This window comes from Pseudomonas sp. RSB 5.4 (assembly GCF_037126175.1).
In the GTDB taxonomy this organism is placed as follows: Bacteria; Pseudomonadota; Gammaproteobacteria; order Pseudomonadales; family Pseudomonadaceae; genus Aquipseudomonas; species Aquipseudomonas fluorescens_H.
In genome coordinates this window covers 803,922-860,571 of record NZ_CP146986.1, presented here as the reverse complement: position 1 = coordinate 860,571, position 56,650 = coordinate 803,922, and the positions used below count along the sequence as shown (strand labels likewise).

At 60.8% G+C, this 56,650-nt stretch carries 53 protein-coding genes (2 of these 53 only partly in view); 19 read left to right on the top strand and 34 right to left on the bottom strand.

Annotated features, from left to right (window positions below; translation table 11 throughout):
* Nucleotides 1-837 carry the 3' portion of an amidohydrolase family protein gene (locus tag V9L13_RS03745; RefSeq protein ID WP_338801523.1) on the top strand. 552 nt of this gene lie to the left of the window's left edge, so 837 of the gene's 1,389 nt are visible here — the last part of the coding sequence; its start codon lies beyond the left edge, outside the window; it ends in the stop codon at nt 835-837.
* A 215-nt stretch (nt 838-1,052) separates the two neighbouring features.
* A complete protein-coding gene (locus V9L13_RS03740; RefSeq protein WP_003224027.1) occupies nt 1,053-1,262 on the top strand; it encodes a hypothetical protein in 210 nt (69 codons plus the stop codon).
* Nucleotides 1,263-1,270: 8 nt separating this feature from the next.
* Here the strand turns inward: V9L13_RS03740 and V9L13_RS03735 are convergent, their stop codons facing one another.
* From V9L13_RS03735 to V9L13_RS03725, 3 genes are all read right to left on the bottom strand, one after another.
* Nucleotides 1,271-2,188: a DHH family protein gene (locus V9L13_RS03735; protein ID WP_338801521.1), complete on the bottom strand. Its 918-nt coding sequence runs from the start codon at nt 2,186-2,188 to the stop codon at nt 1,271-1,273.
* Nucleotides 2,189-2,314: 126 nt separating this feature from the next.
* The gene (locus V9L13_RS03730) at nt 2,315-3,598 is read right to left on the bottom strand and encodes a Zn-dependent hydrolase (protein ID WP_338801520.1); all 1,284 of its coding nucleotides are present in this window, start codon (nt 3,596-3,598) and stop codon (nt 2,315-2,317) included.
* Nucleotides 3,599-3,740: 142 nt separating this feature from the next.
* Nucleotides 3,741-5,225, bottom strand: a complete 1,485-nt coding sequence (locus V9L13_RS03725) for an NCS1 family nucleobase:cation symporter-1 (protein ID WP_201137946.1) — start codon at nt 5,223-5,225, stop codon at nt 3,741-3,743.
* A 625-nt stretch (nt 5,226-5,850) separates the two neighbouring features.
* On the opposite strand from V9L13_RS03725, the gene hydA reads away from it, so the two are divergent.
* The 3 genes from hydA to preA all read left to right on the top strand — a co-directional run bounded on the left by hydA (nt 5,851) and on the right by preA (nt 10,092).
* On the top strand, nt 5,851-7,290 hold the full coding sequence (gene hydA / locus V9L13_RS03720; protein ID WP_338801519.1) for a dihydropyrimidinase: 1,440 nt from the start codon (nt 5,851-5,853) through the stop codon (nt 7,288-7,290).
* Nucleotides 7,291-7,449: 159 nt separating this feature from the next.
* Nucleotides 7,450-8,817 (top strand): NAD(P)-dependent oxidoreductase, encoded by a 1,368-nt coding sequence (locus tag V9L13_RS03715; RefSeq protein WP_338801518.1) that lies wholly within the window; start codon nt 7,450-7,452, stop codon nt 8,815-8,817.
* On the top strand, nt 8,818-10,092 hold the full coding sequence (gene preA, locus V9L13_RS03710; protein WP_338801517.1) for an NAD-dependent dihydropyrimidine dehydrogenase subunit PreA: 1,275 nt from the start codon (nt 8,818-8,820) through the stop codon (nt 10,090-10,092).
* A 117-nt stretch (nt 10,093-10,209) separates the two neighbouring features.
* On the opposite strand, the gene V9L13_RS03705 is transcribed toward preA, so the two are convergent.
* Nucleotides 10,210-10,830: a TetR/AcrR family transcriptional regulator gene (locus tag V9L13_RS03705; protein WP_338801516.1), complete on the bottom strand. Its 621-nt coding sequence runs from the start codon at nt 10,828-10,830 to the stop codon at nt 10,210-10,212.
* 138 nt (nt 10,831-10,968) lie between these two features.
* Between V9L13_RS03705 and copC the strand changes: the two genes are divergently transcribed.
* Together copC and copD are read left to right on the top strand one after the other, a co-directional pair.
* On the top strand, nt 10,969-11,331 hold the full coding sequence (copC, locus tag V9L13_RS03700; RefSeq protein ID WP_338801515.1) for a copper homeostasis periplasmic binding protein CopC: 363 nt from the start codon (nt 10,969-10,971) through the stop codon (nt 11,329-11,331).
* 3 nt (nt 11,332-11,334) lie between these two features.
* Nucleotides 11,335-12,192, top strand: a complete 858-nt coding sequence (gene copD, locus V9L13_RS03695) for a copper homeostasis membrane protein CopD (protein ID WP_338801514.1) — start codon at nt 11,335-11,337, stop codon at nt 12,190-12,192.
* Between the two features lie 117 nt (nt 12,193-12,309).
* Here the strand turns inward: copD and V9L13_RS03690 are convergent, their stop codons facing one another.
* From V9L13_RS03690 to V9L13_RS03670, 5 genes are all read right to left on the bottom strand, one after another.
* The gene (locus V9L13_RS03690) at nt 12,310-13,452 is read right to left on the bottom strand and encodes an HlyD family secretion protein (RefSeq protein WP_103484665.1); all 1,143 of its coding nucleotides are present in this window, start codon (nt 13,450-13,452) and stop codon (nt 12,310-12,312) included.
* Complete coding sequence (locus V9L13_RS03685) at nt 13,449-15,104, bottom strand: MFS transporter (RefSeq protein WP_338801513.1); 1,656 nt, start codon at nt 15,102-15,104, stop codon at nt 13,449-13,451. The genes V9L13_RS03690 and V9L13_RS03685 overlap by 4 nt, the downstream gene beginning before the upstream one ends.
* A gap of 180 nt (nt 15,105-15,284) precedes the next feature.
* Entirely contained in the window at nt 15,285-16,085 is an 801-nt protein-coding gene (locus V9L13_RS03680) for a sulfite exporter TauE/SafE family protein (RefSeq protein ID WP_338801512.1), read from the bottom strand.
* Nucleotides 16,086-16,094: 9 nt separating this feature from the next.
* Nucleotides 16,095-17,339 carry an FAD/NAD(P)-binding oxidoreductase gene (locus V9L13_RS03675; protein ID WP_338801511.1) on the bottom strand — a complete coding sequence of 415 codons (1,245 nt, stop codon included), beginning with the start codon at nt 17,337-17,339 and terminating at the stop codon, nt 16,095-16,097.
* A 168-nt stretch (nt 17,340-17,507) separates the two neighbouring features.
* Nucleotides 17,508-17,849: a metalloregulator ArsR/SmtB family transcription factor gene (locus tag V9L13_RS03670; protein WP_003224002.1), complete on the bottom strand. Its 342-nt coding sequence runs from the start codon at nt 17,847-17,849 to the stop codon at nt 17,508-17,510.
* A 91-nt stretch (nt 17,850-17,940) separates the two neighbouring features.
* Here V9L13_RS03670 and V9L13_RS03665 point away from each other — a divergent pair, with 91 nt between their 5' ends.
* Nucleotides 17,941-18,804, top strand: coding sequence for an MBL fold metallo-hydrolase (locus V9L13_RS03665; protein WP_103484671.1), 864 nt, complete (start codon nt 17,941-17,943; stop codon nt 18,802-18,804).
* 105 nt (nt 18,805-18,909) lie between these two features.
* Here the strand turns inward: V9L13_RS03665 and bkdR are convergent, their stop codons facing one another.
* Nucleotides 18,910-19,398 (bottom strand): Bkd operon transcriptional regulator BkdR, encoded by a 489-nt coding sequence (bkdR, locus tag V9L13_RS03660; protein ID WP_016985245.1) that lies wholly within the window; start codon nt 19,396-19,398, stop codon nt 18,910-18,912.
* A gap of 185 nt (nt 19,399-19,583) precedes the next feature.
* On the opposite strand from bkdR, the gene V9L13_RS03655 reads away from it, so the two are divergent.
* The 5 genes from V9L13_RS03655 (at nt 19,584) to V9L13_RS03635 (ending at nt 25,796) form a co-directional block, all read left to right on the top strand.
* Complete coding sequence (locus V9L13_RS03655) at nt 19,584-20,819, top strand: 3-methyl-2-oxobutanoate dehydrogenase (2-methylpropanoyl-transferring) subunit alpha (protein ID WP_003224001.1); 1,236 nt, start codon at nt 19,584-19,586, stop codon at nt 20,817-20,819.
* A gap of 1 nt (nt 20,820) precedes the next feature.
* The gene (locus tag V9L13_RS03650) at nt 20,821-21,879 is read left to right on the top strand and encodes an alpha-ketoacid dehydrogenase subunit beta (RefSeq protein WP_003224000.1); all 1,059 of its coding nucleotides are present in this window, start codon (nt 20,821-20,823) and stop codon (nt 21,877-21,879) included.
* Entirely contained in the window at nt 21,880-23,160 is a 1,281-nt protein-coding gene (locus V9L13_RS03645; RefSeq protein ID WP_338801509.1) for a dihydrolipoamide acetyltransferase family protein, read from the top strand.
* 7 nt (nt 23,161-23,167) lie between these two features.
* Nucleotides 23,168-24,541, top strand: a complete 1,374-nt coding sequence (gene lpdA, locus V9L13_RS03640; protein ID WP_338801508.1) for a dihydrolipoyl dehydrogenase — start codon at nt 23,168-23,170, stop codon at nt 24,539-24,541.
* A 235-nt stretch (nt 24,542-24,776) separates the two neighbouring features.
* Nucleotides 24,777-25,796, top strand: a complete 1,020-nt coding sequence (locus tag V9L13_RS03635; protein ID WP_003223996.1) for a branched-chain amino acid aminotransferase — start codon at nt 24,777-24,779, stop codon at nt 25,794-25,796.
* 159 nt (nt 25,797-25,955) lie between these two features.
* Here the strand turns inward: V9L13_RS03635 and V9L13_RS03630 are convergent, their stop codons facing one another.
* The 3 genes from V9L13_RS03630 to V9L13_RS03620 all read right to left on the bottom strand — a co-directional run bounded on the left by V9L13_RS03630 (nt 25,956) and on the right by V9L13_RS03620 (nt 28,826).
* A complete protein-coding gene (locus tag V9L13_RS03630; RefSeq protein WP_338801507.1) occupies nt 25,956-26,777 on the bottom strand; it encodes a TIGR03915 family putative DNA repair protein in 822 nt (273 codons plus the stop codon).
* Entirely contained in the window at nt 26,774-27,994 is a 1,221-nt protein-coding gene (locus tag V9L13_RS03625) for a putative DNA modification/repair radical SAM protein (RefSeq protein ID WP_338801506.1), read from the bottom strand. The genes V9L13_RS03630 and V9L13_RS03625 overlap by 4 nt, the downstream gene beginning before the upstream one ends.
* A 73-nt stretch (nt 27,995-28,067) precedes the next feature.
* Complete coding sequence (locus tag V9L13_RS03620; RefSeq protein WP_338801505.1) at nt 28,068-28,826, bottom strand: helix-turn-helix transcriptional regulator; 759 nt, start codon at nt 28,824-28,826, stop codon at nt 28,068-28,070.
* Nucleotides 28,827-28,904: 78 nt separating this feature from the next.
* Between V9L13_RS03620 and V9L13_RS03615 the strand changes: the two genes are divergently transcribed.
* Entirely contained in the window at nt 28,905-30,008 is a 1,104-nt protein-coding gene (locus V9L13_RS03615; RefSeq protein WP_338801504.1) for a cytochrome P450, read from the top strand.
* On the opposite strand, the gene dmeF is transcribed toward V9L13_RS03615, so the two are convergent.
* Entirely contained in the window at nt 30,005-30,934 is a 930-nt protein-coding gene (dmeF, locus tag V9L13_RS03610) for a CDF family Co(II)/Ni(II) efflux transporter DmeF (protein ID WP_338801503.1), read from the bottom strand. The two genes, V9L13_RS03615 and dmeF, sit on opposite strands and share 4 nt — an antisense overlap.
* Nucleotides 30,935-30,946: 12 nt before the next feature.
* The gene (locus V9L13_RS03605; RefSeq protein WP_003223990.1) at nt 30,947-31,222 is read right to left on the bottom strand and encodes a metal/formaldehyde-sensitive transcriptional repressor; all 276 of its coding nucleotides are present in this window, start codon (nt 31,220-31,222) and stop codon (nt 30,947-30,949) included.
* A 621-nt stretch (nt 31,223-31,843) separates the two neighbouring features.
* On the opposite strand from V9L13_RS03605, the gene V9L13_RS03600 reads away from it, so the two are divergent.
* Together V9L13_RS03600 and V9L13_RS03595 are read left to right on the top strand one after the other, a co-directional pair.
* On the top strand, nt 31,844-32,221 hold the full coding sequence (locus V9L13_RS03600; protein ID WP_338801501.1) for a DUF6124 family protein: 378 nt from the start codon (nt 31,844-31,846) through the stop codon (nt 32,219-32,221).
* Nucleotides 32,222-32,378: 157 nt separating this feature from the next.
* Nucleotides 32,379-32,648 carry a hypothetical protein gene (locus V9L13_RS03595; protein ID WP_252143862.1) on the top strand — a complete coding sequence of 90 codons (270 nt, stop codon included), beginning with the start codon at nt 32,379-32,381 and terminating at the stop codon, nt 32,646-32,648.
* Nucleotides 32,649-32,774: 126 nt separating this feature from the next.
* Here V9L13_RS03595 and V9L13_RS03590 read toward each other — a convergent pair whose 3' ends face one another.
* The 3 genes from V9L13_RS03590 to V9L13_RS03580 all read right to left on the bottom strand — a co-directional run bounded on the left by V9L13_RS03590 (nt 32,775) and on the right by V9L13_RS03580 (nt 34,087).
* Nucleotides 32,775-33,113 carry an FKBP-type peptidyl-prolyl cis-trans isomerase gene (locus tag V9L13_RS03590; protein ID WP_338801500.1) on the bottom strand — a complete coding sequence of 113 codons (339 nt, stop codon included), beginning with the start codon at nt 33,111-33,113 and terminating at the stop codon, nt 32,775-32,777.
* A gap of 99 nt (nt 33,114-33,212) precedes the next feature.
* On the bottom strand, nt 33,213-33,677 hold the full coding sequence (locus V9L13_RS03585; RefSeq protein ID WP_338801499.1) for a hypothetical protein: 465 nt from the start codon (nt 33,675-33,677) through the stop codon (nt 33,213-33,215).
* A 101-nt stretch (nt 33,678-33,778) separates the two neighbouring features.
* Entirely contained in the window at nt 33,779-34,087 is a 309-nt protein-coding gene (locus V9L13_RS03580) for an RcnB family protein (protein ID WP_003223974.1), read from the bottom strand.
* A 427-nt stretch (nt 34,088-34,514) separates the two neighbouring features.
* On the opposite strand from V9L13_RS03580, the gene V9L13_RS03575 reads away from it, so the two are divergent.
* Together V9L13_RS03575 and V9L13_RS03570 are read left to right on the top strand one after the other, a co-directional pair.
* Nucleotides 34,515-35,807 carry an MFS transporter gene (locus V9L13_RS03575; RefSeq protein ID WP_338801496.1) on the top strand — a complete coding sequence of 431 codons (1,293 nt, stop codon included), beginning with the start codon at nt 34,515-34,517 and terminating at the stop codon, nt 35,805-35,807.
* 12 nt (nt 35,808-35,819) lie between these two features.
* Nucleotides 35,820-36,587, top strand: coding sequence for a substrate-binding domain-containing protein (locus V9L13_RS03570; protein ID WP_338801495.1), 768 nt, complete (start codon nt 35,820-35,822; stop codon nt 36,585-36,587).
* Here V9L13_RS03570 and V9L13_RS03565 read toward each other — a convergent pair.
* The 11 genes from V9L13_RS03565 to V9L13_RS03515 all read right to left on the bottom strand — a co-directional run bounded on the left by V9L13_RS03565 (nt 36,577) and on the right by V9L13_RS03515 (nt 48,884).
* Nucleotides 36,577-37,491, bottom strand: a complete 915-nt coding sequence (locus V9L13_RS03565; RefSeq protein ID WP_262142777.1) for a LysR family transcriptional regulator — start codon at nt 37,489-37,491, stop codon at nt 36,577-36,579. The two genes, V9L13_RS03570 and V9L13_RS03565, sit on opposite strands and share 11 nt — an antisense overlap.
* A 60-nt stretch (nt 37,492-37,551) precedes the next feature.
* On the bottom strand, nt 37,552-38,175 hold the full coding sequence (locus tag V9L13_RS03560) for a hypothetical protein (protein ID WP_338801494.1): 624 nt from the start codon (nt 38,173-38,175) through the stop codon (nt 37,552-37,554).
* A 97-nt stretch (nt 38,176-38,272) separates the two neighbouring features.
* Nucleotides 38,273-39,328 carry a ketoacyl-ACP synthase III gene (locus V9L13_RS03555; RefSeq protein ID WP_338801493.1) on the bottom strand — a complete coding sequence of 352 codons (1,056 nt, stop codon included), beginning with the start codon at nt 39,326-39,328 and terminating at the stop codon, nt 38,273-38,275.
* Nucleotides 39,325-39,567: an acyl carrier protein gene (locus V9L13_RS03550; RefSeq protein WP_338801492.1), complete on the bottom strand. Its 243-nt coding sequence runs from the start codon at nt 39,565-39,567 to the stop codon at nt 39,325-39,327. The genes V9L13_RS03555 and V9L13_RS03550 overlap by 4 nt, the downstream gene beginning before the upstream one ends.
* 36 nt (nt 39,568-39,603) lie before the next feature.
* Nucleotides 39,604-40,959 carry a long-chain fatty acid--CoA ligase gene (locus V9L13_RS03545; RefSeq protein ID WP_338801491.1) on the bottom strand — a complete coding sequence of 452 codons (1,356 nt, stop codon included), beginning with the start codon at nt 40,957-40,959 and terminating at the stop codon, nt 39,604-39,606.
* 18 nt (nt 40,960-40,977) lie between these two features.
* A complete protein-coding gene (locus V9L13_RS03540; RefSeq protein ID WP_338801490.1) occupies nt 40,978-41,292 on the bottom strand; it encodes a hypothetical protein in 315 nt (104 codons plus the stop codon).
* Between the two features lie 41 nt (nt 41,293-41,333).
* Nucleotides 41,334-42,152 carry an SDR family NAD(P)-dependent oxidoreductase gene (locus tag V9L13_RS03535; protein ID WP_338801489.1) on the bottom strand — a complete coding sequence of 273 codons (819 nt, stop codon included), beginning with the start codon at nt 42,150-42,152 and terminating at the stop codon, nt 41,334-41,336.
* Entirely contained in the window at nt 42,152-42,925 is a 774-nt protein-coding gene (locus V9L13_RS03530) for an SDR family NAD(P)-dependent oxidoreductase (protein WP_003223958.1), read from the bottom strand. Before V9L13_RS03530 ends, V9L13_RS03535 begins: the two co-directional genes overlap by 1 nt.
* On the bottom strand, nt 42,922-44,103 hold the full coding sequence (locus V9L13_RS03525) for an NADH:flavin oxidoreductase (protein ID WP_338801488.1): 1,182 nt from the start codon (nt 44,101-44,103) through the stop codon (nt 42,922-42,924). The genes V9L13_RS03530 and V9L13_RS03525 overlap by 4 nt, the downstream gene beginning before the upstream one ends.
* Nucleotides 44,100-45,176, bottom strand: a complete 1,077-nt coding sequence (locus V9L13_RS03520) for an AfsA-related hotdog domain-containing protein (RefSeq protein WP_338801487.1) — start codon at nt 45,174-45,176, stop codon at nt 44,100-44,102. The genes V9L13_RS03525 and V9L13_RS03520 overlap by 4 nt, the downstream gene beginning before the upstream one ends.
* Nucleotides 45,177-45,236: 60 nt before the next feature.
* Nucleotides 45,237-48,884 (bottom strand): indolepyruvate ferredoxin oxidoreductase family protein, encoded by a 3,648-nt coding sequence (locus V9L13_RS03515; RefSeq protein ID WP_338801486.1) that lies wholly within the window; start codon nt 48,882-48,884, stop codon nt 45,237-45,239.
* A 1,264-nt stretch (nt 48,885-50,148) separates the two neighbouring features.
* On the opposite strand from V9L13_RS03515, the gene V9L13_RS03510 reads away from it, so the two are divergent.
* Nucleotides 50,149-51,957, top strand: coding sequence for a monovalent cation:proton antiporter-2 (CPA2) family protein (locus V9L13_RS03510; protein WP_338801485.1), 1,809 nt, complete (start codon nt 50,149-50,151; stop codon nt 51,955-51,957).
* Between the two features lie 123 nt (nt 51,958-52,080).
* Here the strand turns inward: V9L13_RS03510 and hcnC are convergent, their stop codons facing one another.
* The 5 genes from hcnC to V9L13_RS03485 all read right to left on the bottom strand — a co-directional run.
* Entirely contained in the window at nt 52,081-53,340 is a 1,260-nt protein-coding gene (hcnC, locus tag V9L13_RS03505; protein WP_338801484.1) for a cyanide-forming glycine dehydrogenase subunit HcnC, read from the bottom strand.
* Entirely contained in the window at nt 53,333-54,742 is a 1,410-nt protein-coding gene (gene hcnB / locus V9L13_RS03500) for a cyanide-forming glycine dehydrogenase subunit HcnB (protein ID WP_338801483.1), read from the bottom strand. The genes hcnC and hcnB overlap by 8 nt, the downstream gene beginning before the upstream one ends.
* Nucleotides 54,739-55,053: a cyanide-forming glycine dehydrogenase subunit HcnA gene (hcnA, locus tag V9L13_RS03495; protein WP_338801482.1), complete on the bottom strand. Its 315-nt coding sequence runs from the start codon at nt 55,051-55,053 to the stop codon at nt 54,739-54,741. Before hcnA ends, hcnB begins: the two co-directional genes overlap by 4 nt.
* A gap of 246 nt (nt 55,054-55,299) precedes the next feature.
* Entirely contained in the window at nt 55,300-55,839 is a 540-nt protein-coding gene (locus V9L13_RS03490; RefSeq protein ID WP_103520252.1) for a hypothetical protein, read from the bottom strand.
* A gap of 237 nt (nt 55,840-56,076) precedes the next feature.
* Nucleotides 56,077-56,650 carry the 3' portion of a hypothetical protein gene (locus V9L13_RS03485; RefSeq protein WP_338801481.1) on the bottom strand. Its footprint extends 368 nt past the window's final position, so only the last 574 of its 942 coding nucleotides appear in the window; its start codon lies off the right edge, out of view; its stop codon occupies nt 56,077-56,079.

The window sequence follows — 56,650 nt, the reverse complement described above, 5'->3', positions numbered from 1 at the left end:
GAACAAATGGTCGGCGACATCGAACGGCTGAAATCGCTGTATCACCAGGACACCCCGGACGCCCTGCGCCGGGTGGTCGTCGCCCCCACCACGCCAACCTTTTCGCTGCCGCCGACCCTGCTGCGCGAACTGGCGCACACCGCGCGCGGCCTCGGTTTGCGTCTGCACACGCATTTGTCGGAAACGCAGAACTACGTGAATTTCTGCCGCGACAAGTACAACTGCCTGCCGGTGGAATTCGTCGCCGAACACGAATGGCTCGGCCCGGACGTCTGGTTTGCCCATGCCGTGCACCTGCAACCCGGCGAAATCCGCATGCTCGCCCAGACCGGCACCGGCGTCTCGCACTGCCCGGTGAGTAATGCTCGCCTCGGCAGCGGCGTCGCGCCAGTGCCGCAAATGTACGAGGCCGGCGTGCCGATCTCCCTCGGCGTCGACGGCGTGGCGTCCAACGAATCCGGGAGCATGGTCGGCGAAACCAACACCGCGTGGCTGATCCACCGCGCCGAACAGGGCGCCTCGGCCACCACCGCCGAAGACGTGATCCACTGGGGCACGGCGGGCGGTGCGCAGGTATTGGGATTGGGCGCGGTCGGTACGCTGGAGGTCGGGCAAGCGGCGGATCTGGTGATCTACAGCCTTGATCACCCACGCTTCTTCGGCTTCCACGATCGCGCGGTTGCCCCAGTGGTGGCCGGTGAACCGATCACGGTGAAATACAGCCTGGTGGGCGGCCGGATCGTGGTCGATAACGGCGTGATTCCGGGACTGGATATCGAACGGATGCGCGCCGAGGCGTGGGAAGGAGTGCAGGCGATGATGAATATCGACGATTGATCCGCAGGCGATGCAATACCTGTAGGAGTGAGCCTGCTCGCGATAGCGGTGTGTCAGTAGCGCAAATGTCAGCTGACACACCGCTATCGCGAGCAAGCTCACTCCTACAGGGAACAACGGCGCATTCGCGGACTCGGGGATTCTCGACTAAGGTTACTCCCTCATCGGATTGAGCCCCTGCCAGCTCCACCGGGCTCTTGATCAAGGAGAGACTGATGACGTCGCGTCGCAACATCGAACAGACTTATCGCACCTGGTCCAGCCCCATCCTGCTGGAGTTGAAAAAGCGCGAACACCAAATGGCGCCGGTCGAGCGTCAGGCACTGGAGAATGTTTTGGTCGAACGAAGGTTGCTGGATGTCGGCAACCCCAACGGCCCCGACAGACGCCAGGGCACAGCGGGCAAGAATGACCGGCCCGGCTGATCACAGCGTCAGACCGGGTTGAGGTTCAACCCCAGTTTCAGCAGTTCCTTGCGCAGCATCGACGGTTTCACAACAGCCATGCCCGCCTGCCACTGCAGCGGCAACAACCGATCCAGCTTCTGCTGGCTGAGCAGCGGCTCAGCCAGCAAACAACTCTTGCCGTCACGGATGCTGATGACGTTCAGCAACCAGTCATCGCCCTGCCCGACCATCCAGCCGCCGATCTCGTTGCGATGTTTGTGAAGCAACGCATCGGCGTCCCACACCGTCATCTGTGCGCAGACCTGGGGCAGATTGCTGTCCGGTTTGAAGCGTTTCAGATCCGCCGCCAACGCGGTCTGCAGGTCTGCTTCGATGGCGGCCTGACATTCGAGGAAATACTGCTCGGGCCAGTTTGCCGGCAGATTCGCCCGCTGCATTAATGCCTCATAAGCCTCAATATCCGCCTCAGAGGTCATCTGCCCGGTGAGGTTAAGCGTGTTATCGAGGATTGCCGTGGCCAGCAATTTCGCGCTTTGCTCGCTGATTCGCGGGAGCAGACCAGCAGCTTGCCAACGCTGAAAAACCAGCGTCGCCGCTGCACCAATCGGGAGGATGTCGGCGGCGGAACCCAGTCGCTCTGCCCAGTACGGCTCGTAACCGGGATGATGATCGATGACCTCGACCACTTGGTCGAGCACCACCAGCGGGTCGAAGTGGTGATAGTCGGACACATCGACCAACACGAATTCGTCGTTTGCTTGCGGCGTGTAACGCTGAAAAGCAGCGCCCCAACTCAGAACGGTCGGCGACACGCTGCTGTTGGGTTTTGCGCTGCTGACCGCGCGGGCGGGACTGCCTTGCAGGTTGAGCAATTCTGCGTAGGCGATGCAACAGGCGTAGGCGTCGATGTCCAGATAGGACGCGCCGGAGGTGATGATTTTCATGGGGCGCAAACGTCGCACATTTCCATGACATTGGGGTGACATAAAAAGATCGCAGCCTTCGGCAGCTCCTACAGGTTGAATGCAATCCAACTGTAGGAGCTGCCGCAGGCTGCGATCTTTTGATCTTCAGGCCGCGGCTTTACCAGCGGCCACCATCGCCGAAGCCGCGAGCATCGCCCGCAGCAACACCGCGCACCCGGCCGCCAGATCATCCGGCGCGGCATTCTCGATTTCGTTGTGGCTGATCCCGCCCTCGCACGGTACGAAGATCATTCCCGCCGGGCCGAGTTCGGCGAGGAAGATTGCGTCGTGTCCCGCGCCACTGACGATGTCCATGTGTGACAGGCCCAGGCCTTGCGCCGCACCGCGCACGGCTTCGACGCAGCCTTTTTCGAAGTACAGCGGCGGGAAGTCGGCGGTCGGGGTCAGTTCGTAGGTCAGGCCGTGTTCTTCGCAGGTGGTATCGATGACTTGCTTGACCTCGGCGATCATTGAGTCCAGCCGCTCCGGTTGCAGATGCCGGAAGTCGAGGGTCATGCGCACTTCGCCGGGGATGACGTTGCGCGAGCCGGGATAGGCTTGCAGGCAACCGACGGTGCCGCACGCATGGGGTTGGTGGCCGAGGGCCGCGCGGTTGACCGCGCCGACGATCACCGAAGCGCCGACCAGGGCGTCCTTGCGCAGGTGCATCGGGGTTGGCCCGGCGTGGGCTTCGACGCCGCGCAGTTTCAGGTCGAACCATTTTTGCCCGAGGGCGCCGAGTACCACGCCGATGGTTTTCTGCTCGTCTTCGAGGATCGGGCCTTGCTCGATGTGTGCTTCGAAATAGGCACCCACCTTGTGCCCGCTGACTTTGCGTTGTCCGGCATAGCCGATGGCGTTCAGGGCTTCGCCGACGGTGACGCCATCGGCATCGACCTTGGCCAGGGTTTCTTCGAGGGTGAATTTTTCCGCGAACACCCCGGAGCCCATCATGCACGGGGCGAAGCGCGAGCCTTCTTCGTTGGTCCAGACCACCACTTCCAGCGGTGCTTCGGTCTCCACGCCGAGGTCATTGAGAGTGCGCAGCACTTCGACGCCGGCGAGCACGCCGAAGCAGCCGTCGAACTTGCCGCCGGTAGGCTGGGTGTCGATGTGGCTGCCGGTCATTACTGGCGGCAGGTTTGGATTGCGGCCGGGGCGGCGGGCGAAGATGTTGCCGACTTCATCGACCGTGACGCTGCACCCGGCGTCCTTGCACCACTGCACAAACAGGTCGCGGGCCTGGCGGTCGAGGTCGGTCAGGGCCAGGCGACAGACCCCGCCCTTGACCGTGGCACCGAGCTTGGCCAGTTCCATGAGCGAGGCCCAGAGGCGGTCGCGGTTGATGTGCTGATGGGTGGATTGCAGAACGTCTACGGCTGCGTTCATGTTGATCTCCTCAGGCAGTTCTTATGAGTGTCTTCAGGTAATTCTTTGGTGGGTTTGAGGCCGCCTTCGCGAGCAAGCCCGCTCCCACAAGTGAACGCATTCCAAAATGTGGGAGCGAGCCTGCTCGCGAAGGGGCCATCCCTCACACCGAAGATTTCACAACAGACGGGCTGCTTCGCATCGAACACAACCCGTAATAAATCAGCCCACCCAGCGCCGAGCCGGTAAACCAGCCATAGCTGTAAAACCAGCTGAACGCATCGCTGCCCAACGACAGCAAGGTCAGCACCACCGGCACGCCAAACGCGGTAAAACCGGCCCAGTTCCACGCCGGATACACGTCGTCCCGGTACAACCCGGCGAGGTCCAGTTGCTGTTTCTTGATCAGGAAATAGTCCACCACCATGATCCCGGCAATCGGCCCGAGCAGGCTCGAATAGCCCAGCAGCCAGTTGGAATACACGGTTTCCAGGCTGACATCGGACACGATCAGGCCCAGCTTTTTCAGCAGCTCGTGTGCCATCAACGCCAACCCGACGAAGCCCGTGAGCAACACCGCTTTGGTGCGATTGATCACCTTGGGTGCGATGTTCTGGAAATCATTGGTCGGCGAAACGATGTTCGCCGCTGTGTTGGTCGACAGCGTGGCGATGATGATCAGCGCCATGGCTAACGCAACCCACATCGGGCTCTGGATATGGCCGATCAGACTGACCGGATCCGACACCGTAACGCCGACCAGTTTCACCGAAGCGGCGGTCATCACCACACCGAGTGAGGCGAAGAGGAACATGGTCAGCGGCAGGCCGAAAATCTGCCCGAGGATCTGATCCTTCTGGCTTTTGGCGTAGCGGCTGAAGTCGGGAATGTTCAGCGACAGCGTGGCCCAGAAACCAACCATCGCGGTCAGCCCGGCAGCGAAGTAACTGACCACACTGGCGCCTTCCGGGCGTTTCGGTGGAATCGCCAGCAACTCGGTCATCGACACATTGGGCATGGCCCACACCAGCAACCCGATGCCGACCGCCACCAACAGCGGTGCCGACAGGGTTTCCAGCCACTTGATCGACTCGGCGCCGCGGATCACCACCCACAGGTTCAACGACCAGAAAATCATGAAACCGATCACCTCGCCGGTTCCGCCGAGGGATTTCCAGCCGTCGAAGATCGAGCCGAGAAACAGGTGAATCGCCAATCCGCCAAACATCGTTTGAATCCCGAACCAGCCGCACGCCACCAGCGCGCGAATCAGACACGGCACGTTGGAGCCAAGCACGCCGAACGACGAGCGCAGCAGCACCGGGAATGGAATGCCGTACTTGGTGCCGGGAAAGGCATTGAGCGTCAACGGGATCAGCACGATGACGTTGGCCAGCAGAATCGCCATCAGCGCTTCACCAACGGTGAGGCCGAAATAGGCGGTGAGCACCCCGCCGAGGGTGTAGGTCGGCACGCACACCGACATGCCGATCCACAGCGCGGTGATGTGCCATTTGTTCCAGGTTCGTTCGCGCACCTTGGTCGGTGCCATGTCGTGGTTGTAACGGGGACTGTCGAGGACGTCGCTGCCGGCTTCGAGTTCGAACAAGCCGTCGCGCTCGGTCACTTGCGATCTGTTCTGTTGCATGGCCGCTCCACTGTTCTTCTGATTATTTTTTTTGCTCATCAGACGGCTGCACACCAAGGTGCGAACCGGACGATGGCCGGAGGAACTGACAACTTTCTTGCACCGGCCAGGGTGTCAGCGGCGGCATCAATAAACGTGCCGGACGCCCCGCTTACGCATCGGGCCGTGGTTCAAACGCATTGCAACTTTCTGATATGTCACGGTTTTAATTATTCACCGGAAGCGTCCTCGAAAACTTGTCTGCACGCTCAGGCTAAACGTTTGCCAAGTTGTTCGAACGGTCAGGACTCAATCTGGTGCACTGCACTTTTTTTCATCACCGGCGCTCAGCCGCAGCTCAACTTCAAGCAGCTGATTTCACATAGGAAATCTTGCTCATATTTCCATCCTGTCAAGTGCGTCAAAATGGTGAACAGCCTCACCATTTTGGTGATTTACGTTTTTTATCGTTATTTTTCATGCAGTTAAAACAGCAATAAGCTTATAAAAAATAATCTTGATCAATTGCAGAACTGCGACTAGCTTCTATTCCTGACAGCGCTGACAGGAATACGTCGATCAGCGTTGTACATCAATAAAACATTTAGAACCGGCACAAGTCGGTCATGCCTGCGAGGAACTCGGAATGTCTCTGTTGATCCGTGGCGCCACCGTTGTTACCCATGATGAAAGTTATCGCGCCGACGTCTACTGCGCCGACGGCGTGATCAAAGCCATTGGTCAAAACCTGGATATTCCCGCCGGCGCCGAAGTGCTCGACGGCAGCGGCCAATACCTGATGCCCGGCGGCATCGATCCACACACCCACATGCAACTGCCCTTCATGGGCACCGTGGCCAGCGAAGACTTTTACAGCGGCACTGCGGCGGGTCTGGCCGGGGGCACCACATCGATCATCGACTTCGTGATTCCCAATCCGCAGCAGTCACTGATGGAAGCGTTTCACCAGTGGCGCGGCTGGGCCGAGAAGTCTGCGTCCGACTATGGCTTCCACGTCGCGATCACCTGGTGGAGCGAACAGGTGCGTGAGGAAATGGCCGAGCTGGTCAGCCATCACGGGATCAACAGCTTCAAGCATTTCATGGCCTACAAGAACGCGATCATGGCCGCCGACGACACGCTGGTGGCGAGTTTCGAGCGCTGTCTGGAACTCGGCGCGGTGCCGACCGTGCACGCGGAAAACGGCGAGCTGGTCTATCACCTGCAACGCAAGTTGATGGCCCAGGGCATCACCGGGCCGGAGGCGCATCCATTGTCGCGGCCATCGCAGGTGGAAGGCGAAGCGGCGAGCCGGGCGATTCGCATCGCTGAAACCATCGGCACGCCTTTGTACCTGGTGCACGTCTCGACCAAGGAAGCGCTGGACGAAATCACCTATGCCCGCAGCAAGGGTCAACCGGTGTACGGCGAAGTGCTGGCCGGGCATTTGCTGCTCGACGACAGCGTCTACCAGCACCCGGACTGGCAGACCGCCGCTGGTTACGTGATGAGCCCGCCGTTCCGCCCGCGCGGGCATCAGGAAGCGCTGTGGCATGGCCTGCAAAGCGGCAATCTGCACACCACCGCCACTGACCACTGCTGCTTCTGCGCCGAGCAGAAAGCCGCCGGGCGCGACGACTTCAGCAAGATCCCCAACGGCACCGCCGGCATCGAAGACCGCATGGCGGTACTGTGGGATGAAGGGGTCAACAGCGGACGTTTGTCGATGCAGGACTTCGTCGCCCTCACCTCCACCAACACCGCGAAAATCTTCAACCTCTACCCGCGCAAAGGCGCGATCCGCGTCGGCGCCGATGCCGACCTGGTGCTGTGGGATCCGCAAGGCACCCGCACCATCTCCGCCAAGACCCACCATCAGCAGGTGGACTTCAATATCTTCGAAGGCAAGACCGTGCGCGGCGTGCCGAGCCATACCGTCAGCCAGGGCAAAGTGGTTTGGGCCGATGGCGACCTGCGCGCCGAGCGCGGGGCCGGGCGGTACATCGAACGGCCGGCGTATCCGGCGGTGTTTGATTTGCTGAGCAAGCGGGCTGAATTACAAAAGCCGACTGCGGTGAAACGCTGAAATCCAGGCCTTCGGCCTTCGCGAGCAAGCTCGCTCCCACAGGGTGTACGCATTCCAAAATGTGGGAGCGGGCTTGCTCGCGAAGGGGCCCGTCCAGACAACACAAAAACCACTGCCCATCAGAGGCAGAGAACCTCAATAACCGTGAGGCAAAAAACCGTGATCGAGACCCTGAACCATCTCCCGCATCCGCACGAAAGCGCGGCCGCCCTCGCCGGCCATTTCACTGATCTGGCGCCACCGCTCAACGCCCGGCAGGCGCATCTGGAAGCCTCGCGCTGCCTGTATTGCTACGACGCCCCGTGCGTCAACGCGTGCCCCAGCGAGATCGACATTCCGTCGTTTATCCGCAATATCCATCAGGACAACGTGCCCGGTGCGGCGCAGAAAATTCTTTCGGCGAACATCCTCGGCGGCAGTTGCGCGCGGGTATGCCCCACGGAAATCCTCTGCCAGCAAGCCTGCGTACGCAACAATGCGCAGGAATGCGCGCCGGTGCTGATCGGCCTGCTGCAGCGCTACGCCGTGGACAACGCGCACTTCACTGAACACCCGTTTCAGCGCAACGCCGCTACCGGCAAACGCATCGCCGTGGTCGGCGCCGGGCCAGCGGGGTTGTCCTGCGCCCACCGCAGCGCGATGCACGGGCATGACGTGGTGATTTTCGAAGCCCGGGAGAAGGCTGGCGGCCTTAATGAATACGGGATCGCCAAGTACAAACTGGTCGACGACTATGCGCAGAAGGAACTGGATTTCCTCCTGCAGATCGGCGGCATCGAAATCCGTCACGGGCAGAAACTCGGCGACAACCTGACCCTCAGCGAGCTGCATCAGCAGTTCGACGCGGTGTTCCTCGGCCTCGGCCTCAATGCCAGCAAACAGCTCGGCCTGCCCCACGAGGACGCGCCCGGCCTGCTCGCCGCCACCGACTACATCCGTGAACTGCGCCAGGCCGATGACCTGACGCAACTGCCACTGGCCGAGCGCTGCATCGTCCTCGGCGCCGGCAACACCGCGATCGACATGGCCGTGCAGATGGCCCGCCTCGGTGCCCGTGACGTGAATCTGGTGTATCGCCGCGGTGCGGCGGACATGGGCGCCACCGGTCACGAACAAGACATCGCCAAGGCCAATCAGGTGCGCCTGCTGACCTGGGCACAACCGGAGGAAGTCTTGCTCGACGATCAGGGCCATGTGCGCGGTATGCGTTTCGCCCGTACCGAACTGGTCGACGGTCGTCTGCAAACCACTGGCGAAACCTTCGAGCTGGCCGCCGATGCGATTTTCAAAGCCATCGGCCAGGCCTTCGACAGCAGCGCCCTCGCCGACCCGCTGGCCCGCGAACTCAAGCGTCAAGGCGAACGGATTCAGGTCGATGAAAATCTTCGCACGAGCATTCCCGGCGTGTATGCCGGCGGCGACTGCACCAGCCTCGATCAGGACCTCACCGTGCAAGCCGTGCAGCACGGCAAACTCGCCGCCGAGGCGATCAACGCGCAACTGATGCTCAACGTGGAGGCTGCGTAAATGGCCGATCTCTCGATAGTCTTCGCCGGCATCAAAGCCCCCAACCCGTTCTGGCTGGCCTCCGCGCCGCCGACCGACAAGGCCTACAACGTGGTGCGCGCCTTCGAGGCCGGTTGGGGTGGCGTGGTCTGGAAAACCCTTGGCGAGGACCCGGCAGCGGTCAACGTCTCGTCGCGCTACTCGGCACATTACGGCAACAACCGCGAAGTGCTGGGGATCAACAACATCGAACTGATCACCGACCGCTCGCTGGAAATCAACCTGCGCGAGATCACCCAAGTCAAGAAGGACTGGCCGGATCGCGCACTGATCGTCTCGCTGATGGTGCCGTGTGTCGAGGAATCGTGGAAACACATCCTGCCGCTGGTGGAAGCCACCGGCGCCGACGGTATCGAGCTGAATTTCGGTTGCCCGCACGGCATGCCCGAACGCGGCATGGGCGCGGCGGTCGGTCAGGTGCCGGAATACGTCGAGCAGGTCACCCGCTGGTGCAAGACCTATTGCTCGCTGCCGGTGATCGTCAAGCTGACGCCGAACATTACCGACATCCGCGTCGCCGCCCGCGCGGCGCATCGCGGTGGCGCCGATGCGGTGTCGCTGATCAACACCATCAACTCGATCACCAGCGTCGATCTGGAACACATGGTCGCCCTGCCCACCGTCGGCAGCAAGAGCACCCACGGTGGTTATTGCGGCTCGGCGGTCAAGCCGATTGCACTGAACATGGTCGCCGAGATCGCTCGTGATCCGCAGACCCAAGGCCTGCCGATCTGCGGCATTGGCGGCATCGGCAGTTGGCGTGATGCGGCGGAATTCATGGCGCTGGGCAGCGGCGCGGTGCAGGTGTGCACGGCGGCGATGCTGCATGGTTTCCGGATTGTCGAGGAGATGAAGGACGGGCTGTCGCGCTGGATGGACAGTCAGGGTTACGCCAGCATCCGTGAGTTTTCCGGCCGCGCGGTGGGCAATACCACGGACTGGAAGTACCTCGACATCAACTATCAGGTGATCGCGAAGATCGACCAGGACGCGTGCATCGGTTGCGGGCGCTGCCACATTGCTTGCGAAGACACTTCACACCAGGCGATCAGCAACCTCAAGCTGGCTGACGGCACGCATAAATATGAAGTGATCGATGATGAGTGTGTGGGCTGCAATCTGTGCCAGATCACCTGCCCGGTGGCGGACTGCATCGAGATGGTGCCGATGGAAACCGGCAAGCCGTTTCTGGACTGGAATCATGATCCGCGCAATCCGTACCATGTCTCCCCTTAAGGTCGGCGGCGTCTGAATTGACGCCTTCGCGAGCAAGCCCGCTCCCACATTAAGAATGCATTTCAAAATGTGGGAGCGGGCTTGCTCGCGAAGGGTTCATCAGCTTCAACCCATCAATCAAGGTTCCAACCCGATCCCGCGCAAAATCACACTGGTCACCGTCTGCACCGCCCGCTCGAACTGCATGTCCGACAGCGGCTGATGCTCGTTCAAAATATTTACCTGATGGTCGAAGTCGGCGTAATGCTGGGTCGAGGCCCAGATCATGTACAGCAGGCCCGACGGTTCCACCGGCAGAATCCGCTTGTCTTCGACCCACTGGCGGATCTTCGCTTCCTTCATTTTCGCCCAGTCGTACAGGCTGACATCCAGCGCCTCACCGAGGGTCGGCGCGCCGTGGATGATCTCGTTGGCCCAGACTTTCGAGCCGTACGGCCGGCTGCGCGAATGGTTCATCTTGGCGCGGATGTAGCTGCTGAGCACCACCCGCGGGTCATCGAACATCTCGAAGCACAGCGCGTCCTGTTTCCACACCTCCAGCAGGTCGAACAGCACTGCGCTGTACAGTTCGCTTTTGGTCGAGAAGTAGTAATGCAGGTTGGAACGCGGCAGTTGCACTTCGGCGGCGATGTCGGCCATGGCGGTGCCGCCGAAGCCTTTTTCGGCGAAGACTTTTTCCGCCGCGAGCAGGATTTTCTCGACGTTACTGCGACGAATCTCGATCTTGTGATTGCCCATGAGGGCTCCCTGACAACGACGTTGTTGAAGACTAGCATCCGCTCTGCTCTGGGGGCGACCGCTGTAAATAAAACTTCGTGCGCAAGTCTGCGGATGGCTAAACTGAGGCTTCTTTGTCCTGCCTCAGAGGTATCCGCGATGCTGTTCAAGAATGTCCTGACCACCACGGCCCTGCTCGCTTCGCTGTTCGCCGCATCTTCGGTTTTCGCCCACGCCCACCTGAAAAGTGCAACGCCGGCCGCCGACAGCACCGTCGCCGCACCGGCCGATCTGCGCCTGACCTTTTCCGAAGGCGTCGAAGCCAGCTTTACCAAAGTCAGCCTGACCCACGATGGCGCCCCGGTGGCGATCAAAGCGCTGACCACCGAGAACGAAAAGAAAACCCTGATCGTCACTCCCGCCGCACCACTCGGCGCCGGTGCATACAAAGTCGAATGGCACGCGGTGTCGGTCGATACACACAAGAGCGAAGGCGCCTATCAGTTCAAGATCGGCCAGTAATTCATGAGTGAAGCGCTGGTGCTGTGTCGCTTTGTGCATTTCAGCGCGGTATTGATGGTGTTCGGCGCCTGGCTGTTCCGGCCGCTGCTGCTCAAGGCGCCCGTGCCGACACTGGATCGGCATCTGGCGCAACTGGCGCGCTGGCTGACGGCGATTGCGCTGCTCAGCGGTGTCACCTGGGCGCTGTTGATCACCGCAAGCATGGCCGGCTCGGCGGCGGCCGCGTTCGAGCCGGACACCATTGAAGTAGTGCTCGGCAATACCTTTTTCGGGCAGGTCTGGCGCTGGCATCTGCTGATCAACGCGCTGTTGCTGGCGTTGTTATTTACACCTTGGCGATCGAGCGTGCCGTTGCGCCTGGGCTTGAGCGGATTGTTGCTGGCGACGCTGGCACCGGTCGGTCACGGTGCGATGCTCGATGGTCTGAGCGGGCAACTGCTGATTCTCAACCAGATCGTTCATCTGACGTGTGTGGCCGCATGGCTCGGCGGGTTGTTGTTGCTGGTGTTGATCCTGCGTCAACCTGGCGAAGCGATGAGCCGGATCCTGCAACGCTTCAGCGGTGTCGGTTACGCGATCGTTGGGGGTCTGCTGATCACCGGGCTGATCAACGTGCGCGTGCTGACTGGCCAATGGTGGCCGACGCCGTTGTTTGCAGGGTTTGCGTTGATTCTGCTGATCAAGGCGTTGCTGGTGGCAGGCATGCTCGCCCTGGCGCTGTTCAACCGCTTGCGGATTGATGATTGCGAACAGCGGATGGGCGCGCTCAAGCGCAGTGTGGTGCTGGAGTGGTTGTTGGGGATCGGTGCGGTTGCCGCCGTGTCGCTACTCGGCACCCTGCCGCCGATGATTGCTGGATAAACCCGATCCTCTTGTGGGAGCGGGCTTGCTCGCGAAGGCGGCGCGTCAGATACGGAAATATCAACTGACACACCGCCTTCGCGAGCAAGCCCGCTCCCACATTTTGATCTGTGGAGGTCAATGCGGTTGTGTGTCGCCCGCTGCAGTATCGATGCTGACCACCACCGACATCCCCGGTCGCAGGCGTTCCTCTTCCTGCTGGCCCTCATCAATGGTGATCCGCACCGGCACTCGCTGGGCGATTTTCACGAAGTTGCCGGTGGCATTGTCTGCCTGCAACAACGCGAATTCAGAGCCGGTTGCCGGTGAGATGTGCTGCACATGGCCAGTGAATCTGCGGTGGTTCAGTGCATCGACGGTGAAGCGCACCGGCTGCCCGACCCGCACGTTGTCCATCTGGGTTTCCTTCATGTTGGCGATCACCCATTTCTGGTTCGGCACCAACGCCATCAGTTGCGCCCCGGAGTTGACGTAAGCGCCCAGGCGCACGCCAATCTGTCCGAGCTGGCCGTCACGCGGGGCGACGATGCGGGTGTTCGACAAATCGATCCGCGCCAGTTGCACCGCCGCTTCAGCGCTGGCAACTGCTGCTTCCAGCGAGCCGCGATTGACGATCACCGTTTGCAGGTCCTGACGGGCGATTTCCAGATTGGCCTTGGCCTGCGCCACCGCCGCAATGCCCTGCGCGTTGGCCGCCAGGGCCACGTCCATTTCGCGCTTGGACACCGAACCGTCGCTCACCAGCTCCTTGTTACGACGCAGATCCGCCTCGCTTTTGCGCAACTGCGCTTCACTGTCGGCCACCACCGCCTGACGCAGCTTGATCGTCGCTTCGGCGCTGTTGCGTTGCTGCACCACATTGGCCAGCGAGGCCTTCTGCACTGCCAGTTGCGCCAGTGCCTGGTCGAGGTGCTGCTGATAAATCCGGTCGTCCAGGCGCACCAGCAAATCGCCGGCCTTCACGTACTGGAAGTCCTGCACCGGCACTTCAAACACGTAACCGCTGAGTTGCGGGCCGATGATCGTCACTTGGCCGCGCACCAAAGCGTTTTCGGTGGTCTCGACCGCGCTGCTGAACGGCGGCAACTGCCAGGCGTACAGCACGATCAGCACGCCGACGATGGCAATCGCGGCAAAGCCCAGCGACGAGATGACCCGCACCCGCAACGAGCGTGGCTCGGTGTTCGGCGAGGACGGCGGCGCCACGCCTTCCGGGGTGGCAGCGATGGCATTGGTAGTTGTGGTGGTCGGTTCGGTCATGAATTGGAGGCACCGCTAGGAGGTACGGAAGGCGCTGGGTCGACGGCTTTGGTGGTGCTCATCAGCCACAGCGCACGAATGGACAGCCAGATCATGGTCAGCACCGCAATCACGGCGATCAGCATGAACACATCGTTATAGGCCAGTACATTGGCTTCGCGGGTCGCCGCGTTGGACAGACTACGAATCCCGGCCAGATTGCGCAGGCTCGGGTCGGCCAGCAAGGAGCCATAGGCCGAACCGCCGCTCTGCACGCGGGCAGCCACCAGCGGATCGGACAACGTCAGGTGCTCGACCAGATGACTGGAGTGGAATTTCTCGCGCACGATCTGGAACGTGCCCAACAACGCCGCGCCGAGCAAGCCGCCGAGGTTGTTGCAGATCCCGAACAACACCGAAAAACTCACCAAATTGCGCGGGTTGGTCAGCACGTTGCGCGTGCCGAAAACCATGGTCGGGCCAAGGAAAAACGTGCTGCCTAAGGCCAGCAGGAACTGACTGAAATACAGGTTCGCCGGGCGGGTCAGGTTATTGGAAAAACTGTCCATCACCGAACCGGTCGCCATCAGCGCCAGCGAGATGATCAGCGGCATCAGCAGGTGCTTGGGATCGATGGTCAGCGCGCTGGTCGCCAGCCCGGCAACGCTGCCAATCAGCATCACCACGTACAGGCTGTGCAACTGCTCATAACCCATGTTGAGGTTCTGCATGAAACCGACGGCGCCGGTGGACTGCTCCGAGGTCACCATGCGAATCAGGGTCACCGCCAGCGCCAGGCGGATCATCGTGCCACTGCCGAGCCAACGGGTCATCAGCATCGGGTTGCTGCGATTGTGCTCGATCGCCAGGCCCGCGAGGATCAGGGCAATCGAGGCCGCCAGCGCATAACCGATCCAGTTGGCCTCCAGCCACCAATCGATCCGCCCCAGCGACAACACCGCGCAAAGCAGTGCCACGCCGCTGGCGAGAATCGCGAAGGTGAGAAAATCCAGCGGTTCGAAGGTCTTGAAGCGGTCACCGGGCGGCAACTTGAGCAACAGCACGCAGCCCAGCGACAGCAAAGCCATGCCCAATTCGAACAGGTACAAGCCGCGCCATTCGGCAATCTGCAGCAAGTCCTCGGAGAACAGGCGCGCCAGCGGCAAGGCCAGTTGTGAGGCGCCGAGCCCGAGCACCAAGGCCTTCAGCCGCCACTTGGCCGGAAACGCCTGGACCATGTAATACAGACCCAGCGAACTCAGTGCCGCACCGACCATGCCGTGCGCCGCACGCACCGCGATGGCCGAGCTCAGGTCGTTGACGAACAGGTGGCCGAAGGTCACCAGCGCATACAGCACCAGAAACACTTCGGTGAATGCACGCAGGCCGAACTGCTGACGAAACTTCACCAGCAGCAGGTTCATCGACACGTTGGTCATCACGTAGGCGGCCGGCAGCCAGGCCATCTCCGCCGTAGTCGCACCCAGCGCGCCTTGCAGGTAAGGCAGGTTGGCGACCACCAGTGAGTTGCCCAAACCACCGGTCACCGCCACCAGCAACCCGACCAGCGCATAGGCCAGGCGCTTGGGGTTGGAGTGCAACGGCGTCGAGGGGGAACCGGGCAGACTGGGCTTCTCGTGTGGCTGCCAGTTGCGCGGGGCGTATCGATCCATTGAAAGGCCTTGTTTGGGGATGTCTGAGTTTGCCGCAATCAACGACAAAACACACATCCCCTGTAGGAGTGAGCCTGCTCGCGATAGCGCAGTGTCAGTCAGCATCAATGTTGAATACTAAACCGCTATCGCGAGCAGGCTCACTCCCACAGGGTCAAATGTCGGGCCGGGAGTTTTGTATCAGGCGCGCAGCATCATGTAAGCCGCGACCACCAGGCACACACTGGCAAAGCCCACCTGCAATGTCCGCGCCGGAACCCGGGCGCAGAGTTTGCGGCCGATGATCATGCCGACAATGCTGGCGATGATGAACGCCACGCCAAGGCTGTCGATGCGCACTCCGGCATGGAAGGAGCCGATCACGCCAATGGCGGAAATCAGGCTGATCACCATCAACGACGTCGCAACGATGCCGCGCATCTGCACGTCGGTCAGTTGCTTGAACGCCGGGACGATCAGGAAGCCACCGCCGACGCCGAGCAGTCCCGACACCACGCCCGTGACCGCGCCCAATGCCGCCAGTGTCGCGGTGCATTTGGCGGTCCAGTCGAAACGCCCGGTCTCTTCATTCAGCATGCAGTTTTTCTGGCCCCAGCTCGCGTGGCCGTGATCGCTCGGTCCTTCGTGCTGACGCTCACGGCGCAGCATGCGCCAAGCGACCATGACCATCAGCAGGCTGAAGAGGATCATCAGAATCTTCTCAGGCAACTGGTGCGCGAAATAAATCCCCACCGGCGAAAAAACCGCACCGAGCGCCGCAATCAGCAGCGCTGCGCGATAGCGCACCAGCCCATGGCGCAAGCCATCAATCGCCCCGACCGCCGCCGCACTGCCGACCGCAAACAACGCGACCGGCGCCGCTTGCGTCATCGTCCAGCCAAGGCCCAGCACCAGCGCCGGCACCGCGAGAATCCCGCCGCCCGCCCCGGTGAGCCCGAGAATCAACCCCATCAACACGCCAAACAGACTTGCCAGCAACATAGGATTTACTCAGTCAACCTTGGACAGACCGGTCAGCCACTCGCGGCCCTTGAGCATGCCGTTCCAGTAGAACCACGGCAGCAGCGTCGCCTTGAGAAACCACGCCGAGCGGCGCGGCACGGTCGCGTCGAGCGCGAAGGTCGGCAGCAACTTCCCGCCGTAGCCGAACTCGGCGAGGATCACCTTGCCCTTCTCCACCGTCAGCGGGCAGGAACCGTAGCCGTCGTACTTCAGCGGCATAGGCTTTTGCTTGCGCAGCGCCAAAAGGTTTTCCGCGACCACCACAACCTGCTTGCGCACGGCCGCCGCGGTTTTCGCATTGCTGGTGCCGCAGATGTCGCCAATGGCGAACACTTCCGGGTAACGCAGGTGCTGCAGGCTGTGCGGGTTCACTTCGCACCAGCCGCCAGCGTCGGCCAACGGGCTCTGAGCGATGAAATCCGGCGAGACCTGCGGCGGCACGACATGCAGCAGATCGAAGCTTTTCGCCTGTGTGGTGACGTTGCCGTCAGCGTCCTTGATCTCGAACCACGCGGTTTTCGCCGGGCCGTCGACCTTGACCAGGTTGGCGTTGAAGGCCAGTTGCGCGTTGTACTTTTCGATGTACTTCATCAGTGGCGGCACGAAGGTCGCGACACCGAACAGCGCAGCGCCGGCCAGGTTGAATTCGACGTCAATGTTGTTCAGCACGCCGGTTTTGCGCCAGTGATCGCACGACAGGTACAACGCCTTCTGCGGTGCCCCGGCGCATTTGATCGGCATCGCCGGCTGAGTGAACAGCGCCTTGCCGCCGCGCAGTTTCTGCACCTGATCCCAGGTGTACTGCGAATGCTGATAGCTGTAATTGGAGGTCACACCATGCTGGCCGAGGCTTTCCTGCAAGCCTTCGATCTTCTCCCAGGCCAGACGCAAGCCGGGACAGACGATCAGGTTCTGGTAGCTGACGCGGCGTTGATCGTTGAGGGTGAGTTGACGTGTGTCGGGATCAATGGCGGTGACTGCCGCTTGAATCCAGGTGGCCTGACGCGGCATCACCTGGCCCATCGGTCGCGCGGTGTCCTTGACGTCATAGGCGCCACCGCCGACCAGCGTCCACGCCGGTTGGTAGTAATGCTGGGCGCTTGGCTCGATCACGGTGATTTTCAGAGTGGGATCACGCTTGAGCAGACTGGCGACGAAGCCGATGCCGGCGGTGCCGCCGCCGATGACCACGATATCTGCACTGATGGATGGGCCCCAGTGTTGATCATTCATTGCTTGTTCCTTATTGCTGCACGCAAGGATTTCTTGGCCTTCACATAAAACCAATGTGGGAGCGGGCTTGCTCGCGAAAACGGTAGATCATTCAACATTAATGTCGACTGATACGACGCCTTCGCGAGCAAGCCCGCTCCCACAGGGGATGGAGGTGTTAGCTGACATTTATGGATGACCCCAGCTCTTGAGCACCGCCCCGCAATACAGCCCGGAGAGGGTTTTCATCACCTGAATCACTTCAGGACTGGCCAGACCGTAAAAGATGTACTTGCCTTCGCGACGAGTCGCCACCAGGCCTTCATCGCGCAGGATGCCCAGTTGCTGGGACAGCGTCGGCTGGCGCACGCCGGTCATTTTTTCCAGCTCGCCGACGTTGCGCTCGCCCTGAGTCAACTGGCACAGGATCAACAGCCGATCCTCATTGGCCAACGCCTTGAGCAGCGCACAGGCCTTGGAGGCGGAGGCCCGCAATTGGGCGACTTCACATTCGGTCAGACTGGATTGCATTTGCACGATGCCTTCAACGTCACTTAAGCTGCGAACATTATGTTTTTAGATAAAGTGTTGCAACCCATTTCCCTTGTTCAGGTTCGTGTCCATGCCCGCGCAGATTGAAGCTTTCCTCGACCCCGCCTCCTCGACCTACAGCTATGTGGTCTATGAAGCCGATGGCGGGCAGTGTGCAATCGTCGATCCGGTACTCGATTACGACGGCGCCGCCGGGCGCACCTGCACGGTGCAGGCCGACAAAATCATCGCTTTCGTCCGTGAACACCGCTTGCAGGTGCAATGGCTGCTGGAAACCCACGCCCACGCCGATCACCTGTCCGCCGCGCCGTACCTGCGCCGCGAACTCGGCGGCAGGATCGCGATCGGCCAGTCGATCAGCAAAGTGCAGAACGTGTTCAAGGCGCTGTTCAATCTGGAACCGGAATTTTGCGTCGACGGCTCGCAGTTCGATCACCTGTTCGCGCCGAACGAGTCGTTCATGATCGGCAACCTCAAGGCCACTGCCCTGCACGTCCCCGGCCACACCCCGGCGGACATGGCCTACCTGATCGATGGCGAGCAGATTCTGGTCGGCGACACGCTGTTCATGCCTGACGTCGGCACCGCCCGCTGCGACTTCCCCGGCGGCAACGCGCATCAACTGTTCAACTCGATCCACAAACTGCTGGCCTTCCCCGCCAGCGTCAAACTCTACGTCTGCCACGACTACCCGCCCGAAGGCCGCGCCGCGCAATGCCAGACCACCGTCGGCGAGCAGCGCAGGAGCAATATTCATGTGCATGACGGAATCGATGAGGCGGCGTTTGTCGAGATGCGTACCAAACGCGATGCCGGGCTAGGCATGCCGACACTGTTGCTGCCGGCGATTCAGGTGAATGTACGGGCGGGGAATTTTCCGGCGGCCGAGGATAACGGTGTGGTTTATCTGAAGGTGCCGATCAACAAGCTTTAAAGCAAAAGATCGCAGCCTTCGGCAGCTCCAGGGAGAACGCGTTTCCCATCAAAACTGGAATGCGTTCACCTGTAGGAGCTGCCGCAGGCTGCGATCTTTTGATCTTCAAGACCCCAAGGTCAACCCATTCGCCGGCAACGGCAGTGCCGTCTTGTAACGCACCTGCTTCAAGGCAAAACTCGACCGGATGTTCGCCACCCCCGGCACCTTGGTCAGAAAGTCCATCATGAAGCGTTCCAGCGACTGAATGGTCGGCACCAGCACCCGGATCAGATAGTCCGGGTCGCCGGCCATCAGGTAGCACTCCATCACCTCGGGGCGGTCAGAGATCGCCTCTTCGAAATGCTGCAACGCTTCCTCGACCTGTTTCTCCAGGCTCACATGAATGAACACGTTCACGTGCAGGCCCAGCAGATCGGCATCCAGCAGCGTCACCTGCTCGCGAATCAGGCCTAATTCTTCCATCGCCTTGACCCGGTTGAAACACGGTGTCGGCGACAGGTTCACCGAGCGCGCGAGGTCGGCGTTGGTGATGCGCGCGTTCTCCTGAAGGCTGTTGAGAATGCCGATGTCGGTACGGTCCAGTTTGCGCATGAGACAAAACCACCTGTTTTTTATGTTTATGCAGAATTTCTATCTGCAAATCGTCTCCAGCGCAACGAAACAGAGAGAAATATTCTTCTTGGCCGGGCCTATGATTGTTGTAGGACAAGATTTCTTTCACCCAAGAATGATTGCCAGCTCACTACAAGAAATTCACAAGATCGAGCGTAGAAGCCATGACCCAAGCGTATGAACCGCTGCGTCTGCACGTCCCTGAACCCTCGGGCCGCCCAGGCTGCAAAACCGACTTCTCCTACCTGCATCTGACCGATGCCGGCACGGTGCGCAAACCTTCCATTGATGTAGAACCCGCCGACACCGCCGACCTGGCGCGTGGGCTGATTCGTGTGCTCGACGATCAGGGCAACGCCCTCGGCCCCTGGGCTGAAAACGTGCCGGTCGAGATCCTGCGCAAGGGCATGCGCGCCATGCTCAAGACGCGGATTTACGACAACCGCATGGTGGTCGCCCAGCGGCAGAAAAAAATGTCGTTCTACATGCAGAGCCTCGGCGAGGAAGCCATCGGCAGCGCCCAGGCCCTGGCCTTGAACATCGACGACATGTGCTTCCCGACCTACCGTCAGCAAAGCATTCTGATGGCCCGCGAAGTGCCGCTGGTCGACCTGATCTGCCAACTGCTGTCCAACGAGCGTGATCCGCTCAAGGGCCGGCAGTTGCCGATCATGTACTCGGTCAAGGACGCCGGTTTCTTCACCATCTCCGGCAACCTCGCGACCCAATTCATTCAGGCCGTCGGCTGGGGCATGGCCTCGGCGATCAAGGGCGACACGAAAATCGCCTCGGCGTGGATCGGTGACGGCGCCACCGCCGAATCGGACTTCCACACCGCCCTCACCTTCGCTCACGTTTACCGCGCGCCGGTGATCCTCAACGTGGTCAACAACCAGTGGGCGATCTCGACCTTCCAGGCCATCGCCGGGGGTGAAGCCACCACTTTCGCCGGACGCGGCGTCGGTTGCGGCATCGCCTCGCTGCGGGTCGATGGCAACGACTTCTACGCGGTCTACGCCGCTTCCGCCTGGGCTGCCGAGCGCGCCCGGCGCAACCTCGGCCCGACCATGATCGAATGGGTCACCTACCGCGCCGGCCCGCACTCGACCTCCGACGATCCGTCGAAATACCGTCCTGCCGATGACTGGAGCCACTTCCCGCTGGGCGACCCGATTGCCCGCCTGAAACAGCACCTGATCAAGGTCGGCCACTGGTCGGAAGAAGAGCATGCCGCCGTCAGCGCTGAGCTCGAAGCCGAAGTGATTGCCGCGCAGAAACAGGCCGAACAGTACGGCACCCTCGCCGGTGGGCAGATTCCAAGCGCCGCAACCATGTTCGAAGACGTCTACAAAGAGATGCCGGAGCACTTGAAGCGCCAGCGTCAGCAGTTGGGGATCTGACATGAACGATCACAACAACAATATTCAGTTGGAAACCGCCATGACCACGACCACCATGACCATGATCCAGGCCCTGCGCTCGGCCATGGATGTGATGCTTGAGCGTGACGACAATGTGGTGGTGTTCGGTCAGGACGTCGGCTACTTCGGCGGCGTGTTCCGTTGCACCGAAGGCCTGCAGACCAAGTACGGCACCTCGCGGGTGTTCGACGCGCCAATCTCCGAAAGCGGCATCGTCGGTGTTGCCGTGGGCATGGGCGCTTACGGCCTGCGGCCGGTGGCCGAGATTCAGTTCGCCGACTACGTCTACCCGGCTTCCGACCAGATCATCTCCGAAGCGGCGCGTCTGCGTTATCGCTCGGCCGGCGAGTTCACCGCGCCGATGACCCTGCGCATGCCCTGTGGCGGCGGGATCTACGGTGGCCAGACCCACAGCCAGAGCATCGAGGCGATGTTCACTCAGGTCTGCGGTCTGCGCACCGTCATGCCATCCAATCCGTATGACGCCAAAGGCCTGCTGATCGCCTCCATCGAAAACGATGACCCGGTGATCTTCCTCGAGCCGAAACGCCTGTACAACGGCCCGTTCGACGGCCACCACGACCGTCCGGTAACCCCGTGGTCGAAACACCCGCAAGCCCAGGTGCCGGATGGCTACTACACCGTGCCGCTGGACGTTGCCGCGATCACCCGTCCGGGCAAGGACGTGACCGTGCTGACCTACGGCACCACCGTCTACGTCTCGCAAGTCGCCGCTGAAGAATCCGGTGTTGACGCCGAAGTCATCGACCTGCGCAGTTTGTGGCCGCTGGACCTGGAAACCATCGTCAAGTCGGTGAAGAAAACCGGTCGCTGCGTGGTGGTCCACGAAGCCACCCGCACCTGCGGTTTCGGCGCCGAACTGGTGTCGCTGGTGCAAGAGCATTGCTTCCATCACCTGGAAGCGCCGATCGAGCGCGTCACCGGTTGGGACACCCCCTACCCGCACGCGCAAGAGTGGGCGTATTTCCCAGGGCCGTCCCGAGTGGGCGCGGCGTTGAAACGGGTCATGGAGGTCTGAATGGGCACGCACGTTATCAAGATGCCGGACATCGGCGAAGGCATCGCAGAAGTAGAACTGTCGCAGTGGCACGTCAAGGTTGGCGATCTGGTGGTTGAAGACCAGGTGCTGGCGGACGTGATGACCGACAAGGCAATGGTCGACATTCCGTCGCCGGTACACGGCAAGGTGATTGCCCTCGGCGGTCAGCCGGGTGAAGTGATGGCGGTCGGCAGTGTGCTGATCAGCATTGAGGTTGAAGGCGCCGGCAACTTGAAAGAGTCCGCCGCGCCAGCACCGGTTGCCGCGAAAGAGGCACCTGCTGCGCCGAAAGTTGAAACATTTGCCGAGAGCAAACCTGCGGCCGCTGCCGCACCGCGTCCGGCTCCGGCTTGCCAGGGCCCGATGGTAGCCCGTAAAGCCGATGAACGTCCGCTGGCCTCGCCGGCCGTGCGCAAGCATGCGCTGGACCTGGGCATTCAGTTGCGTCTGGTGCGCGGTTCCGGCCCGGCCGGTCGTGTGCTGCACGAAGACCTCGAGGCTTATCTGGCGCAGGGTCAATCCAACGCTTCGGCACCCGCAGCCGCCGCATACGCTCAGCGTCACGATGAAGAACAGATTCAAGTGATCGGCATGCGCCGCAAGATCGCCCAGCGCATGCAGGACGCCACCCAGCGCGCCGCACACTTCAGCTACGTCGAGGAAATCGACGTCACCGCGATTGAAGAACTGCGCGCGCACCTCAATGAAAAACACGGCGCCAGCCGTGGCAAGTTGACCCTGCTGCCGTTCCTCGTCCGCGCATTGGTCGTGGCCCTGCGCGACTTCCCGCAGATGAACGCCCGCTATGACGACGAAGCCCAGGTCATCACCCGCCTCGGCGCAGTGCATGTCGGTGTCGCCACGCAAAGCGATGTGGGCCTGATGGTACCGGTGGTGCGTCACGCCGAGGCGCGCAGCCTGTGGGACAGCGCCGCGGAAATCTCGCGTCTGGCCAATGCCGCACGCAATGGCAAGGCCAACCGCGACGAATTGTCCGGCTCGACCATCACCCTCACCAGCCTCGGTGCGTTGGGCGGCATCGTCAGCACCCCGGTGCTGAACCTGCCGGAAGTGGCGATCGTCGGCGTGAACAAAATCGTCGAACGGCCAATGGTCGTCAAAGGCCAGGTGGTGATCCGCAAGATGATGAACCTCTCCAGCTCCTTCGATCACCGCGTGGTCGACGGCATGGACGCGGCGCTCTTCATCCAGGCCATCCGTGGCTTGATCGAACATCCTGCCACTTTGTTTGTGGAGTAAGGCTCGCATGCAATCTCTGAACACTACGCTGCTGATCATCGGCGGCGGCCCCGGCGGTTACGTCACGGCGATTCGCGCCGGGCAACTGGGCATTTCGACGATTCTGGTCGAAGGCCAATCGCTGGGCGGCACTTGCCTGAACATCGGCTGCATTCCATCGAAAGCGTTGATTCACGTGGCCGAGCAGTTCCACCAGACCCGCAATCACAGCGAGCATTCGGCGCTGGGCATCAGCGTCTCGGCACCAACCATCGACATCAGCAAGAGCGTCGAGTGGAAGGACGGCATCGTTGATCGCCTGACCACCGGCGTCGCCGCGTTGCTGAAAAAGAACAAGGTTCAGGTCATCCATGGCTGGGCCAAGGTGGTTGACGGCAAAACCGTCGAGGTCGGCGACACGCGCATCCAGTGCGAGCATCTGGTGCTGGCCACTGGTTCGACCAGCGTCAACCTGCCGATCCTGCCGATCGGCGGGCCGATCATCTCCTCCACCGAAGCACTGGCGCCGAAGTCCGTGCCGAAACGCCTGGTGGTGGTGGGCGGCGGTTATATCGGTCTGGAGCTGGGCATTGCTTACCGCAAGCTCGGCGCCGAGGTCAGTGTGGTCGAGGCGCAGGATCGTATCCTGCCGGCCTACGACGCCGAACTGACCCAGCCAGTACACGAAGCACTGAAGCAACTGGGCGTGAAGCTCTATCTCAAGCACAGCGTGCTGGGTTTCGACGGCACCTTGCAGGTGCGTGAGCCGAACGGCGACACCCTCAATCTGGAAACCGATCAGGTGCTGGTGGCGGTGGGTCGCAAGCCGAACACTCAAGGCTGGAACCTCGAAGCGCTGAACCTGGACATGAACGGCTCGGCGATCAAGATCGACAGCCGCTGCCAGACCAGCATGCGCAACGTCTACGCCATCGGCGACCTGAGCGGCGAACCGATGCTCGCGCACCGCGCCATGGCTCAGGGCGAAATGGTCGCCGAGCTGATCAGCGGCAAGCACCGCGAATTCAACCCGACCGCCATCGCCGCCGTGTGCTTCACCGACCCGGAACTGGTGGTGGTCGGCCAGACCCCGGACGAGGCCAAGGCTGCCGGACTGGACTGCATCGTCTCGAGCTTCCCGTTCGCCGCCAATGGCCGGGCGATGACCCTCGAATCGAAAAGCGGCTTCGTGCGCGTGGTCGCGCGTCGCGACAATCATGTGATTGTCGGCTGGCAGGCGGTCGGGGTTGGCGTATCGGAGTTGTCGACCGCGTTCGCGCAAAGCCTGGAAATGGGCGCGCGCCTGGAAGACATCGGCGGCACCATTCATGCGCATCCGACCTTGGGTGAAGCGGTGCAGGAAGCAGCGCTGCGTGCTTTGGGGCATGCGTTGCACCTGTGATGGATGGTGGCAGTGATGGCCTCTTCGCGAGCAAGCCCGCTCCCACAATGGGAATGCATTTCAAAATGTGGGAGCGGGCTTGCTCGCGAATTCTTGAGGCCGACACGATTTATCTGCCTGTCATCCGATAGTCCGGGCTGCGAAACCGCTCAAGAATGAAGTATTGTTGTGCCCATCCAAAAAAACGTCAGAAGCCTTGAACCGTTTCGACGGTTGTTCAGTGATAGAGGGTGTCATGGGTAACGAGAGCATCAATTGGGACAAGCTGGGTTTTGACTACATCAAGACCGACAAACGCTATCTGTCGTACTTTCGCAATGGCGAATGGGACAAAGGCACCCTGACCGAAGACAACGTGCTGCACATCAGCGAAGGCTCGACTGCCCTTCACTATGGCCAGCAGTGCTTCGAAGGTCTGAAGGCTTATCGTTGCAAGGACGGCTCGATCAACCTGTTCCGTCCAGACCAGAACGCCGCTCGCATGCAACGCAGCTGCGCTCGCCTGCTGATGCCGCACGTGTCGACCGAGCAGTTCATCGAAGCGTGCAAGGAAGTGGTTCGCGCCAACGAGCGCTTCATCCCGCCATACGGCACCGGCGGCGCGCTGTACCTGCGTCCGTTCGTGATCGGCGTGGGTGACAACATCGGCGTGCGCACCGCGCCGGAGTTCATCTTCTCGGTGTTCGCGATCCCGGTCGGCGCCTACTTCAAGGGCGGCCTGACCCCGCACAACTTCCAGATTTCCAGCTTCGACCGCGCCGCCCCACAAGGCACCGGTGCGGCCAAGGTCGGTGGCAACTACGCCGCCAGCCTGATGCCGGGCTCCCAGGCCAAGAAAGCGCACTTCGCTGACGCCATCTACCTGGATCCGCTGACCCACAAGAAGATCGAGGAAGTCGGTTCGGCCAACTTCTTCGGGATCACCCACGACAACAAGTTCATCACTCCGAACTCGCCATCCGTGCTGCCGGGCATCACCCGCCTGTCGCTGATCGAACTGGCGAAAACCCGTCTGGGCCTGGAAGTGGTGGAAGGCGACGTGCTGATCGACAAGCTGTCGGACTTCAAGGAAGCCGGTGCTTGCGGTACCGCTGCGGTGATCACGCCGATCGGCGGGATCAGCTACAACGACCATCTGCACGTGTTTCACAGCGAAACCGAAGTCGGCCCGGTCACCCAGAAGCTCTACAAAGAGCTGACTGGCGTACAGACCGGCGACATCGAAGCGCCAGCGGGCTGGATCGTCAAGGTTTGATCTGACGGCCGCTGATGCACAAAAAGCCCCCCATCAAGTGCTTGATGGGGGGCTTTTTTCGTTGTGATAAAGATCAAAAGATCGCAGCCTTCGGCAGCTCCTACAGATGGAATGCGGTACCCATGTAGGAGCTGCCGAAGGCTGCGATCTTTTGATTTTCTATTTCAACGCAATTCGCTTGCCGGCTCGCGCGGCTATCCCGCTGGCCTGTCCGTTCTGCTGTTTGCCCGTGCGCGCCTGGGTAATCAGCCCGGGAATCAACTCCCCTTCCGGCAGATTCTTCCAGAACCGTACCGGCAAGTGCCCTTGCATGACCTTCTCGTTCAACCGCGCCGGGTTGAAGATGTGGCTGTAATAGGTCAGCCATAACTCGCCGTGCGGGTCATCGACGTTCTGCGCCAGCTGCTGCCATTCCACCGGGCACTGGCGCTCATGGATCAGTCGCTCACCATCGTAATAAACCCCGTCACGCGGCGTGGCGATCAACCAGCGGTGGCGGCCCATGCGTCCGATGAAATGTTCGCTGGCGCTGTGCAGGATGTCGTGGGCCGGTTCGTGCCACGCCACATATTGCGGGCCTGGCTGATCCTGCGGGCGTTCGATGAAACGCACGAACGCATGCAAATGGTGGGCTTCGCGCTGCACTTGCTTGATCCGCCGCTGCAACTCGCTGCCGAGTTTGTCGCCGGCCATCATCGCCGTGCGATCGCCATGGCTGACTCGCCACAGCACTTCATACAACAGACTCCAGCGCTGGTCGCCCCGGTAGCGTGCAGCTTGTTCCAGGGTGTCGAGCAATGCACGGGGGATGCGTGCCTGAAACGGCCCCTGCCCCTCCGGCACGTGCACGTCACTGGCAAACAGATCGCTCACCCCTTCCGACGCCCAACTCACCAGACTCGGGTCGACTTCATGGCTGAGCAGCCAGCGCGCCTGCTGGCGCCAGGTGTCGAACAGGTCGTCGCAATCGAGATTGATCATCCCCACAACCCCATCTGCTGTGGCTGCGGCCGGTCGCGCAATTGCTGGTAGAGCATCTGGCTGGTGACTTCGGCCTGTTGCGGGTGGTAGTCGCTGGTGATGATGAACGGCTTGGCTTTGGCCAGCACACAGCGCATGCGCGCCACGTCTTCATAGCGGATGCGCCGTTGCTGGCGCAATTGCACCAAACGCTCGGTGGTGCGCAGGCCGATGCCGGGAATGCGCGCGATCAGCGCCGGTTCGGCGCGATTCAGATCCAGCGGAAACACTTCGCGATTCTGCAGCGCCCAGGCCAGCTTCGGATCGATATCCAGCGCCAGATTACCCGGCCCCTTGAGCAACTCGTCGGCGCTGTAGCCGTAACTGCGCAAGAGGAAGTCGGCCTGATACAAACGATGCTCGCGCATCAGCGGCGGCGCGGCCAATGGCACGCTTTTCGGGCTGTCGGGAATCGGGCTGAATGCCGAATAGTAAACCCGGCGCAGGCGGAAATTGCCGTACAAGGCCTGGGCGCCATGCAGGATCGTGCTGTCGTCGGTGTCATCGGCGCCGACGATCATCTGCGTGCTCTGCCCGGCCGGGGCAAATTTCGCCGAGCGCGGCTCGTTGAGCACGGTCTGCTCGCCGGTGTAGATGGTGTGCATCGCCTGCTTGATCGAGCCGATGTGTTTCTCCGGGGCCAGGGTTTGCAGGCTGGCATCGGTGGGCAGTTCGATATTGACGCTGAGGCGATCGGCGTACCGTCCGGCTTCCTCGATCAATGCCGGATCGGCCTCGGGAATGGTCTTGAGGTGAATGTAGCCGCGAAATTCATGCTCTTCGCGCAGCAGCTTCGCCACACGCACCAGTTGCTCCATGGTGTAGTCCGCCGAGCGGATGATCCCGGAGCTGAGAAACAGTCCGCTGACACAGTTGCGTCGGTAGAAATCCAGGGTCAACGTCACCACTTCCTCGGGGGTGAAGCGTGCACGCGGCACATCGCTGGAGCGGCGGTTGACGCAGTACTGGCAGTCGTAGAGACAGAAGTTGGTCAGGAGAATTTTCAGCAACGATACGCAACGGCCGTCCGGCGTATAGCTGTGGCAGATGCCCATGCCGTCGGTCGAGCCCAACCCGCTCTTGCCCTCGGAGCTGCGCTTGGGCGCACCGCTGCTGGCGCAGGAGGCGTCGTACTTGGCGGCGTCGGCGAGAATGCTGAGCTTGTCGATGAGTTGCATGGCGAAGACTCGATACTGGTTATGCGTACAGTATCGAGTCTATTGGATTGGCACAAGGTGCAAATACAGGATCCTACAAAGGTGCGCGGTTACCTATAGGAACTGCCGCAGGCTGCGATCTTTTGCTCTGCGCGTCTAATGGCAACTCAAGACCAAATCGCATACCCATTTCCTTCCGCCCCGCCACGGTCAGTGCCAGCGCCCGACTGTCCAGATCCTGCGTCACCCACTTGCGCTTCAACGCCATTTGCAACAGCGCCGCCCCCAGTGAACCACCCAGATGCGGCCGACGCATGCTCCAGTCCAGGCACGGGCAGGCAAACTTGCGGCGCAAGGTACTCAAGTCCTGCACCTCAATCCCCAAGCTCGTAAACAACGCCTCGCCACTGTCGCTCAAGCGATAAGCCCGCTCATCGGTTTCCACCAGCCACCCCGCCTCAAGCATACGGTCGTGCAGCAACACCGCGAGCGTCCCGGCCATGTGGTCGTAGCAGGTACGAGCGAATTGCAGGCGATCCGGGGTGTGCGGTTTGAAAATCGGCGCGGCGTTCTGGCCGATCACCATCAACGCTTCCAGCGCCTGGGCCACGCGCTGATCGGCGAGGCTGTAATAGCGATGGCGGCCCTGCACATGCAGGCGCACCAGTGCCAGATCCTTGAGCTTGGTCAGGTGCGCACTGGCGGTGGAGGCGCTGACCTCGGCGACGGCGGCCAACTCAGTGCTGGTGCGGGCGTGGCCGTCCATCAGCGAGCAGAGAATTTTCGTGCGTGCCGGTTCGGCGATAGCGGCGGCTACTTGCGAGACGCCGATGTCTTGATGTTCTGCGTGCATATTTCGCTCCCCGACGAATCGTCGTCGCTGCGAACTGAAGATACTCGCTTCACTTTCCCGACGACAAGGCTGTGAACCATGGACCCGATCATCGCTGCGACGCATGCCGATCCCTATCCCTACTACGCCAAACTGCGCGCCGAGGGCGGACTGACCTTTGATCACGGATTGAAACTGTGGATCGCAAGCAGCGCCCGAGCGGTGAGCGCAGTGCTGATGCATGCCGACTGTCGGGTGCGACCGCTGCAGGAGCCGGTGCCCATGGCGATTGCCTCGGGGATGGCCGGCAAGGTGTTCGGGCAGTTGATGCGGATGAACGAGGGCGAACGTCAGCGCCGCCCACGCTCTGCGGTGGAACCGGCGCTGCAGTTGATCGATGACAACCTGGTACGCACGCTGGTGGCGGCGCGATTGATGACGGCGGACGCCGATGGCTTATATAAGGCAATGTTTCGCGGCCCGGTGTGCGTGGTCGCGGCGCTGCTCGGCTTCACCCCGGCGCAGGGCCGGGCCATCAGTGAGTTGACCCCGGATTTCGTCGCCTGCCTGTCGCCGCTGAGCAATGACCTGCAACTGGCGGCGGCGCATGCGGCGGCGGAGCAATTGCACGGCTATTTTATCGAGTTGCTGGCCGAAGCCGATAGCGAGTTGCTCAAGGCCATCGAACAGCGCTTTGCAGGAGACGAAGAAACCCTGATCGCCAACCTGATCGGTCTCTGTTCGCAGACGTTTGAAGCGACTGCCGGGCTGATCGGCAATGCGCTGATAGCGCTGCAACGTCAGCCCGAGTTGCGTGATGCCGCAATGGACGTGTTGCTGGCCGAGGTTCAGCGCTTTGATCCGCCGGTGCAGAACACTCGGCGCTTTGTCGCGCAGACTTGCGAGATCGATGGCGTGCGGCTTGAGGCCGGTGAGGTGATTCTGGTGCTGCTGGCCTCGGCCAACCGCGATCCTTTGTTGAATGCAGAGCCCGAGCGGTTTCTGCTGGATCGTCCTGACCGGCGCAGTTTCAGCTTTGGCAGCGGCCGGCATCAGTGTCCGGGGCAGACGCTGGCGCTGAGCATTGCCGCTGCGACTGTCAGAGAAATCCTCGATCAGGGTGTGAATCTGCAACAACTGACGTGGCATTACCGCCCATCCCTCAATGGGCGGATTCCACTGTTCAGCGCGGTGCAGCCTTAAGCGTTGCGCAGCTCGATGGTCAGGTGCGACAGCTCATGCACCGGCGCCAGCCGTTCGCGAATAGCCTCCGCCGTCACGCCCGCCGCCGCGACCACACTGACAATCGCCGCCCGCGCCTGCGGGCCGACCTGCCAGACATGCAGATCGCTGATGCGCACATCGTCCGAGGTTTCCAGCAGCTCGCGGATCTCCGCCTCCACCGGTTCGTCGGTGGTGTCGAGCAGCACCGCGGCGCTGTCGCGCATCAGGTTGTAGGCCCATTTCGCGATGACAATCGCGCCGACAATACCCATCGCCGGATCCAGCCACACCCAGCCCAGATAGCGCCCGGCCAGCAACGCGGCAATCGCCAGTACCGAGGTCAGGGCATCGGCCAACACGTGGACGTAGGCCGAGCGCAGGTTGTTGTCGTGATGGTGATGATGATCGTGGCCGTGGTCATGCTGATGGCCGTGGTCATGGCCATGATGGCCCATCAGCAGGAAGGCGCTCAGGACGTTTACGCCCAACCCGACAATCGCGATCACGGTCGCTTCGCCAAACGCCACGGTGGTCGGTTCGAACAATCGAAAAACCGATTCGCCGGCAATGCCCAGCGACACCAGCCCCAGCACCATCGCCGAGGCAAAACCGGCCAGATCGCCGACCTTACCGGTGCCGAAACTGTAGCGACGGTTGTTGGCGTTGCGCCGGGCGAAACCATACGCGGCGGCGGCGATGCCCAACGCGCCGGCATGGGTTGCCATGTGAAAACCGTCGGCCAGCAAAGCCATGGAACCGGTGAGGTAACCGGCGGCGATCTCACCGATCATCATCACAAACGTCAGCGCCACCACCCACAAGGTGCGGCGGGCGTTTTCATCGTGGGACGCGCCGAGAAACTGGTGATCGTGGCTGAAACGGTCAGCGCTTGGGGTCAGGTTCATGATGCTGATGCTCTATTTGGAATAACGACGGATGGCTTGCAGCAGATCTTCGGCGCCCTGGGCACGCTGTTCGTCGGTGAGGTCGGGATGCGCCACATGTTCACGGGTGTGGGCCTCGATGAACTGCTCCATCAAACCGTTGACCGCCCCGCGAATTGCCGCCACCAGGTGCAAGGTCTTGGCGCAATCGGCATCGCCCTCCAGCGCTTTTTCAACGGCCTGCACCTGCCCGGCAATGCGCCGCACCCGGTTCAGCAGCTCGTCTTTGTGTTCATGAATGTGCGACATACCTATACCCCCTACCCCTATATGGCAGGCATGGTCGCCGATGGCTTGGGCAATCGCAAGTTCGGTGAGCATTCAAGGGATGAACGGGAAGCTGAAGGCGACCTCAATCCCGTTGTAGGAGTGAGCCTGCTCGCGATAGCGGTGTGTCTGGAAACAAAGATGCTGGATGTACCGGCCCCTTCGCGAGCAGGCTCACTCCTACATTTTTCCGGGGGTGCTCGGGTTCCGCGCCGTACGCAGATTCCCCTGTAGGAGCCAGCCTGCTGGCGATGGCGGACTGAAAAACGCAGCATCATTTAGGCATCATCCAGCAGGCTACATCGCCTTGCGCCTTTGCCTACAACTACGCCAGAATCCGCCGGCTTGTGCGGTTTGGGGGGCATCGGTAACTTGGTTCGCGTCACTGAATGGTCAGTGATCGGGTTTAGTCGCTCGGTTTTATCTCAAACACGCAAGCTGTTATCAGTCAGGCACTTTCACGCCTGCACTCAATGGCAGCTGTGCGCAGGGCGCCTTCGGGTGCGCCGGTAATGTTTGGGTACTGGTCGACTAACCTGCGTACAGCTGCCACCTATTGTTTAGTCGCAAAAGCGTGTCAGCCTCATTGAGGTTGCCCAACAAATGTTCAAAGTAACGCCAAATCCGCCAGAAGCGGACGCAATACCTGACCCGGAATCAACATCCCCCTACTCCGACCCCAATTCCAGAAAACTCCACGAAGCCGCCGAACGCGCCCTCGATCACTACCTGAAACCGCAAGCCCCGCCCGAGCGCAAACCCAGCCACATGTTTGTCGTCGCCCCGAACATGGACAACGAAGAACTGCTGGCCCACGCCTGCGAATCCATGGCCTCGGCCAGCATCATGCTCAGCGACTTCGCCGGCCTGCTCGACGCGCCCTACCGCAACACCCTGCTCGGCATCCAGCAAGTAGTCATGCTCGGCGAACTCGCCGTGAACCGCGCCCTCGACAACCTCGAGCCCCCGATCAGCAATTGAAAAAGCGTCCCTGTGGCGAGGGAGCTTGCTCCCGCTCGACTGCACAGCAGTCGAAAATCCGGATCCGAACCGGATCGATGGGGCTTGGGGTCGCTTCGCAACCCAGCGGGAGCAAGCTCCCTCGCCACAAGGAAAACGACGCAAAGGAGAATTTCACATGGCCAATAAACCAGATGCCCACGTCGTCGCCGCATTAGTCGCCATGGGCCTCAACGAACGGGATCGCCGCTGGGCGCAGAACGCATGCCTGGTGTTGTTTGAAAGCGAGCGGGAAACAATTGTGGCCTCGGCAGTGGCCGCTCTCGGGAAACTCGATGAGCTTGAGATGGAGGCTGTGCTGCCCGCGCTGCACCGAGTGAAACGGCGTTTTCCGTCACTTGAAAGGACAGTGGCTGACACGTTGACCGAGATTGCGATGGTTGCCTGAGTGAAAATGGCGAGGGCTTGATGGATCGCGGAGCAATGCCCCAACAAGGTCTGCTGCGCAGTCCATCGGGGATAAATCCCCTCGCCACAGGTTGCATGGACATTGATTGATCGGCGTTTATTCGCCTCAATCGTCCCGCGTCAAAACCTCCAGCAACTCGATCTCAAACACCAGATTCGAATTCGGCGGAATCTTGCCCATCGTCCGCTCGCCATAGCCCAGATGCGCCGGCACCAGCAGTTTGCGCTTGCCGCCCACTTGCATGCCCATCAGTCCCTGATCCCAACCCTTGATCACCCTGCCCGTGCCAATCACGCACTGGAAAGGTTTGCCACGGCTGTGGGAAGAGTCGAACTCGCTGCCGTCTTCCAGCCAGCCGGTGTAGTGGGTGGTGATCAGCGCGCCTTTGACGGCAGCCTTGCCCTCGCCCACCTGGAGATCGATTACCTGCAGTTCATCCGTCATGACATTCACTCAATTGCTTAACTGGCGGCCGTTTTCCCAGAAACGGCAGCAGTTCGCAACTCATTAACCAATGATTGGCGGTCTATCGAGTGGAAACACTCAGTCAGGAGGCAAGCCAAACACAACGCCATTGAAGGTGTGGGTGCAACATTGGCAATGAGGCTTCATCTCTTCGGCCTTCAAATCCGGATTGACGATTTGCAGGCGCTTTTGCTCATCGACGTACAGGCCATTGAAGTAGCTCGACTCACCCAGTCGCACGACCTCCTCGCGATCGTCTTCATGGATGGACACCATCCAGAACACTGGCTCCGGGCGATCAACGCGCGCAACCGCCTCGCTGAAAATCTCATCCCAGTTACCTCCGACACGAGATAACAGAAAGCGAAATAATGGCGTGTAATCGTAGCCGTGATGCTTGATTCCATGCATCGAACCCCGCATCGCCTCGCTACGTTTCTCGGCTTTGGTATTACGCTCATACCGATAGTGACTGCCCTGATTGTTGCGCCAGACGTTATGGGCGGTGGTATTTACTTTGCGATAAAGCGGTTTCTTTTCCAACGATTGCTCCTGACATCCAGTCACTCGAAACGCCCTTCGCGTTTTACCCGAATGGCGCCCGAATGCAATCGACCGTCCATGGCCAATTGTTGCCAAAGCGCTTAACGCTCGACAGGCTGCATCTCAACGATGGTGCCGTTGGTGATCATGACCATCACGTACTTGTCGTTGATCTGCACCCACTGCGCCTGATCGACCGGGGCTTTCAGGCCTTTCTGTTTCCAGTTTTTCAACGCTTTGTCGCTGCGCTGGTAGATGTCTGGTGCTCGGTCGTTGACTTTCAACTCACGGTCGCTGGTAGGCGACTGGACAGCCTGTTCGCTTGAGGTTTGCGCCGCTTGAACAAGTGGGCTGATCCCGGCAATGCCGGCGACGAGGGCCAGGCTGGCGATTAGGGTTTTGCTGTTCATCGGTGAACCTCCTTCAGATGGGTTTTGCCTGTACTCCGACTGCTGAGTCAGGAAATCATTCCTTGTTTTTTTGCCTGGGCTGGTGATGGATTTTATTGAACAGATACTCCGCCATCGCTGGCAAGCCAGCTCCCACAAGGTTTCTTGGTGGTGCAGGAACAGAGGGCACACCGCAGAAACTGTGGGAGCTGGCTTGCCAGCGATGGCGTCGGCACATGCAACATCTCCATTGACTGACAAACCGCTATCGCCAGCAGGCTCGCTCCCACAGGTTAGACGGTGTTTTCAGGATTGATCCGCTCTGCACATCAATCCATGCCAACAATGCAATTAACATCCTGTAACACCTGCGCGACCATCCGCCGCAATAACAACCGTGCGCTGCTTCCACGTCGCGCACGTCATAAAAGCGGTGGAGTTCTTTTCTATGACAGCCTCAATCCCACACGGCGGCTCACGGGCCGGCGCCATTTTCCGGGTGACCTCGGGCAACTTCCTCGAACAGTTCGACTTCTTTCTGTTCGGCTTCTACGCCACGCAGATTGCGGCGGTGTTCTTCCCGGCGAGCAGTGAGTTCGCTTCCCTGATGATGACTTTTGCCGTGTTCGGCGCAGGTTTCCTGATGCGTCCGCTGGGGGCGATTGTGCTCGGCGCGTACATCGATGATGTCGGTCGCCGCAAAGGTCTGATCGTCACCCTGTCGATCATGGCCAGCGGTACGATCCTGATAGTGCTGGTGCCCGGATACGAAACCATTGGTCTTTTTGCACCCGCGCTGGTGTTGGTCGGACGGCTATTGCAAGGCTTCTCCGCCGGTGCGGAATTGGGCGGTGTTTCGGTGTACTTGTCGGAAATCGCCACCCCTGGCCGCAAGGGCTTTTTCACTGCCTGGCAGTCGGCCAGTCAGCAAGTGGCGATCATCGTTGCGGCAGCCTTGGGCTTCGCCCTGAACGCGTGGATGGCGCCGGATGTGATTGCCGATTGGGGCTGGCGGATTCCGTTTTTCGTCGGCTGCATGATCGTGCCGTTCATCTTCCTGCTGCGCCGTAACCTGGCGGAAACCGAAGAGTTCGCCGCGCGCAAACACCGTCCGAGCATGGGCGAAGTGTTCCGCACCCTCGGCCAGAACTGGGTGGTGGTGCTCGGCGGCATGCTGATGGTCGCGCTGACCACCACCGCGTTCTACCTGATTACCGTGTACGCGCCGACCTTCGGTAAAACCGTGCTGCACCTGAGCACTTCCGATGCGCTGCTGGTGACCTTGCTGGTGGGCGTTTCGAACTTCTTCTGGCTGCCGATTGGCGGCATGTTGTCCGACCGTATCGGCCGGCGTCCGGTGTTGATCGCCATGTCGCTGCTGGCGCTGGCCACGACTTATCCGGCGCTGTCGTACCTGGTGCAGGCACCGAGTTTCAGCCACATGTTGCTGTCGCTGTTGTGGCTGTCGTTCATCTACGGCATGTACAACGGCGCGATGATTCCGGCGCTGACCGAGATCATGCCGGTGGAGGTGCGTGTGGCCGGTTTTTCCTTGGCTTACAGCCTGGCGACCGCAATTTTCGGTGGCTTCACTCCGGCGATGTCGACCTTCCTGATCCAGTACACCGGCGACAAGGCAGCGCCGGGTTACTGGATGAGCGTCGGCGCACTGTGCGCGTTGTGCGCCACGCTGTACCTCTATCGCCGCGCAGGCGGCCGTTTGCAACCGGTTGCCGCCTAAGGAGCAATCACCTTGAAAAAACTGATCAATCTCAGCGCCATCGCCCTCTTCGCTTTCAGCGCTCTGGCACACGCTGAACAGCTGAACGTGATGACGTCGGGCGGCTTCACCGCCGCCTACAAAATCCTCGGCCCGAAATTCGCGGCCGCCACCGGCAATACCCTCGATACCCAGCTCGGGCCATCGATGGGCAAAGCCCCGGAAGCGATCCCCAACCGCCTCGCCCGCGGTGAGCACGCCGACGTGGTGATCATGGTCGGCTATGCCCTCGATGACCTGATCAAACAAGGCAAGGTCGACCCGGCCTCGCGGGTCGAACTGGCGGATTCGCGGATCGGTCTGGTGGTGCGTGAAGGCGCGCCGAAGCCGGACATCAGCAGCGTCGAAAGCCTGAAGAAAACCCTGCTCGACGCAAAATCGGTGGCCTACTCCGACAGCGCCAGCGGCGTGTACATCGAGAAGGAGCTGTTCAAGAAACTCGGTGTCGAGGATCAACTGAAACCGAAAGCGAAGATGATCCCGAAAATCCCGGTGGGTTCGGTGGTCGCCACGGGCGATTATCAACTGGGCTTCCAGCAGGTCAGCGAATTGCTGCCGGTGCCAGGGGTGAGTTTTGTCGGCAAGATTCCGGAGTCGGTGCAGTCGGTGACCCGCTTCGCCGCCGGTATTCCGGTCGGCGCGCAGCATCCAAAAGAGGCCAAGGCCTTGCTCGACTACCTCGCCGCACCTGCCGCCCAGGCTGACGTGCAAGCCACCGGACTGGATTCGGTCAAGCGCTGATCGGCGGCGGCTGGACTTTCATTTCCACCACCAGCCGTTCCAGCTCCAGTGCTGCCGGGGTCAACGTACGATCCCGGCGCTTGATGATGCCGACACTGCGCATCACCTGCGGATCGGTCAGCGGCACCCGGGTCAGGATCGGATGATCCGGCCCGGGCATCGCCATCAGCGGCACCGCCGCCACCCCTAGCCCCGCCTCCACCAGCCCAATCATCGTCGTCACATGCCGTGTCTCGCAGATGCTCGGGCGTTGCGGCACGACGCCGCTCAAGGCCTGATCGAGCAGAAAACGGTTGCCGGAAGTCTTGTCGAGCGAGATGTAATCCTGCTGATAGAACTCGTCCCAGGTCACGCTGCTGCGTCCGGCCAACGGGTGATCGCGACGACACGCGACCACGTAGCTTTCCTGCACCAGCGGTTCGAATTCGACTTTGGCCTCCTGGGTCCCCATGAAACTCAAACCGAAATCCGCCTCGCCGTTGACCACTGCGCTGAGCACGTCGTGGGCACTGGAATCGAGGACTTTGACTTTGATACGCGGGAATTGCTGGTGATAGCGGGCGACCACTCGCGGCATGAAGTAGTACGCCGCCGAAGGCACGCAGGCCACAGTGACATGACCGAGCCGGGTCGAAGCCACTTCGCTGATGCCCAGCAACGCCACGTCCAGGTCATCGAGCAAACGCTCGACGCTGGGCATGAAGCCGCGTCCGGCCTGGGTCAGGCTGACCTTGCGCGTGGTGCGTTCGAACAGTTTTACACCGAGGGCGTCTTCGAGCTTTTCGATACGTCGGCTCAGGGCCGGTTGAGACAGGCGCACAGTGTCGGCGGCCTTGCGGAAACTGCCCTGTTCGACCACAGCGCGAAAGGCTTGCAGGTCGTTGAGGTCGAAGTTGATGGCCATGGCGGGACTCGGAGAGACTGATTCGCAGAGACTATCAATGTAACCAATTGATGCGGACTTTTACACAACCCGTTCCGTCGAAAATTGCCGCTGGATGGCAGCAAGGTTGCGTCGCCGAATCCAGCCGCTGGCCAGACGAATCAACAGCCAGTAAGGGGTAAACAGCATTTTGCTGCGCGTGGTGGCGCAATACACGAAGGTTTCGGTGCGCAGCGTACGCCTGCCTTGAGGGTGTTCGACGACCTGAAAACGCAGCACCAGTTTGGCTACGTGTGGGTCATCCAGGACTTTGAATGCTTGAGCGTCAGCGATGTGACCGGTCTTCAGATCAGGGCGCCAGAAGCGTCCGGCCAGGCCTAGAGACACTTCAGTCGAAGTGCGTTCGAGCAAGGTGAAAGCGTCAAAGCCGAACGGCACAGTTTCCTGCGGCACTGTTCGGTCGCCAAACGTGCGCAGTATTTTCCCCGGCAGTTCGCGCAGGCACAGCAGCGCATCGACGACGCGGTCATCGCGCATGTTCAGCGCGCAAACTGCGGCGATGATGGCCTCGGGTTGCGCACGAATCGGGCCTGACTCATGGCGCTCGTGAAACTGGAACAGCGGAAGAAACGGCGAAGGATATTCCCATAGCAGATTATCCTTGCGCCCGATGATGCCCAGTGCGTTGCAGAAGGTGCGGCTCATGACAGCTGTCTCGTTCGATCAGTCGATTTGAACCCGGGCACGGCAGCTTTGCGGGTGGATGCGGGCATCGCCGCGAAGCTGCCGTGTATTGCCTTATTCAGGCTTGCAAACGCTCACTGACTGCCTGAGCGATTTTTTCCGGCACATCGCAAGGCGCCACGGCGACGGTCTGGCGCAGGTCCGCCTTCAACGCGCCCCACGACAACCCGGCACCGAAACCGCACAGCACAACGTGTTCAGCCTGCGGCGTACCCATCGCGGCGTGGCGCGACAACACGATCGGAATCGAGGTGGAGCTGGTGTTGCCAACGCCATCGATGTCGACCGGCATTTTCTCCGGCGCCACACCAATCATCCGCCGCAGGTAGTTGAGCATGAACTCGTTCGCCTGATGCAGCACCAGCAAGTCCAGCGTAGCCGGACTCAACCCCGTGGCATCGAGCAAGGCCTTGACGGTCTGCGGTACACGGCTCAGGGCAAAATTCATCACCGCCGTGCCGTCCATCTGCAAGCGCTGGATAGTCGCGCAGACCGGATTGCCCTCCTCTCTGGCGTAGGCAATGTCGGACTGCAGCGCAGTACCGCCGCTGCCGTCGGCACCGCAGATGAATTCGAATTTGCCTTCACCCGCTTCCAGCAAGGTCGCCGAAGCGGCGTCACCAAACAGCATTTTCACGTGACGGTCGCGCTCGTCGAGGATCCGCGTGGTGACGTCGCCAGTGCACAGCAGGATCTTCTTGCAGGCGCCGGAGGAGATCAGCGCCCCCGCCTGGACCAGCGCGCTGATGTAGCCGGAGCAGCCAGCGGCCACGTTCAGCACCAGACAATGCTGTGGCAGGCCGAGCGCCTGCTGCACCACGAAACCGACACCCGGCACCCAGGAATCCGGGGTCTGGGTCACCACGATCAAACCATCGATCTCCCCTGCCGCAGCATGCCCTTGATCGAGCAGGTTGCGGCATGCGGCGATGATCAGATCGGAGGTGTACAGGGTTTTGGTTTCGCGGATCGATTGGATGCCGGTGCTCTTGGTGATGCGCTCAACTTCCTTGGCGCCGAACAGTTCGGCGAAGTCCGCCTCGGTCACCCGCCGCTCAGGCAGTGCCGCTGTGACCGCCCGAATGACGACGCCCTCAATGGTCAGCAGGCTCATGCGGCGTCCTTGATTTTCCCGTCGATCAGATCGAACAGATCCTGCACCGTGACCACGCGCTCGATCTCCTCGCCCGACACGCTCACACCGACTTGTTCGAACACCAGCGCGATAATCCCGATTCGCGCCATCGAGTCCCAGTTCTCGCTGTTTTCCAGCCGAGTCTCACCGTGCAGTTTGTCCACCGGGATGGACAGGATTTCAGCGATGCTTTCGCGCATTTTTACCAGATCAACCATTTGTCATTTCCTTATAACGTGATGAGTAAACCGGTCTCACGACTGGGCGAGAACGCCGGGGTGACGCATTTTCTTGAAACGGCTGGTGTACAGCGGGGTCTCGGCAATGGAGACCACCCTGGGCAGTTGCTCCTGCGCCAGGACACCGCGAACGTGTTGATACAAGCGAACCTTGAACGCCTCCAGCGCCTCCGGCTCGATCAGCGTGAACCGCGCGGCAACGATCTGCCCGAGCAGCGGATTCGGCTGCGCGTAGACGACCACGTCGGAGACGTTTTCCAGGCCCATCAGCACGCTTTCCACGTGCGACGGAAACACCTTCTTGCCGCCGACATTGATCAGATCGACCGCCCGCCCGGTCACCCGAAAGTAGCCTTCATGTTCCTCGGCCAGATCGTGGGTGATCAGGTAGCCATCGCTCGACAGGTCACCGACGCTGGCCAGGTAGCCGAGCATGTTGGTCGCCCCGCGCACCTGCAAAATGCCGTCGACCACCCGCAGGCTGTAGTTCGGATCGTCGATCTTCATCCACGCGCTGTCACCGTCCTTGCTGCGACATGGCAGCACGCCGATTTCCGACATCCCGTACAACTGCTGCAACTGCACTTGTGGCAGCAGGCTGGCAATGCGCTGAATCGCTTGCGGTGAACTCGGCTCCGAGCCGAAATAGATGCGCTCCAGGCTGCGGGTGTCCCACTTCTGGAAGACGCCGGTGACCGTCGCCAGATTGAGCAGCGTCGGCGATACATGCAGGGTCTGCACATTGAACGATTCGATGCAGCGACCGACCTCTTGCGGCGAGCGCTCCTTGGGCAGGATCAACGTGCCGTGGGTAGCCAGCGCCTGCAGAACCGTGACCAGACCGCCGATGTGATCGAACAGTAAAAACGCCAGAATCGCGCCGCAACGCTCAGCACTCAGATAGCGCTCGAAGAACGGCGAAATGGCATGCACCACGCCTTTGGCCGGACCTGTCGAGCCTGAGGAAAACACGATGAAACCGGCCTGACGACGCGACAGCAGACCGTCGACGGTCGGCGGCACCCGACTGTTGTTGTGACGGATAACCGCAAACTCCGGCGCCCCGCCGATCACGGAAAACCGTGCCCCCGCAGCGCCCGCCAGATTCGCCAGTTGCTCCTCGTCCTTGGGTACGGAAAGCGCGACCACGTTGTTGTGCAGCCACAGCGCGAACAGCATGCACACGCTGTTGAAGCTGTAGTTGTCGACCAGCAACACACTCGAATCGCGCACGGATTTTGCCGCCAGCTCTTCGCCGTAGGCGGTTATCTGCTGATGCAACTGATCATAGGTAAAGCGGCCCTCATCGCTGACAATCGCCGCTTGGTTGCCGACGCTTTGCAGATGCGCCAGAAATTCTTCAACTTGCATACACACCCCGTCGTTCGATCAAACCGCTTGAGTTTGTGCTTGCGCCGCCGACAGCCGATCCATGATGTAGGCGATCAGCGTGCCCAGCGTGGCAAACGGTGTGGCGGTGTCGGGCAGGTCGCTGGTATCGGCCAGACGCACGTCAACGCCCAGCTGGCTGCGCAGCTTTTCCTCGACATCGACGATGATCGAAACCAGGGTCAGGGAGTCGATGCTGCCGTCCACACCATAGAGGCGGCTGTCTTCCCCACGGGACAAATCGATCGGGGTGCTCAACAACAGATCCTGTTGCCGAACGGCTGACTCGGTCAGCGCTTTGACTTGATTGAACATTCCAACATTCCTTTATTGGCTGATGCAGGTCCCTGCGTTCACTACGCTTGGGACAATGGCGGGTGCGCTTTCTGGTGATCGGCCAGCGCCGTGCGCATGTCGACGAAGATTCCGCTCTTGATCCCGTAAGCTTCGGGCGCGTCAATCACCGCCAGGATGTCTTTCGCACGTTGCGCCGGCGACACCATGTAGCCGGGCGCCAGGGCTCGTTGTTGCAGCGACTTGAGGTCGGCGAAGTCAGCGGTGCGCTGGCTGAAACTCACCTGCCGCGACAAACCGGTGTCGACGTTGCACAGGCCGAGTACGGCAAAAAAGATCTCCGGGTTTTCTTCGGCGTAGACGCCGGCCAATGCCGCCAGCGCGGCTTTCGACAGGCTGTACGGCAGCGTACCCGCGCGAAAGCGCACGCCAGCCATCGAGGCCGACAGCACGCAGGTCGCCGGCCGCTGTGCCGAAGCCAACATCAGATCGAGAATGGCCTTGTTGGCCAGCACATTGACGTTGAGCACATGCTGCAATTCGTCCAGGGTGAAGTCACCGCCACGCCCCGGCACGTTGCCGCTGACCCCGGCATTGAGGAAAAACCGGTCGACGCCTTGCTCCAGAACCTCGGCAAAGTTGTCCTTGAACAGCTCGCCCATCTCACTCGGCCGCGAGAGATCGAACGGCCGAAAACGGAAATTCGGATGGTCCATCAGTGCATAGGGCTGACGCCGTGCGGTGCCAAAAACCGTATGGCCGTTTTGCAGATGCAGCTGCGCCAGCGCCTCGCCGATACCGCTGCTCACACCGGTGATGAACACCCGGTGTTTGCCCTTCTCGCGCGAGCCAGCGCCGGGATTACGCTTGACCGTGTGCATCAGAATTTACCGGCGGAGAAGCCGCCATCTACCGGCATTACGGTGCCAGTGACAAACGAAGAGGCATCACTGAGCAGCCACAGGATCGCGGCAGAGATTTCACCGGGATTGGCGAAGCGCTTCATCGCCGTGACCTGCAACTTGTGCCTGGTGGATTCCGGATTGGCTTTCAGGCGTTCCTCGGAGTTCATGCCGCCCAGCGTCGGGCCCGGGCACACGGCGTTGACGCGAATCGAATGCCGCTCAGGCAAAGCCTCTTCAGCGCATTCAATCGCGCAGACCTGAGTCAGCATGTTCAGCGCAGCCTTGCTGGTGGAATAGGCGCTTTGTCTGGCAACCCCCAGCAGACCGGCGCAGGACGAGACGTTCACGATCGAGCCACCCGCATGCTTCGAGATCAGATTGGTCTCGTGCTTGAGCAACAGCAGCGGGCCCAGCAGGTTGATCTCCAGCACGCGTTTCCAGTCAGGGAAATCCATGTCGCGGATCGGTGCATGTCTGGAGGTGACGCCGGCATTGTTCACGGCCAGATCGAGTCGGCCGTGTTTGTCATTGATGATACGGAACAGCTCGATGACCGAGGCTTCGTCGGTGACGTCACTTTTGATGAACGTGCAGTTGTCGCCGAGGCGACTTTGCGCCGTCAGGCCGTCGTCTTCGTTGCGGCCGGTGATGTAGCAGATGCAGCCGGCTTCGATGAGTTTCTGGCTGACATCGAAACCGATCCCGCGTGTGCCCCCGACAACAAGGGCGATCTTGGCGGTGAAGTTCATTTCAGGTTTTCCTCGTAGTGCTGTTGTAGTTGTTCTGGCCGTCGATAGTCAGGATTGACGCAGCAGTAGACGCGCTCGGCCATCGGTTCTTTTTTGTCGCGAAAACAAAAGGCATCGCCTCGACAGCGGTTGACCTGATCCGCTCGCCCCGCCAGTTGCTTGGCGACAAAGTGGTTGTCGGCGAGCATGGCGCGGCCGAAGCCGACAAAATCGGCATCGCCGCTGGCGATGATTTCGTTGGCTTGCGCCACGTCTGCCACCGAGCCGGTAAACCCCAGCGGAATGCGCACGAAGCGTTTCAGATAGCGGCAGCCCTCCCGCGACATGGCCAAGGCTTGTTCGGTGTTCTTGAAAAAGAAGCGGAAGGTCTCGCTGATACCCAGCGAGCAGGTAATCGCTGCGACCCCGCTGGCTTCCAGCGCCGCGACGACGTCACCCAACAGCGCCGCGTGCTGGCCTTCTTCACCGAGACCGTCGTCCATGCCCAGGCGCACGGTGACGGCCACTTTGTGGTCGGTGGCCTGGCGAATGCCTTCGACAATCGCCAGCAGCAACCTGGCGCGCTTGAGCGGCGTACCGCCCCAGTCATCCTCGCGTTGATTGGTCTTTGGCGAGAGAAAGCTGCTGATCAAATAGCCGTTGGACGCCTGCAACTGAATCAGCGTGGCGCCGGCCTGTTGCGCGTAACGGGCGGCAGCGCAGAACTGCTCGATGCAGCGCTGAATCTGCGCCTCTGACATCGCCACTGCCCGAGCCTGGGGATGGGCACTGAGCACCGTCGGTGAGGCGATACCGCTGGGCGTCAGAATGATCCCTTGCTTCGACGGCAAAGACTGCGGCCCGTAATGCTGCAATTGCACCCCCAGCGGAAAACCACGCTCCCGTGCCGCTTCAAACAGCGGCCGCAGGGCCTGCGCGTGGGCTGCCGAAGTCAGGCGCAGACCGCGGCTGTTGTACCGCGCATCGGCGTCCACGCTGGCATTGCCGAGAAAACCGAAGCCGGCGCCGCCGACCATCAAGGCTTGATAAACCGAAAAAAACGCTGGCAGCGGAAAGCCGTGTTCGTCACACAGATCCATGCCGAGCGAAGAAAAATACAGTCGGTTTTTCGCCACTGCATGCGCGCCGAAATGCAGCGCCTGGGTGGCCGCCTGCAAGCTTGGGTTTTCTTTGCTCATTGCTTCAGCGCCGCCAGCGCCGGCTCATCGAGGTGAACAAAGCCGCGCTTGATCATGTCGCTGATCACCTGCAAACCGCTGAAATCCACCTCGGCAAACTCCCACGACGCATGCTCGCCCTGTCCGGCACGACGGATGCTGGCGGTGAAACTCAGCTTGCCTTCGTAGACGATGTGCAGAGTGACCGGGTCGGGCAGATCCGCCGTGGTCGTTACGCAACCGGTCTTGCCCAGACCCAACAGTTGCACCTGGGCCTTGCGCCCCTGCTGGTCGCTGATCGTGCAGGCCAGCTTCGACGCCTGCAGCGGTGCAAACCAGTCATTGGAGTAGATGAAGATATTGCGGGTCTTTTCGAACAGCGGCATATCGATCACCGTGGCCTTGGTATCGACCGTGGCGAACAGCGTCTGGCGCTGATAGAACGCAACCCGCAGATGGATTTTCTTCGGTGAGGTGGCATCGCTCGGGGTCATGTTGTCGACCACCAGTTCGATCGGGTACATCAGCTCGGCGTAGGCGAAAAAGCTCGCGTTCAGCTCATTGACGCTGACGGTGACGGCGCCGCGTGCATGATCGGTGTGATGGTACAAATGGTGATAGACCGCCTGACGCGCCGCTTCGATGAACATCGTCCCCGGCACATGTTCGTGCGCCTTGCGATAGAAGAAGTAGTTGTCGGCGTTATTGATCAAGCGAAACGAACTGGCGCGGCGGATCGGCGCGATCGATTCGCACAGGGCAGCGACGGCAAACTCCAGGTTGTCGATCCTTGCTTCAGCCGATTCCAGTTGCGCGGCGACGATCTGGTAAGGCAGTGCTCGCACCTGGTTCCATTCATCATCGGCACCGACGCCGTCCATCCGGCTCTTCTTCTGCAACACGGGCGCAATCTCGAAGCGCCGCTGCTGGTTGGCGCCCGCGACGTAATTGCGCACCAACGGGTTATGCCCATTGGCCTCGATCAGTGCTTCGTTCACATACAGCGGCAATGCGTCTCTCGGTGCACAAATCAAAACGTCGTCAGCCGAACCCTTGTGCAGAAGGTCGGGGGAAATGCTGTCGTTATTCATCATGGTCAGCTCATCTCGGTAGTTGTTGTATTTTTTCTTGTGCGGGGCTGGCGCCAGCCTCCGTCAGGAGGCTTCCATCACGTCGCGTTCCTCTTCTGCGCTCAGTTGCCTGGCGATGACGGTGGATGGCTGCCACGACTCGACACCGTGAATGACCGGTTTGTCCGCCAGAATCTGTTCAATGAGTTGTTGCTCGCGCAGACGTGCCGCCGCGATCGAACGCTCCTTGACGTGGCCGTAGCCGCGAATCGAATCCGGCAGGTTCGCCCATGCGACGAACGCCGACAGGTTGTCCGAGTTCAGTTTCGGTAACAGGCGCTGCAGGTTTTGCTCGTAGTCACTCAGCAAGCGGCGTTCTTCGCGGCGCTCGGCGGAAAAGCCCAGCGGATCGAACCGGGTGTGACGCAACACTCGGCCCTTGGCCAGCACTTTCAGCAGCGGCAGAATCCAGCCGGAGAAAGCGACCTTTTTCGGCTCGCCGGTGCCTTCCTGCTTCTTGCGCAGCAGCGGCAAGGCAAAGTGGAATTTCAGGCGAATGCCACCGTCGAACCGGGCTTTGAGCGAGTCGGTGAAACTGCGGGTGGTGAGCAGCCGCGCAACTTCGTACTCGTCCTTGTAGGCCATCAGCTTGAACAAGTTGCGTGCCACTGCTTCGGTCAAGGCACTCTCATCACCGGCCGCCGGCAGCGCCCGCAGCTGCTCGATGACGTTGCGATAACGCGCCGCATACGCTGCGTTCTGATAGGCCGTCAGGAACTCGCTGCGGTTGTCGATCAGTTGCTCAAGGCTTTCGCGGCGACCGCGCATGTCGCTGATGTCGCGGATCGCAATCGTCGACACGGCATCCACTGGCTGATCGAGATAAGGCGCGGCAAACGCCGAGTCCTGCGCCCACAACCGTCCCCAGGCGAAAGCCAGATGGTTGGCAGCGGCGCTGCCGGCCAGATCGATGGCCTTCTGCAGTGCCGGCAGCGACACCGGCACCGTGCCCTTCTGCCAGGCGTAACCGAGCAACAACATGTTGGCCTGCAGCGGGCTGACCAGTGCGTTCGCCAACTGCCCGGCGTCCAGACTGTGGAACTGCTCGGCGCCGACCTTCTCTTTCAAAAACGCTTGTATCGCGTCGGTTTCAATATTCAGTTGCGTGTTACGCAGCATCGCGCCGGTCTGGGTCAGCGCACTGTTGGCGATGACCAGGGTTTTTTTCCGCCGCAGCGTTGCCAGTGCATCGTCTTCGCTGGCCACCACCAGATCGGCCGCGAGCAGCAGGTCGGCGCCGCCGATATCGATGCGGTGCTGGTGCAGCGCATTGGCATGACCGGCCAGACGCACATGGCTCAACACCGCACCGCCCTTCTGCGCGAACCCGGTGAAATCGAGCACGCTGACGGCGCGGCCGTCGAGGTGGGCCGCCATGGCAATGGCCCGCGCCACGGTCACGACGCCGGTACCGCCGACACCGGCCAGAAGCATTTCATACGGCCTGTCGAGCGACCGTGGTGCCTGCGGCAGCGCCAGCGCTTCGGCCCACGCCAGCACTTCGGCGCTGTCGGCCAGTTTGCGCGGACGTTGCCGCGGCTTGCCGGTCACCGTCACGAAGCTTGGGCAGAACCCCTTGATGCACGACAGATCGGTATTGCACGAGTGCGGATCGATGCGGCGTTTGGCGCCGAACGGTGTTTGCACCGGGATCACCGACAGGCAGTTGGATTTGACCTGGCAATCGCCACAGCCTTCACAGACCGCTTCGTTGATCACCACTTCGGTCTTCACCAACGGCGCCGGCAATTGCTTCTTGCGTCGACGCCCTTCGACCGCGCAGACCTGATCGAAAATCAGCACGCTGACGCCACGGGTATCGCGCAACTGCTGCTGCACTTGCTCGAGCTTTTCCCGGTGAAACACTTCGATGCCCTGAGGCAGGCTGTCATGCGCCTGATAGCGTTGCAGGTCGTCCGCCACCACCACGATTCGCTGGGCGCCTTCGGCCTTGAGCAGCTCGACGGCTTTTTTCACCGTCAGCTTGCCGTCGATAGGCTGGCCGCCGGTCATGGCCACCGCGTCGTTGTAGAGCAGTTTGTAGGTGATGGTCGCGCCGGCCGCGATAGCCTGCCGTACCGCAAGGAATCCGGAGTGGAAAAAAGTGCCGTCGCCAATGTTCTGGAAGATGTGCGGGGTTTGCACGAACGGCGCCTGCCCCAGCCAGTCGACTCCTTCCCCGCCCATCTGCACGCTGCCGGTGGTCGAGCGTTCGGGCATGCGTGCGGCCATGGCATGGCAGCCGATACCGAGCCGCGCTTCACTGCCCTTGGGCACCTGGGTCGAGGTGTTGTGCGGGCAACCCGAACACAAATAAGGCGTGCGGCGGATCCAGTCTTCAACCCGCGAAACGCAGGGCGTAAGCCAGAAATCCGGGAGGCTCGGTTCGATCCCCAGAGCTGGCAGGCGCTGCTGCAGCAGTGCGGCGATGCGCGACGGGCGCAGCTCTTCGTGATCGGAGATCAGCGCTGCGCCGTTTTCGTCGGTCTTGCCGATGATCACCGCACGCTGGTCGTGGGCAGCGTTGTAATACTTCTGCTTGAGCTGCTCTTCGACGATTGCCTGCTTCTCTTCGATGATCAGCACCTTGCCGGCCCGCTGGGTCCAGGCGTCCAGCACCGGCGACAGCGGATAAACCAGGTTGATCTTGAGCAGTGCAACGCCAGCATTTTCCAGCTGTTCGAGGGAAATGCCGCATTGCTGCAAGGCCTGGCGTACATCGCCATAGGCCTTGCCGACCGCAGCGATGACCAGTGTCGGTTGTGCCGGCGCGGTGACCGCCGTGTCGATCGGGTTGGCCAGGGCAAAGGCCCGGGCGGCATCGAACTTGAAAGCGGTGCGCCGTTCGATCTGCATGCCCGGCAGATCCGGCCAGCGCCAGTGCAGACCGTCCGGTCCCGGATTGATCTCGGGGGTAACGAATTCGGGCAGCGGCGAGGACTCAACCGAAGTCGTTGCCTCGACCGTCTCGGTGATTGCCTTGAAACCCACCCACAAACCGGACACACGCGACAGCGCCCAGCCCCACAGGCCGCAGCGTTCGTAGTCAGCCAGTCCCGCCGGGTGAATCACCGGCAAGCCCCAGGCCATCAGCGTGCGGTCGGATTGGTGGGACATCGACGAGGACACGCAACCGTGATCGTCGCCGGTAACCACCAGTACCCCGCCGTTGGGCGACGAGCCATAGGAACTGCCGTGTTTGATCGCGTCGCCGGATCGATCGACGCCCGGGCCCTTGCCGTACCACATGCCAAACACGCCGTCATACAGACGCTGCGGATCGGTTTCGACGCGCTGGGTGCCGATCAGGGCCGTTGCCGCCAGATCCTCGTTGATCGCCGGCAGAAAGCGGATGTTCGCGTTTTCCAGAACGCTCTGGGCCTTGACCAGCTCGCGGTCCACGCCTCCCAGCGGCGAGCCGCGATAACCGCTGACGAATCCCGCGGTGCGAATGCCGTTGGATCGATCAAGGGCAGCCTGGGACAGCAGCAATCTCACCAGGGCCTGCTGGCCGCTGAGAAAGATGCGCTCGTTGGGCTGCGCGTGTTCCCGGCAGTACATCGAGCGGCTGTCATAGTTTTCGATCCGCGACAAGGTGGTTTGCGCCTCATCAGCGGCGAGTTTGTCGGGTTGCAGGCGTTGACGTTCTGAATCAATGGAATCCAAGTACACAGTTTCAAATCCTTATGAAAACTTCACATTGAATGTGCTTATTTGCGCACTACAGCAGAGGGTTGCATCAAAACTTTCGACCGCAACACGACGGTGATTCGGGCGATATGAATACCTGACCAGACGCGCAGAAAGACGCACTCGCACGGTTCCGCGACATCTCGGGAACACATCGAGTTATTTCAATCTTTCTTAATAGTCAGCGCAGAACCCGGTACAAATCTTCAATTCCTTATGAAAACTTTACTTTAAACCTACTTGTATGTTCACCAATGCAAGCACAACTCAGCCTCGCCATTTTGCACAGGCGATAGTTATGGAAACCACGCAAACAGTTGTTAACCACAAAATGATTGACTTGAGTTACTGCCCCATCAAATACAAGTAAAAAGTCTCAAATCCTTGTGAAAACCTTACTTTCAACGCACAGACCCGCACGGCCGAATGCGTCACCTGCGGCTTGGAAAACAAGCGAGTGCACAGGGGCTTTTCGGCTTTTTGAAAAGGAGATGTTCTCGGCTGAACCCACGAATTCCCGGGGTTCTATCGAATGATTGTCATGATTTTGACGACGTGACAATGACGTCGCGATTTCAGCCGCTGCACGATCCTGAGCTGCTCCCGGGCAAATGCCGGGGACGAGCTGATCGAGCCGAAATCGAAGCGGTTCCGATCCAATGGAATCCAGATACAAAGTTTCATTCCTTATGAAAACTTCACACGACCGTCCTGGTCGCTTTATTACGGCCGTTATAAAACGGCCAGCATCTCGGGCAAAAAATAGTAGGTTCGGAGCGCTCACCTTGTCAATCGCTGTAACAAACATTTAATGGTAAATCGCAGAATATGAACTATCTGGTTCACGCAATCATCACAGTGCATTGTCCGTGGCACGGCGCTCCAGGTTTTACAGTATCGAATCAGCTGTCCAACTTTTGAATTAACACACGGTCACTCTTCAATCGATTGCTCAATGCAAAACTTCGTCCATCGCCAGCAATTATCGGTTAGTCACGCAATGGCTCGGCAATATCATGCCCGCGCACTCTAAGACCAAAGTATTACTTTACATAAGCGGATAACAGGAAAAGCGCCTTTGCCCGTGCAACAACTTTCAAGGCGCCTGACGCTCACCGATGCCAAGCCGTTCTAGCGCTAAAAAAGACATTGATTACAGAATCGCTGCCCGACAGTGCTTGTGGTGTGGCAGTAAGTCAGCCTTTATCCTTGTCACCCCCGCCGTATCGCTGTCAGGAGTCAGTCCATGCCCCATGAAGGCAACCTGTTACAAGCTGCTGTCGTGTTTCTCTTCGCAGCCGTGCTCACCGTGCCTTTGGCCAAGCGTCTGCAATTGGGCGCGGTGCTCGGTTATCTGTTGGCGGGGGTGATCATCGGCCCGTCGGTGCTCGGCCTGATCGGCAATCCGCAGAGCGTTGCGCATATCTCGGAACTGGGCGTGGTGTTGCTGTTGTTCATCATCGGCCTTGAACTGTCGCCACGCCGCTTGTGGGTGATGCGCAAGTCGGTATTCGGCGTGGGCCTGGCGCAGGTGCTACTGACGGCGGCGGTGATCGGCGTGCTGGCGTTGTACGTGTTCGGTCAGCCACTGAACAGTGCGATTGTGTTGGGTCTTGGCCTGGCGCTGTCGTCCACGGCTTTCGGCCTGCAAAGCCTGGCCGAGCGCAAGGAACTGACCAGCCCGCATGGGCGGCTGGCGTTTGCGATTCTGCTGTTTCAGGACATCGCCGCGATCCCGTTGATCGCACTGGTGCCAATGCTCGCTGGCGGCGGCCACGAAACCAGCAGCGCGGGAAGCCTCAATCATGGTTTGCAGGTGCTCGGCGGGATCGCCGTGGTGGTGGTCGGCGGACGTTATCTGTTGCGCCCGGTGTTTCGCGTGGTGGCAAAAACCGGTCTGCCGGAAGTCTCCACCGCCACCGCATTGCTGGTGGTGATCGGCACGGCGTGGCTGATGGATCTGGTCGGCGTGTCGATGGCGCTCGGGGCTTTCCTCGCCGGCCTGCTGCTGGCGGATTCGGAATATCGGCATGAACTGGAAGCGCAGATCGAGCCGTTCAAGGGCCTGCTGCTCGGGTTGTTTTTCATCAGCGTCGGCATGGGCGCCAACCTCAGTCTGCTGCTCAGCGCACCGATCACCGTGTTGGGCCTGACGCTGCTGCTGATCGGTTTGAAGTTGCCGCTGCTGTTTGTGGTCGGGCGTCTGGCCGGCGGGCTGACCAAGGTCAGTGCGATTCGCCTCGGTATCGTGCTCGCGGCGGGTGGTGAATTTGCCTTTGTGGTGTTCAAGATCGGGCGCGATCAGGGCCTGTTCGAGCCGCGCCTGTATGACCTGCTGATGCTGACCATCACCCTGTCGATGGCGTTGACGCCGTTGCTGCTGTTGATCTGTGCGCGACTGGTCAGCCCCAAGGTGCAGCCGGTGGAGGTGCCGGAGAAATTCCGCGAGATCGACACCGAGGCTCCGCGCGTGGTGATCGCCGGCATGGGTCGGATGGGCCAGATCGTGGCGCGGATTCTGCGCGCGCAGAACATCAAGTTCGTAGCGCTGGACACGTCGGTGGAAACCATCGAGCTGTCGCGCAGTTTTGGCGGTGTGCCGGTGTTCTATGGCGACCCGATGCGTCCGGAAATCCTCCATGCGGCGAAGGTCGGCGAGGCGGAGTATTTCGTGATTGCCACGGACGATCCGGAGACCAACATCAAGACGGCCGAGATCGTGCGCAAACTGTATCCGCACATGAAGATCATCGCCCGCGCACGTAACCGTCAGCACGTACACCGCTTGGTCGATGTCGGCGCCGAGCCGATTCGGGAAACCTACTATTCGAGTCTGGAGATGAGCCGCCGCACGCTGGTCGGCCTCGGTCTGACCCAGGCCCAGGCCGATGCGCGGATCAAGCGATTCAAGCACCACGACGAACAGGTGCTGGAAGCCCAGCACGCGGTCTACGACGATGCCGCCAAAGTCCTGCAGACCGCCCAGGAAGCCCGGGCGGAGCTGGCGCGGTTGTTCGAGTCGGATCAACTGGAAGAGGAAGCGCGCAAGGCCTGAAATCACCACAACTCCAATTGTAGGAGTGAGCCTGCTCGCGATTGCAATCTATCAGTAGCCCTCTCTGTTACTGACACACCGCGATCGCGAGCAAGCTCACTCCTACAGGGATTGTGGATGGGCTCAGGCCATTTCCAATTCACGCTCTTGCTTGACCGGTGCAGTCTCAAACCGGTCCGCCAGGAACGGTGTGATATCCAGCGGCAGCGCTTCGTGGTTGACCAGTTTGTCCAGCAGCACCCCGGTAATCGCCGAAGTCAGGATGCCGGTGCGGAAGTGTCCGCAGGCATTCAGGTAACCCTCCACCCCACGCATCGGCCCGAGGATCGGCAGCTCATCCGGTGAACCCGGACGCAACCCGGCCCAGGTTCGCTTGAGATTGACGTCCTTGAGTTCCGGCAAGCAACGCACCGCGCCCTGCACCAGTCCGGCGATTTCCGGGTAAGTGGTGGTGACGTCGAAGCCTTTGTCTTCGGTGGTGCTGCCGATCAGGATTTCGCCGTTATCCTTCTGCGCCACGTAACAGTCGCTGGTGGTCAGGCAGCCGTTGAGGATTTTCGGCATGCGCTCGGTCAGCAGAATCTGGCCCTTGACCGGTTTCACCGGAATCCGCACACCGGTGGCCCATTCGCTCAAATCCGCCGCCCAGGCACCAGCAGCATTGATCAGGGTCTTGCAGTGGAACACGCCCTCCTCGGCCGTCTGCACGCCAGTCACGCGGCTGCCGTGGTGCAACACACCGGTGACGTTGGTGTTGACGAAGATGTCGACGCCGTTCTGCCGCGCGCCTTCCATGTAGGCATCGGCGAGACGGAACGGGCTGACCTGGTGATCGCAGAGAAACTCCAGCGCCCCCCGGGCCTCGTGGCTGACGCTCGGCTCTGCCTCGCGCAGCGCCGCTTGATCGAGCCAGCGCACCTGATCGGCCAGATGCGGAATGCAACTGACGATGTGCTCGGCGTAGAGCCGGTCCTCGTCGTCATAGATGACGAACTTCAGCCCGGTCTTTTCGAACTTGAAATCCATCCCGTGCTTGTCTTTCAGCTCGCGATGCAACGCCGGGTACAGCGCGTTGGACTGCAAGGCGAAATCGAAGAACGACTCCGGCAGGATGTGCGGCGTGCTGGCGTCCACCGCCACCGCCGCGCCCTGGGTTTCGCGCTTGCGGTTGGCCGACATCATGCGGAAGAAAATCACCCCGCAGCCCAGCCCCACTGACTCGCCGATGGCCCATAAGCCACCGGCCGAAGCGCGGCTCGCGTTACCCGGACGCTTGGCGTCGATCAGCGCGACCTTGAGACCTTCGCGCTTGGACAATTGATAGGCGCAAGACGCCCCGATCACGCCGCCGCCGGCAATGATCACGTCGTAGAACTTACTCATGGGAAGTGGCCTCCGTGCCGACGGACTGGAACGCGGAAAAAGGAATCGGATCGATCGGGAAGCGCGGGCGCAGCCAGCCGACGTCCTTGCGCCCGGTGGCCTGGCGCAGGCGGTCGCTGCAGTAACCGACGCACATCCGTCCCTGACAATCGCCCATGCTGACGCGGGTGCGCATTTTCAGGCTGGCGATGTCCTGCACGCCCTGCTCCAGCGCCAGATCGATGTCGGCGCGGGTCGCGTGTTCACAGCGACAGATCACCGTATCGGCGGCCGGCAAAGCGGTCTGGCCGACACCACGTTCGGTGTAGCGGTCGACGGCCGCACGGAAGCGCACGATGGATTTGAGTTTGCCCAGATAGCGGTCGCGGCGTACCCGCGCCAGTTCTTCTTCGATCACCCCGCGTTGCAGCAGGATCGAGGTCGCCGCGATCTTGCCGGCGAGCATCGCCGCTTCACCACCGCGAATCCCGCCCATGTCGCCGGCCAGGTGCACGTGCGGCTCGTTGCTTTGCTGCCAGTTGTTCGAGTTGGCGCGCAGGTAGCCGTCGTCGCTGAAACCGTGATCGAGGCCCATCTGTTGACTGAGTTGCGTGCGCGGGATGAAGCCGTAACCGACCGCCAGGGTCTGGGCTTCGAAGCGCTCGACCTGAGTCAGATCAGGTTCCCAACTGGCCGAATACGGCGCGACAGTTACGCTCTTCAGCTCGCCCTCGCCGTGCGCTTCGACCACGCCCCAGCCGTAGTTCATCGGGATACCGTGCAGTTTCAGGTACGCGAGCATGCTCAGACCGTCGAGGAACAGCTGCGGTTTATTCAACAGCGCCAGGCTTTCACGGGCGATCTTGCCGAAGGCGCAGGCTTCATACACACCCGCGACCTTGACCCCGGACGCGTGCAACTGCGTCGCCACCAGCGGCAGCAGCGGCCCGGTACCGGCGATGATCACCGGCCCTTGCGGCTTGACCACGCCACTTTTGATTTGCAGTTGCAGGCCGCCGAGCATGATCACCCCCGGCAGGGTCCAGCCGGGAAACGGCACGCTGCGCTCGTGGCAACCGGCAGCCAGGAGCAATTGCGGGTACGCGATCTCGTGCAGTTGCTCATCGCTGTCGAGCACCACCAGCGCACGGGTGCCTTCGGCACCGACCACGCGGTGATTGAGGCGCACATCGATCAACCCGGATTGCTCCTGGAAATCACCGTGCAGTTTGTTCAGGGCTTCGGAATAGCGCGGCCCCAGATAATCCAGTTGCACGCCGTCACGCAGCGGCCCGCGATAGACCACGCCGCCAAGGCGCGAGGCTTCTTCGAGCAAGGTGCAGCGCACACCGTGGCGAGCCAGTTCAATGGCCGCCGCCATCCCCGCCGGACCACCGCCGACGATCACCGGTTGCAGGCTCATACGACCTCCTGCTCGTTGATGCGGTTGACCTGGGTTTCAATCTGCATACCGTCGCGCACCACGGTCTGACAGGCGCGGCGCTTGTGGCGACCGTTGATTTTCACCAGGCAGCACTGGCACACACCCATGCCGCAGTAGGCGCCGCTGATCTGGCCATGGTCGTTGCGTGCGACCTGGCGCACGCCAAGGGACTGGATAACGCTCAGGACGGTTTCGCCAATGGCCGCCGTCACCGGTTGACCATTGATGTGGACGGTCATATCCGCCTTGGTCAGGGGCTGGATATCGAAAGTGCGTTCTAGGCAGTGCATTACGAAGTTCATCCGTGAAAAGGTTCAGGGGGAAGGTATTGCGTCAGCTCCTTGCTGCTCTACACCGTGCGGCCCGTTTAATTGTTCGATTACAGGCGGGCTCGCGGGTACTTCGTCAGCGCAGCAAAGTGCGCGTGAAGCACTGTAGTTCAAACCTCAGCAAAGGCCTGGAACATTTACGTTAGGGGAAGTTACAAACGCGAATATTGATCCAGGCCAGTGAAAGTGGTCGGATTGTTCAACGATTCAGTTGGAGAAGACAAACTGGCCCTTGATCTTCTTCGACCCCATGAAACCGAGGTCGGGAAACAGCAGGTTTTTCACCCAGGCCACGAAAAACACCATGGCCAGCGTCGTCACCACGCCGATGATCACCGACACCGGGTCTTCGGCGTAATCCTTGAACATCTGTGGCACCTGGCTGATCGACAGCAACGTGTACACGGTGTAGGTCTGCGCCGAGTTGCGATAAAAACCCCAGGCGAACAATAGCGAAATCCCCCCGGCGAGCAATCCGAGGACGATTGCAAAACCGGCGCTGATCGTCAGTCCCAGAAAATAGCCGCCCACCAGCCCGAACAACGCCTGCGCGTAGATCAGCCCGAGCAGTATTTTGATTTTGCCGGCATGCCGCTCGAGCAATTGCGGATCCGGGCGTGAGCCGATCCAGTAGGCCAGCACCTTGTCCTTGACCACACCACCAGACAACGCCTTGAAGGTCTCGGTTTTCGAGCGCCCTGCCTCCAGCATCTGCATTGCCTGACGTTTGATTTCCTTCTTGTCCAACGTGCTTTTCCTTAAGTAGAGAGATCCCGGGATGAAGCGTTGAGCTCCAGCCGCCAATTCTCGCCTTGTTGAACCCCGGAAAGCAAAAAGCCGCTTTCACCGTGAAGTGAAAGCGGCCGAGGCATGAACCTCAATAGAGCATCTGGATCAGTGTACGAACAGGGCGATCAGGATGATGATCGGGATCGGCACACCGAGGAAAAACAGTAGTAGAGAGCGCATGGTGATTCTCCTTGTTTAACGAACTGGAGGCAGTGTGGTGGTGGCGGTATAGGTCTCGACTTCGACGTACTCCACCGCATCCCGACGACGACCGCCGTAAGTGGCGGCGAGGCTGGCGAAGAACGCACCGGCCAACAGCGCGATGAATGTCCACAGCGAAGTCCAGGCAGCGACTTTGGCGGCGGTATCGGCAGCTTGCTGAGCCTTGACCTTGGCATCGGCGATGGCTTTCTGAGTACGGGCATACACGTCATCGACACGTTTCTCGGCGTCGGCCTGACTCAGGTTGGTCCGTTGCGCGACCAGTTGTGCGAGGTAGGTACGGTCTTCAGGGCTGAGCTGACCATTGGCCAGGCTCTGAGCGAAGATCCGGGCCACAGCGCCATGGGCGGCGTCATCACTGACGGACGCCGGACGATCATCGCGGAACAGGCTGTCGATGAAATACCCGTACTGATTGCTGTCGGTGTTGGCCGCTGCGGTACCGGCAGCCTGAGTCATCGCACTTGCTGCGCCACCGGCGACACTGGCACCGGCCTGAACGCCACCGCTGATCACACTGCTGACCGAGCCGATCACCAGCACTGCT

What these genes read in the sequence shown, in the direction of transcription:
- V9L13_RS03740 (WP_003224027.1), top strand. Translation starts at nt 1,053, where the DNA reads ATGACGTCGCGTCGCAACATCGAACAGACTTATCGCACCTGGTCCAGC.
- V9L13_RS03735 (WP_338801521.1), bottom strand. Translation starts at nt 2,188, where the DNA reads ATGAAAATCATCACCTCCGGCGCGTCCTATCTGGACATCGACGCCTAC.
- V9L13_RS03730 (WP_338801520.1), bottom strand. Translation starts at nt 3,598, where the DNA reads ATGAACGCAGCCGTAGACGTTCTGCAATCCACCCATCAGCACATCAAC.
- V9L13_RS03725 (WP_201137946.1), bottom strand. Translation starts at nt 5,225, where the DNA reads ATGCAACAGAACAGATCGCAAGTGACCGAGCGCGACGGCTTGTTCGAA.
- hydA (WP_338801519.1), top strand. Translation starts at nt 5,851, where the DNA reads ATGTCTCTGTTGATCCGTGGCGCCACCGTTGTTACCCATGATGAAAGT.
- preA (WP_338801517.1), top strand. Translation starts at nt 8,818, where the DNA reads ATGGCCGATCTCTCGATAGTCTTCGCCGGCATCAAAGCCCCCAACCCG.
- V9L13_RS03705 (WP_338801516.1), bottom strand. Translation starts at nt 10,830, where the DNA reads ATGGGCAATCACAAGATCGAGATTCGTCGCAGTAACGTCGAGAAAATC.
- copC (WP_338801515.1), top strand. Translation starts at nt 10,969, where the DNA reads ATGCTGTTCAAGAATGTCCTGACCACCACGGCCCTGCTCGCTTCGCTG.
- copD (WP_338801514.1), top strand. Translation starts at nt 11,335, where the DNA reads ATGAGTGAAGCGCTGGTGCTGTGTCGCTTTGTGCATTTCAGCGCGGTA.
- V9L13_RS03690 (WP_103484665.1), bottom strand. Translation starts at nt 13,452, where the DNA reads ATGACCGAACCGACCACCACAACTACCAATGCCATCGCTGCCACCCCG.
- V9L13_RS03685 (WP_338801513.1), bottom strand. Translation starts at nt 15,104, where the DNA reads ATGGATCGATACGCCCCGCGCAACTGGCAGCCACACGAGAAGCCCAGT.
- V9L13_RS03680 (WP_338801512.1), bottom strand. Translation starts at nt 16,085, where the DNA reads ATGTTGCTGGCAAGTCTGTTTGGCGTGTTGATGGGGTTGATTCTCGGG.
- V9L13_RS03675 (WP_338801511.1), bottom strand. Translation starts at nt 17,339, where the DNA reads ATGAATGATCAACACTGGGGCCCATCCATCAGTGCAGATATCGTGGTC.
- V9L13_RS03670 (WP_003224002.1), bottom strand. Translation starts at nt 17,849, where the DNA reads ATGCAATCCAGTCTGACCGAATGTGAAGTCGCCCAATTGCGGGCCTCC.
- V9L13_RS03665 (WP_103484671.1), top strand. Translation starts at nt 17,941, where the DNA reads ATGCCCGCGCAGATTGAAGCTTTCCTCGACCCCGCCTCCTCGACCTAC.
- bkdR (WP_016985245.1), bottom strand. Translation starts at nt 19,398, where the DNA reads ATGCGCAAACTGGACCGTACCGACATCGGCATTCTCAACAGCCTTCAG.
- V9L13_RS03655 (WP_003224001.1), top strand. Translation starts at nt 19,584, where the DNA reads ATGACCCAAGCGTATGAACCGCTGCGTCTGCACGTCCCTGAACCCTCG.
- V9L13_RS03650 (WP_003224000.1), top strand. Translation starts at nt 20,821, where the DNA reads ATGAACGATCACAACAACAATATTCAGTTGGAAACCGCCATGACCACG.
- V9L13_RS03645 (WP_338801509.1), top strand. Translation starts at nt 21,880, where the DNA reads ATGGGCACGCACGTTATCAAGATGCCGGACATCGGCGAAGGCATCGCA.
- lpdA (WP_338801508.1), top strand. Translation starts at nt 23,168, where the DNA reads ATGCAATCTCTGAACACTACGCTGCTGATCATCGGCGGCGGCCCCGGC.
- V9L13_RS03635 (WP_003223996.1), top strand. Translation starts at nt 24,777, where the DNA reads ATGGGTAACGAGAGCATCAATTGGGACAAGCTGGGTTTTGACTACATC.
- V9L13_RS03630 (WP_338801507.1), bottom strand. Translation starts at nt 26,777, where the DNA reads ATGATCAATCTCGATTGCGACGACCTGTTCGACACCTGGCGCCAGCAG.
- V9L13_RS03625 (WP_338801506.1), bottom strand. Translation starts at nt 27,994, where the DNA reads ATGCAACTCATCGACAAGCTCAGCATTCTCGCCGACGCCGCCAAGTAC.
- V9L13_RS03620 (WP_338801505.1), bottom strand. Translation starts at nt 28,826, where the DNA reads ATGCACGCAGAACATCAAGACATCGGCGTCTCGCAAGTAGCCGCCGCT.
- V9L13_RS03615 (WP_338801504.1), top strand. Translation starts at nt 28,905, where the DNA reads ATGGACCCGATCATCGCTGCGACGCATGCCGATCCCTATCCCTACTAC.
- dmeF (WP_338801503.1), bottom strand. Translation starts at nt 30,934, where the DNA reads ATGAACCTGACCCCAAGCGCTGACCGTTTCAGCCACGATCACCAGTTT.
- V9L13_RS03605 (WP_003223990.1), bottom strand. Translation starts at nt 31,222, where the DNA reads ATGTCGCACATTCATGAACACAAAGACGAGCTGCTGAACCGGGTGCGG.
- V9L13_RS03600 (WP_338801501.1), top strand. Translation starts at nt 31,844, where the DNA reads ATGTTCAAAGTAACGCCAAATCCGCCAGAAGCGGACGCAATACCTGAC.
- V9L13_RS03595 (WP_252143862.1), top strand. Translation starts at nt 32,379, where the DNA reads ATGGCCAATAAACCAGATGCCCACGTCGTCGCCGCATTAGTCGCCATG.
- V9L13_RS03590 (WP_338801500.1), bottom strand. Translation starts at nt 33,113, where the DNA reads ATGACGGATGAACTGCAGGTAATCGATCTCCAGGTGGGCGAGGGCAAG.
- V9L13_RS03580 (WP_003223974.1), bottom strand. Translation starts at nt 34,087, where the DNA reads ATGAACAGCAAAACCCTAATCGCCAGCCTGGCCCTCGTCGCCGGCATT.
- V9L13_RS03575 (WP_338801496.1), top strand. Translation starts at nt 34,515, where the DNA reads ATGACAGCCTCAATCCCACACGGCGGCTCACGGGCCGGCGCCATTTTC.
- V9L13_RS03565 (WP_262142777.1), bottom strand. Translation starts at nt 37,491, where the DNA reads ATGGCCATCAACTTCGACCTCAACGACCTGCAAGCCTTTCGCGCTGTG.
- V9L13_RS03560 (WP_338801494.1), bottom strand. Translation starts at nt 38,175, where the DNA reads ATGAGCCGCACCTTCTGCAACGCACTGGGCATCATCGGGCGCAAGGAT.
- V9L13_RS03555 (WP_338801493.1), bottom strand. Translation starts at nt 39,328, where the DNA reads ATGAGCCTGCTGACCATTGAGGGCGTCGTCATTCGGGCGGTCACAGCG.
- V9L13_RS03550 (WP_338801492.1), bottom strand. Translation starts at nt 39,567, where the DNA reads ATGGTTGATCTGGTAAAAATGCGCGAAAGCATCGCTGAAATCCTGTCC.
- V9L13_RS03545 (WP_338801491.1), bottom strand. Translation starts at nt 40,959, where the DNA reads ATGCAAGTTGAAGAATTTCTGGCGCATCTGCAAAGCGTCGGCAACCAA.
- V9L13_RS03540 (WP_338801490.1), bottom strand. Translation starts at nt 41,292, where the DNA reads ATGTTCAATCAAGTCAAAGCGCTGACCGAGTCAGCCGTTCGGCAACAG.
- V9L13_RS03535 (WP_338801489.1), bottom strand. Translation starts at nt 42,152, where the DNA reads ATGCACACGGTCAAGCGTAATCCCGGCGCTGGCTCGCGCGAGAAGGGC.
- V9L13_RS03530 (WP_003223958.1), bottom strand. Translation starts at nt 42,925, where the DNA reads ATGAACTTCACCGCCAAGATCGCCCTTGTTGTCGGGGGCACACGCGGG.
- V9L13_RS03525 (WP_338801488.1), bottom strand. Translation starts at nt 44,103, where the DNA reads ATGAGCAAAGAAAACCCAAGCTTGCAGGCGGCCACCCAGGCGCTGCAT.
- V9L13_RS03520 (WP_338801487.1), bottom strand. Translation starts at nt 45,176, where the DNA reads ATGATGAATAACGACAGCATTTCCCCCGACCTTCTGCACAAGGGTTCG.
- V9L13_RS03510 (WP_338801485.1), top strand. Translation starts at nt 50,149, where the DNA reads ATGCCCCATGAAGGCAACCTGTTACAAGCTGCTGTCGTGTTTCTCTTC.
- hcnC (WP_338801484.1), bottom strand. Translation starts at nt 53,340, where the DNA reads ATGAGTAAGTTCTACGACGTGATCATTGCCGGCGGCGGCGTGATCGGG.
- hcnB (WP_338801483.1), bottom strand. Translation starts at nt 54,742, where the DNA reads ATGAGCCTGCAACCGGTGATCGTCGGCGGTGGTCCGGCGGGGATGGCG.
- hcnA (WP_338801482.1), bottom strand. Translation starts at nt 55,053, where the DNA reads ATGCACTGCCTAGAACGCACTTTCGATATCCAGCCCCTGACCAAGGCG.